Source organism: Rhizobium sp. CF122 (genome assembly GCF_000282035.1).
Classification (GTDB): domain Bacteria; phylum Pseudomonadota; class Alphaproteobacteria; order Rhizobiales; family Rhizobiaceae; genus Rhizobium.
In genome coordinates this window covers 1-54,080 of record NZ_AKKA01000020.1, presented here as the reverse complement: position 1 = coordinate 54,080, position 54,080 = coordinate 1, and the positions used below count along the sequence as shown (strand labels likewise).

Annotated in this window: 61 protein-coding genes, 1 tRNA gene and 1 pseudogene (1 of these 63 running past the window's edge); 29 read left to right on the top strand and 34 right to left on the bottom strand. The window is 61.0% G+C overall.

Annotated elements, in window-relative coordinates; genetic code table 11:
* On the bottom strand, positions 1-45 hold the 5' end (the start) of the coding sequence (gene dxr, locus PMI09_RS04950) for a 1-deoxy-D-xylulose-5-phosphate reductoisomerase (protein ID WP_007789502.1). Its footprint begins 1,149 nt before the window's first position; only the first 45 of its 1,194 coding nucleotides appear in the window; the start codon lies at positions 43-45; the stop codon falls past the left edge of the window.
* Between the two features lie 190 nt (positions 46-235).
* Between dxr and PMI09_RS04945 the strand changes: the two genes are divergently transcribed.
* Entirely contained in the window at positions 236-505 is a 270-nt protein-coding gene (locus PMI09_RS04945; RefSeq protein ID WP_007789500.1) for a BON domain-containing protein, read from the top strand.
* Between the two features lie 4 nt (positions 506-509).
* Here PMI09_RS04945 and PMI09_RS31660 read toward each other — a convergent pair whose 3' ends face one another.
* Positions 510-656 (bottom strand): hypothetical protein, encoded by a 147-nt coding sequence (locus PMI09_RS31660; RefSeq protein ID WP_007789498.1) that lies wholly within the window; start codon positions 654-656, stop codon positions 510-512.
* A gap of 183 nt (positions 657-839) precedes the next feature.
* On the opposite strand from PMI09_RS31660, the gene PMI09_RS04940 reads away from it, so the two are divergent.
* Positions 840-1,484 (top strand): ThuA domain-containing protein, encoded by a 645-nt coding sequence (locus PMI09_RS04940; protein ID WP_007789495.1) that lies wholly within the window; start codon positions 840-842, stop codon positions 1,482-1,484.
* 3 nt (positions 1,485-1,487) lie between these two features.
* Here PMI09_RS04940 and PMI09_RS04935 read toward each other — a convergent pair whose 3' ends face one another.
* A complete protein-coding gene (locus PMI09_RS04935; protein ID WP_007789493.1) occupies positions 1,488-3,158 on the bottom strand; it encodes a phosphoethanolamine transferase in 1,671 nt (556 codons plus the stop codon).
* A 107-nt stretch (positions 3,159-3,265) separates the two neighbouring features.
* Positions 3,266-4,297: a LacI family DNA-binding transcriptional regulator gene (locus PMI09_RS04930; protein ID WP_007789491.1), complete on the bottom strand. Its 1,032-nt coding sequence runs from the start codon at positions 4,295-4,297 to the stop codon at positions 3,266-3,268.
* Positions 4,298-4,440: 143 nt separating this feature from the next.
* Between PMI09_RS04930 and PMI09_RS04925 the strand changes: the two genes are divergently transcribed.
* The 4 genes from PMI09_RS04925 to PMI09_RS04910 are packed head-to-tail and all read left to right on the top strand — an operon-like array spanning position 4,441 to position 7,942.
* Positions 4,441-5,529: a fatty acid desaturase family protein gene (locus PMI09_RS04925; protein ID WP_037081940.1), complete on the top strand. Its 1,089-nt coding sequence runs from the start codon at positions 4,441-4,443 to the stop codon at positions 5,527-5,529.
* Between the two features lie 34 nt (positions 5,530-5,563).
* Positions 5,564-5,878 carry a MocE family 2Fe-2S type ferredoxin gene (locus PMI09_RS04920; protein ID WP_007789486.1) on the top strand — a complete coding sequence of 105 codons (315 nt, stop codon included), beginning with the start codon at positions 5,564-5,566 and terminating at the stop codon, positions 5,876-5,878.
* A 10-nt stretch (positions 5,879-5,888) separates the two neighbouring features.
* Complete coding sequence (locus tag PMI09_RS04915; RefSeq protein WP_007789485.1) at positions 5,889-7,115, top strand: NAD(P)/FAD-dependent oxidoreductase; 1,227 nt, start codon at positions 5,889-5,891, stop codon at positions 7,113-7,115.
* A gap of 29 nt (positions 7,116-7,144) precedes the next feature.
* On the top strand, positions 7,145-7,942 hold the full coding sequence (locus PMI09_RS04910; protein ID WP_007789484.1) for a 3-methyl-2-oxobutanoate hydroxymethyltransferase: 798 nt from the start codon (positions 7,145-7,147) through the stop codon (positions 7,940-7,942).
* 51 nt (positions 7,943-7,993) lie between these two features.
* Here the strand turns inward: PMI09_RS04910 and PMI09_RS04905 are convergent, their stop codons facing one another.
* The 4 genes from PMI09_RS04905 to PMI09_RS04890 form a co-directional block, all read right to left on the bottom strand.
* Complete coding sequence (locus PMI09_RS04905; RefSeq protein ID WP_007789483.1) at positions 7,994-8,344, bottom strand: hypothetical protein; 351 nt, start codon at positions 8,342-8,344, stop codon at positions 7,994-7,996.
* 132 nt (positions 8,345-8,476) lie between these two features.
* Positions 8,477-8,623 carry a DUF7014 domain-containing protein gene (locus PMI09_RS32785; protein ID WP_443216168.1) on the bottom strand — a complete coding sequence of 49 codons (147 nt, stop codon included), beginning with the start codon at positions 8,621-8,623 and terminating at the stop codon, positions 8,477-8,479.
* 370 nt (positions 8,624-8,993) lie between these two features.
* Positions 8,994-9,070 (bottom strand) — tRNA-Arg (locus PMI09_RS04895).
* A 73-nt stretch (positions 9,071-9,143) separates the two neighbouring features.
* On the bottom strand, positions 9,144-10,307 hold the full coding sequence (locus tag PMI09_RS04890) for a M20 aminoacylase family protein (RefSeq protein ID WP_007789481.1): 1,164 nt from the start codon (positions 10,305-10,307) through the stop codon (positions 9,144-9,146).
* A gap of 156 nt (positions 10,308-10,463) precedes the next feature.
* On the opposite strand from PMI09_RS04890, the gene PMI09_RS04885 reads away from it, so the two are divergent.
* Complete coding sequence (locus PMI09_RS04885) at positions 10,464-11,591, top strand: D-alanyl-D-alanine carboxypeptidase family protein (protein WP_007789479.1); 1,128 nt, start codon at positions 10,464-10,466, stop codon at positions 11,589-11,591.
* A 12-nt stretch (positions 11,592-11,603) separates the two neighbouring features.
* On the top strand, positions 11,604-12,767 hold the full coding sequence (locus tag PMI09_RS04880; RefSeq protein WP_007789476.1) for a CobW family GTP-binding protein: 1,164 nt from the start codon (positions 11,604-11,606) through the stop codon (positions 12,765-12,767).
* Between the two features lie 6 nt (positions 12,768-12,773).
* On the opposite strand, the gene PMI09_RS04875 is transcribed toward PMI09_RS04880, so the two are convergent.
* The 5 genes from PMI09_RS04875 to PMI09_RS31655 form a co-directional block, all read right to left on the bottom strand.
* Complete coding sequence (locus PMI09_RS04875) at positions 12,774-12,998, bottom strand: sulfurtransferase TusA family protein (protein WP_007789474.1); 225 nt, start codon at positions 12,996-12,998, stop codon at positions 12,774-12,776.
* Positions 12,999-13,002: 4 nt separating this feature from the next.
* Positions 13,003-14,226, bottom strand: coding sequence for a L,D-transpeptidase family protein (locus tag PMI09_RS04870; RefSeq protein ID WP_007789472.1), 1,224 nt, complete (start codon positions 14,224-14,226; stop codon positions 13,003-13,005).
* 190 nt (positions 14,227-14,416) lie between these two features.
* Positions 14,417-15,370 (bottom strand): acetyl-CoA carboxylase carboxyltransferase subunit alpha, encoded by a 954-nt coding sequence (locus PMI09_RS04865; protein WP_007789470.1) that lies wholly within the window; start codon positions 15,368-15,370, stop codon positions 14,417-14,419.
* 63 nt (positions 15,371-15,433) lie between these two features.
* Positions 15,434-16,387 (bottom strand): site-specific tyrosine recombinase XerD, encoded by a 954-nt coding sequence (xerD, locus tag PMI09_RS04860; protein WP_007789467.1) that lies wholly within the window; start codon positions 16,385-16,387, stop codon positions 15,434-15,436.
* A gap of 4 nt (positions 16,388-16,391) precedes the next feature.
* A complete protein-coding gene (locus PMI09_RS31655) occupies positions 16,392-16,568 on the bottom strand; it encodes a hypothetical protein (protein ID WP_007789465.1) in 177 nt (58 codons plus the stop codon).
* 146 nt (positions 16,569-16,714) lie between these two features.
* Between PMI09_RS31655 and PMI09_RS04850 the strand changes: the two genes are divergently transcribed.
* Genes PMI09_RS04850 through PMI09_RS04835 form a run of 4 tightly spaced genes read left to right on the top strand, consistent with a single transcriptional unit; the run spans position 16,715 to position 20,256 of the window.
* Positions 16,715-17,302: a shikimate kinase gene (locus PMI09_RS04850; protein ID WP_007789464.1), complete on the top strand. Its 588-nt coding sequence runs from the start codon at positions 16,715-16,717 to the stop codon at positions 17,300-17,302.
* A complete protein-coding gene (gene aroB, locus PMI09_RS04845) occupies positions 17,302-18,432 on the top strand; it encodes a 3-dehydroquinate synthase (RefSeq protein WP_007789462.1) in 1,131 nt (376 codons plus the stop codon). Before PMI09_RS04850 ends, aroB begins: the two co-directional genes overlap by 1 nt.
* The gene (locus PMI09_RS04840) at positions 18,429-19,739 is read left to right on the top strand and encodes an HlyC/CorC family transporter (RefSeq protein WP_007789460.1); all 1,311 of its coding nucleotides are present in this window, start codon (positions 18,429-18,431) and stop codon (positions 19,737-19,739) included. The genes aroB and PMI09_RS04840 overlap by 4 nt, the downstream gene beginning before the upstream one ends.
* A gap of 37 nt (positions 19,740-19,776) precedes the next feature.
* Positions 19,777-20,256, top strand: a complete 480-nt coding sequence (locus tag PMI09_RS04835; protein WP_007789458.1) for a DUF2938 domain-containing protein — start codon at positions 19,777-19,779, stop codon at positions 20,254-20,256.
* 56 nt (positions 20,257-20,312) lie between these two features.
* Here the strand turns inward: PMI09_RS04835 and PMI09_RS04830 are convergent, their stop codons facing one another.
* Positions 20,313-20,594 carry a BolA family protein gene (locus PMI09_RS04830; protein ID WP_037081939.1) on the bottom strand — a complete coding sequence of 94 codons (282 nt, stop codon included), beginning with the start codon at positions 20,592-20,594 and terminating at the stop codon, positions 20,313-20,315.
* 100 nt (positions 20,595-20,694) lie between these two features.
* Between PMI09_RS04830 and PMI09_RS04825 the strand changes: the two genes are divergently transcribed.
* The 4 genes from PMI09_RS04825 to PMI09_RS04810 all read left to right on the top strand — a co-directional run bounded on the left by PMI09_RS04825 (position 20,695) and on the right by PMI09_RS04810 (position 25,581).
* A complete protein-coding gene (locus PMI09_RS04825) occupies positions 20,695-21,306 on the top strand; it encodes a J domain-containing protein (RefSeq protein WP_007789454.1) in 612 nt (203 codons plus the stop codon).
* Positions 21,307-21,621: 315 nt separating this feature from the next.
* A complete protein-coding gene (gene cobS, locus PMI09_RS04820; RefSeq protein ID WP_007789452.1) occupies positions 21,622-22,614 on the top strand; it encodes a cobaltochelatase subunit CobS in 993 nt (330 codons plus the stop codon).
* 12 nt (positions 22,615-22,626) lie between these two features.
* Positions 22,627-24,528, top strand: a complete 1,902-nt coding sequence (gene cobT, locus PMI09_RS04815) for a cobaltochelatase subunit CobT (RefSeq protein ID WP_007789450.1) — start codon at positions 22,627-22,629, stop codon at positions 24,526-24,528.
* 21 nt (positions 24,529-24,549) lie between these two features.
* Positions 24,550-25,581: an esterase-like activity of phytase family protein gene (locus tag PMI09_RS04810; RefSeq protein ID WP_007789448.1), complete on the top strand. Its 1,032-nt coding sequence runs from the start codon at positions 24,550-24,552 to the stop codon at positions 25,579-25,581.
* 10 nt (positions 25,582-25,591) lie between these two features.
* Here PMI09_RS04810 and PMI09_RS04805 read toward each other — a convergent pair.
* The 4 genes and pseudogenes from PMI09_RS04805 to rpmB all read right to left on the bottom strand — a co-directional run.
* Positions 25,592-26,110: pseudogene (locus tag PMI09_RS04805) on the bottom strand (3-beta hydroxysteroid dehydrogenase); the annotation flags it as partial.
* A 78-nt stretch (positions 26,111-26,188) separates the two neighbouring features.
* On the bottom strand, positions 26,189-26,479 hold the full coding sequence (locus tag PMI09_RS04800; RefSeq protein WP_007789444.1) for a hypothetical protein: 291 nt from the start codon (positions 26,477-26,479) through the stop codon (positions 26,189-26,191).
* Between the two features lie 230 nt (positions 26,480-26,709).
* Positions 26,710-27,345 carry a queuosine precursor transporter gene (locus PMI09_RS04795; protein WP_007789442.1) on the bottom strand — a complete coding sequence of 212 codons (636 nt, stop codon included), beginning with the start codon at positions 27,343-27,345 and terminating at the stop codon, positions 26,710-26,712.
* Between the two features lie 116 nt (positions 27,346-27,461).
* Entirely contained in the window at positions 27,462-27,758 is a 297-nt protein-coding gene (rpmB, locus tag PMI09_RS04790) for a 50S ribosomal protein L28 (RefSeq protein ID WP_007789441.1), read from the bottom strand.
* Positions 27,759-27,996: 238 nt separating this feature from the next.
* Here rpmB and PMI09_RS04785 point away from each other — a divergent pair, with 238 nt between their 5' ends.
* Both PMI09_RS04785 and yddG read left to right on the top strand, forming a co-directional pair.
* Positions 27,997-28,773, top strand: a complete 777-nt coding sequence (locus PMI09_RS04785) for a DUF3108 domain-containing protein (protein WP_037081934.1) — start codon at positions 27,997-27,999, stop codon at positions 28,771-28,773.
* Positions 28,774-28,803: 30 nt separating this feature from the next.
* The gene (gene yddG / locus PMI09_RS04780) at positions 28,804-29,700 is read left to right on the top strand and encodes an aromatic amino acid exporter YddG (RefSeq protein WP_007789437.1); all 897 of its coding nucleotides are present in this window, start codon (positions 28,804-28,806) and stop codon (positions 29,698-29,700) included.
* 3 nt (positions 29,701-29,703) lie between these two features.
* Here yddG and PMI09_RS04775 read toward each other — a convergent pair whose 3' ends face one another.
* Both PMI09_RS04775 and gloB read right to left on the bottom strand, forming a co-directional pair.
* Entirely contained in the window at positions 29,704-30,126 is a 423-nt protein-coding gene (locus PMI09_RS04775) for a cupin domain-containing protein (protein ID WP_007789435.1), read from the bottom strand.
* Positions 30,126-30,896, bottom strand: coding sequence for a hydroxyacylglutathione hydrolase (gene gloB / locus PMI09_RS04770; protein WP_007789433.1), 771 nt, complete (start codon positions 30,894-30,896; stop codon positions 30,126-30,128). Before gloB ends, PMI09_RS04775 begins: the two co-directional genes overlap by 1 nt.
* Positions 30,897-30,950: 54 nt before the next feature.
* On the opposite strand from gloB, the gene PMI09_RS04765 reads away from it, so the two are divergent.
* The 3 genes from PMI09_RS04765 to PMI09_RS04755 all read left to right on the top strand — a co-directional run bounded on the left by PMI09_RS04765 (position 30,951) and on the right by PMI09_RS04755 (position 33,872).
* Entirely contained in the window at positions 30,951-31,727 is a 777-nt protein-coding gene (locus PMI09_RS04765; RefSeq protein WP_007789431.1) for a class I SAM-dependent methyltransferase, read from the top strand.
* A gap of 109 nt (positions 31,728-31,836) precedes the next feature.
* Positions 31,837-32,946 (top strand): histidinol-phosphate transaminase, encoded by a 1,110-nt coding sequence (hisC, locus tag PMI09_RS04760; protein ID WP_007789429.1) that lies wholly within the window; start codon positions 31,837-31,839, stop codon positions 32,944-32,946.
* Entirely contained in the window at positions 32,943-33,872 is a 930-nt protein-coding gene (locus tag PMI09_RS04755; protein WP_007789425.1) for a prephenate/arogenate dehydrogenase family protein, read from the top strand. The genes hisC and PMI09_RS04755 overlap by 4 nt, the downstream gene beginning before the upstream one ends.
* Before the next feature lie 2 nt (positions 33,873-33,874).
* Here PMI09_RS04755 and PMI09_RS04750 read toward each other — a convergent pair whose 3' ends face one another.
* Entirely contained in the window at positions 33,875-34,873 is a 999-nt protein-coding gene (locus PMI09_RS04750) for a DUF2125 domain-containing protein (protein ID WP_007789423.1), read from the bottom strand.
* Positions 34,874-34,924: 51 nt separating this feature from the next.
* On the opposite strand from PMI09_RS04750, the gene PMI09_RS04745 reads away from it, so the two are divergent.
* Positions 34,925-35,458: a gamma-glutamylcyclotransferase gene (locus PMI09_RS04745; protein ID WP_037081926.1), complete on the top strand. Its 534-nt coding sequence runs from the start codon at positions 34,925-34,927 to the stop codon at positions 35,456-35,458.
* 2 nt (positions 35,459-35,460) lie between these two features.
* On the opposite strand, the gene PMI09_RS04740 is transcribed toward PMI09_RS04745, so the two are convergent.
* The 4 genes from PMI09_RS04740 to ftsE all read right to left on the bottom strand — a co-directional run bounded on the left by PMI09_RS04740 (position 35,461) and on the right by ftsE (position 38,785).
* Complete coding sequence (locus PMI09_RS04740) at positions 35,461-36,258, bottom strand: lysophospholipid acyltransferase family protein (RefSeq protein ID WP_007789419.1); 798 nt, start codon at positions 36,256-36,258, stop codon at positions 35,461-35,463.
* Positions 36,259-36,342: 84 nt separating this feature from the next.
* Positions 36,343-37,053 (bottom strand): YdcF family protein, encoded by a 711-nt coding sequence (locus PMI09_RS04735; protein ID WP_007789417.1) that lies wholly within the window; start codon positions 37,051-37,053, stop codon positions 36,343-36,345.
* 69 nt (positions 37,054-37,122) lie between these two features.
* Positions 37,123-38,070: a cell division protein FtsX gene (locus PMI09_RS04730; RefSeq protein WP_443216167.1), complete on the bottom strand. Its 948-nt coding sequence runs from the start codon at positions 38,068-38,070 to the stop codon at positions 37,123-37,125.
* Positions 38,071-38,125: 55 nt separating this feature from the next.
* Complete coding sequence (gene ftsE / locus PMI09_RS04725) at positions 38,126-38,785, bottom strand: cell division ATP-binding protein FtsE (protein WP_007528031.1); 660 nt, start codon at positions 38,783-38,785, stop codon at positions 38,126-38,128.
* Between the two features lie 149 nt (positions 38,786-38,934).
* On the opposite strand from ftsE, the gene PMI09_RS04720 reads away from it, so the two are divergent.
* The 3 genes from PMI09_RS04720 to PMI09_RS04710 all read left to right on the top strand — a co-directional run bounded on the left by PMI09_RS04720 (position 38,935) and on the right by PMI09_RS04710 (position 40,730).
* Positions 38,935-39,645, top strand: coding sequence for a hypothetical protein (locus PMI09_RS04720; protein WP_007789411.1), 711 nt, complete (start codon positions 38,935-38,937; stop codon positions 39,643-39,645).
* 64 nt (positions 39,646-39,709) lie between these two features.
* Positions 39,710-40,252 carry a hypoxanthine phosphoribosyltransferase gene (gene hpt / locus PMI09_RS04715; RefSeq protein WP_007789410.1) on the top strand — a complete coding sequence of 181 codons (543 nt, stop codon included), beginning with the start codon at positions 39,710-39,712 and terminating at the stop codon, positions 40,250-40,252.
* Between the two features lie 118 nt (positions 40,253-40,370).
* On the top strand, positions 40,371-40,730 hold the full coding sequence (locus tag PMI09_RS04710; protein ID WP_007789408.1) for a response regulator: 360 nt from the start codon (positions 40,371-40,373) through the stop codon (positions 40,728-40,730).
* Positions 40,731-40,756: 26 nt separating this feature from the next.
* On the opposite strand, the gene PMI09_RS04705 is transcribed toward PMI09_RS04710, so the two are convergent.
* The 6 genes from PMI09_RS04705 to argH all read right to left on the bottom strand — a co-directional run bounded on the left by PMI09_RS04705 (position 40,757) and on the right by argH (position 47,764).
* Positions 40,757-41,206 carry a hypothetical protein gene (locus PMI09_RS04705; RefSeq protein ID WP_007789406.1) on the bottom strand — a complete coding sequence of 150 codons (450 nt, stop codon included), beginning with the start codon at positions 41,204-41,206 and terminating at the stop codon, positions 40,757-40,759.
* Between the two features lie 174 nt (positions 41,207-41,380).
* Positions 41,381-41,713: a hypothetical protein gene (locus PMI09_RS04700; protein ID WP_007789404.1), complete on the bottom strand. Its 333-nt coding sequence runs from the start codon at positions 41,711-41,713 to the stop codon at positions 41,381-41,383.
* Between the two features lie 121 nt (positions 41,714-41,834).
* Positions 41,835-44,522 carry a TIGR02302 family protein gene (locus PMI09_RS04695; RefSeq protein WP_037081931.1) on the bottom strand — a complete coding sequence of 896 codons (2,688 nt, stop codon included), beginning with the start codon at positions 44,520-44,522 and terminating at the stop codon, positions 41,835-41,837.
* A gap of 175 nt (positions 44,523-44,697) precedes the next feature.
* The gene (gene lysA / locus PMI09_RS04690; protein ID WP_007789401.1) at positions 44,698-45,966 is read right to left on the bottom strand and encodes a diaminopimelate decarboxylase; all 1,269 of its coding nucleotides are present in this window, start codon (positions 45,964-45,966) and stop codon (positions 44,698-44,700) included.
* A 125-nt stretch (positions 45,967-46,091) separates the two neighbouring features.
* The gene (lptM, locus tag PMI09_RS04685; RefSeq protein ID WP_007789400.1) at positions 46,092-46,286 is read right to left on the bottom strand and encodes an LPS translocon maturation chaperone LptM; all 195 of its coding nucleotides are present in this window, start codon (positions 46,284-46,286) and stop codon (positions 46,092-46,094) included.
* A 77-nt stretch (positions 46,287-46,363) separates the two neighbouring features.
* Complete coding sequence (gene argH / locus PMI09_RS04680) at positions 46,364-47,764, bottom strand: argininosuccinate lyase (protein ID WP_007789398.1); 1,401 nt, start codon at positions 47,762-47,764, stop codon at positions 46,364-46,366.
* Between the two features lie 41 nt (positions 47,765-47,805).
* Here argH and tlpA point away from each other — a divergent pair, with 41 nt between their 5' ends.
* Positions 47,806-48,468: a thiol:disulfide interchange protein TlpA gene (gene tlpA / locus PMI09_RS04675; protein ID WP_007789396.1), complete on the top strand. Its 663-nt coding sequence runs from the start codon at positions 47,806-47,808 to the stop codon at positions 48,466-48,468.
* Positions 48,469-48,472: 4 nt separating this feature from the next.
* On the opposite strand, the gene PMI09_RS04670 is transcribed toward tlpA, so the two are convergent.
* Positions 48,473-48,952 carry a cupin domain-containing protein gene (locus PMI09_RS04670; protein WP_007789394.1) on the bottom strand — a complete coding sequence of 160 codons (480 nt, stop codon included), beginning with the start codon at positions 48,950-48,952 and terminating at the stop codon, positions 48,473-48,475.
* 102 nt (positions 48,953-49,054) lie between these two features.
* On the opposite strand from PMI09_RS04670, the gene PMI09_RS32045 reads away from it, so the two are divergent.
* The gene (locus tag PMI09_RS32045; protein ID WP_007789392.1) at positions 49,055-49,165 is read left to right on the top strand and encodes a LysR family transcriptional regulator; all 111 of its coding nucleotides are present in this window, start codon (positions 49,055-49,057) and stop codon (positions 49,163-49,165) included.
* Between the two features lie 8 nt (positions 49,166-49,173).
* Positions 49,174-49,986, top strand: a complete 813-nt coding sequence (locus PMI09_RS04665) for a LysR substrate-binding domain-containing protein (RefSeq protein WP_244423725.1) — start codon at positions 49,174-49,176, stop codon at positions 49,984-49,986.
* A gap of 162 nt (positions 49,987-50,148) precedes the next feature.
* Here PMI09_RS04665 and PMI09_RS04660 read toward each other — a convergent pair whose 3' ends face one another.
* Positions 50,149-51,555, bottom strand: coding sequence for an adenylate/guanylate cyclase domain-containing protein (locus tag PMI09_RS04660; RefSeq protein WP_007789389.1), 1,407 nt, complete (start codon positions 51,553-51,555; stop codon positions 50,149-50,151).
* A gap of 893 nt (positions 51,556-52,448) precedes the next feature.
* Between PMI09_RS04660 and PMI09_RS04655 the strand changes: the two genes are divergently transcribed.
* Positions 52,449-52,979: a hypothetical protein gene (locus PMI09_RS04655; protein ID WP_007789385.1), complete on the top strand. Its 531-nt coding sequence runs from the start codon at positions 52,449-52,451 to the stop codon at positions 52,977-52,979.
* 30 nt (positions 52,980-53,009) lie between these two features.
* Here the strand turns inward: PMI09_RS04655 and PMI09_RS04650 are convergent, their stop codons facing one another.
* A complete protein-coding gene (locus PMI09_RS04650; protein ID WP_007789382.1) occupies positions 53,010-53,891 on the bottom strand; it encodes a 3-hydroxybutyryl-CoA dehydrogenase in 882 nt (293 codons plus the stop codon).
* Positions 53,892-54,080: the final 189 nt, after the last annotated feature.

The following is a 54,080-nucleotide window of genomic DNA, read 5'->3' as shown; positions in this document are numbered from 1 at the left end:
GCCAAAAATACTGAGGCGCCTGGGCGCGCTTCCGCCTGCCATCATCGGTGATTTCGCCAAAACACTTGCATTGGCTCTGGCTGTACAGGGGATTGAAATAAGCGGCAAGTGTGCGGCGCAGCAGAAATCACGCAGTCGTCTCAATGTCAGCAGCTTTCGTCTGTCGGGTGGTTCGGGGCGAAACCAACTGGCCAGTTGCCGCGTTTTGCAACTATCGAGACAGGAGGAAGGAAGAATGGTTTTCAAGCAACCGACGTTCTTTGGCGAGCCCTACGAACCGCAGACTGGGGCGGATCAGGACGCAGCGCTCGAGGAGGCCGTGGCGAATGCCCTGGCTGTAGCCGGTGGGATTGATGCCGCGGATGTGAAGGTGACTCTGGACGATCATGCCGTGGTGCTGACGGGCATCGTTGCCACAGCCCCGGAGATTGAGCGCGCGACTGCTGTCGCACAGGCAATCGCCGGGACGACGCCGGTACGCAATGAAATCAAGATAGCGCAGTGAGATGTCAGCCCGCGAAGCGTTCCATCTCGAAAACCGCGACCCTGTCCGTCTTGGGCGTCGTGATCGGCCCTGTCGATTTATAGGCGGTCGCGAGCAACAGGCCGCTGACGATGAGATATGCGAATGCAAGCAACGTCAGTTTCATGCGCATGGCGAGCGCTCCTCTCTTTATCCCCCAACGCCGTTTAGGTCGGAAAGTTCCCGCTTCGGATTACGGTCAGAAAATGTGATCGGCAAAGGCTTGCACTGGCTTCTATCGGCCGTCCTGTCGTAAGGAGAAGGTCGGCCGTCTGTGTGAACTCCTCGGCCGATGCTTTTGGCAAGGGAGGTGCGTATGCGCAAAGCGATCATCGTCTGGGGCGGTTGGAGCGGTCACCAACCTGAAGCGTGCGCGCACCGCGTCGGGGAGCTGTTGCGGGAGGATGGCTTTGCCGTCGAGGTGACCGGCGACCTTAGCATCTTCGGCTCAGCCGCGATCGCGAAGGCCGATCTGCTTGTGCCCGTCATTACCGGCGAGAAGATCGAGAAAGCACATGCTGATGGCTTGGTGGAAGCGGTGCGCGGCGGTCTCGGGCTCGGTGGACATCACGGCGCACTTGCGACCTCGTTCAAAGAGAGCGCGCCGTTCCGTTATGTCTCCGGGGTGACCTGGGTCGCCCATCCAGGCAACATCATCGATTTTCGCGTCAACATTACGCGCCAGCACGACCCTGTGATGGAGGGGGTACCCGATTTCGACTATCGGTCCGAGCAGTATTATCTTCACTACGATCCGTCGGTCGAGATTCTGGCGACGACGAGCTTTTCAGGCGAGTATGATGCGGCCGCCCGGAACGTCATAATGCCTGTTGCCTTCAAGCGCCAGTTCGGCTCGGGACGCGTGTTCTACTCGGCACTTGGCCATGTAGCGAGCGAGTTCGATCATCCCTACATGCGCCTCATTCTTCGTCGCGGCCTTTCGTGGGCGGCGCGCTCTTAGCCGCTAGGAGGTCCGGCCTGTCCTGCAGCCGGCAAAGACGTCCAGCTTCGCGTTGTAGGCGCGTGTCGAGACATTCATCATCCCGAGCACGCTGTGGAACAGGTTGTCATGGGATGTCGGCTGTGCCGTCGACTGGGCAAGACATGCCTTGTCGAGCGCCATCGAAGCGGTGAAATCCGGGTCGAGCCAAACGAGGAACGGAACGTGAGTCTGCTCCTCCGGGGCGAGGATATAGGGTGCGCCGTGAAGGTAGAGGCCTTTTTCGCCCAGCGACTCACCGTGATCCGACATGTAGATCAAACCGCTGGCGATCTTGTCGCTCCGGGCCTTGAGCCTGTCGATGACGGTCGAAAGGAAATGGTCGGTGTAGAGGATGGAGTTGTCATAGGCATTGACGATCATGTCGTCTTTGCAGTTCGCGAGCTCCGCCGTCTCGCACTCAGGCGTAAACCTCCGGAATTCCTTAGGGTAGCGCAGATAATAGGCCGGCCCGTGGCTGCCGATCTGATGCAGCACAAGCACGCTATCCCTGGTCACGCCGTTCAGCCATGCGTCCAGTTTGTCCAGAAAAATGCCGTCCTGACATTCGCCGTCCCTGCAGAACCGCGGATCCGTCGATTTTGCGAGGTCGACATAATTGATGCGCGCTGCGGCGCCCTTGCTGCCGGTGTTGTTGTCGAACCAGGTCGCGTCGATGCCTGCGTGGGCAAGAACATCCATCAAGCCTTCGTTCTCGATGCCTTTGCTATGGGTGAAGCTTGCGCGCGTGAACTGCGAGAACATGCAAGGTATCGACGTTGCCGTCGCCGTGCCGCAGCTCGTCGTTTGCGGGAAATAGATGACGCCCTGCTTCCGAAGCTCGGGGTTGGTGTCGCGGTGATAGCCGCCGAGCGAAAAGTTCATCGCCCGCGCCGTCTCGCCGGCAACGATAATCGTCACCCGTGGTTTGTGCACGTCCACGACAGGGACGACCCTGGCGTCGGTGCCGAGCGGCTTGACGACGAGCCTGGCCTCTTTGCCGGCCTGTATGAAATATCGTGTGGCGCTGACAATCGGGGTGACGGGGTTCAGGCTCTTCACGATGTCGCGGTGCTGGCGGATCGCTGTGGTATACTCCTTGGCGTAGACGCCCGCGACGGCGCCGAATACCAACAGGCAGCCGACGATCGTCACGCTGTTCCACAAGAGCTTCTGTAGCACGGGGCGGTGAACCACCTTGACCCAAAGGATCAGCGTGATCGGGATGACGGCGAACAATACGACATGCAGGAGAAAGCCGGGCGTAATCAGGTGATTGGCCTCGGCAGGCGTCGTTTCCATCGCATTTCGGATCATGTCGCTGTCGACGATCACGCCGAAGGTGTCGGTGAACCACGCTGCCAGTGCCGCCGCGAGTACCAGGAGAATCAGAACCGGTTTGATGACATATTTTGCCGAGAAAGCCGTGACGATGGCCACGAACAGAACCGATATCGCAATGTAAAGTGCGGCGACCGCTGTCGGCGTCGTGGCGAGATCGGCGTGGACCTTGCCCCAGAACGTCCGGTTCGTAAACAGGACGAGATATAGCCCGGTGATGGCGGACAGCGAAATGCTGCCGATTCTTGGCCGATAAGGCGACGGTTGTATCAAGAAGGCGGCCCTCGGTGCCTGTTTGTTCGCACGGGCGAACATTTAGTCCACCGCAGCAGCGGCTTACTGCGTCATGAAACTGACACACACCTGAATGCACTTACTGCTGACCGATGCCGTTCGTTGGTATGGAATGCCGTGACGAGCGGCTAGATGTTCTCTGAAGTGTAGATATCGAAAGGCAGGAACGACTGCCCCGGAACCGCATCACTCTCCGACCCAAGGGAAGAGGTCATGAGTGTGATCAGCTCGTTGCAGAGGCCTTTGACGGGGGTTGCGATCGCCATGGTCACCACATCGTCGGCGAGTGCAGCGCGCGAGTCCGGTGTCAGTTCGTTGACGACCACGACAAGCTTGCCGGCAAGGCCTTCTTCACGGACGGCGGAGATTGCACCCTCCATGCCACCGCCGCAGACGTAGAATCCGACGAGATCCGGATGCTCCTTGAGGAGATTGACGGTGGCCTCGTGCGTTATCTCCGGGGTTTCGAGGTTGATCAGTGTCTCAAGGACCTCGAAATCAGGCGCATTCTCGCGAAAGTATGAGCGGAAGCCGATCTCGCGCAGCTCATGTCCGTGATAGCGGTGGCTGCCGACGAAGCAGGCGACCTTGCCGGGTCTCTTGGCGGCCTTTGCGATCATCCAGGCGGCCGTGCGGCCGACCTTTCGATTGTTCAACCCGACATAACCCTGGCGGACGCCACTGGCGAGATCAGACAGAATGGAAAAGGAAGCGATGCCTTTGGCTTTCAGATCTTCGACCTCGGCGGTGACGGCCGGATAGTCCGGACCGACCAATGCAATCGCCTGATTGCGGCTGGCAAGAAGCTTGAGCTTTTCGATGATCGCGGCAGGTGTGGACGCCGTCGCATATTCGATCTGCGCGGTGATGCGTGACGATGTGTTGGCGTTGGCCGCCTGCTCGATTTCGCGGGCGAGCGTTTGATAGAACGACTGCGTCGGACGCTGTAAGAGGAAGCCCAGCCGGTGATGCGGGAGGTCCTGAAACACGCGCTGCCGGAGCAGGCCGACGGCATGATAGCCGATCGACGCTGCCGCATTATAGACACGCCGGGCCGTCTCCTCGCGAACGCGATGGCGACCGTTCAGCACACGATCGACCGTCGCGACGCTGACGCCGGAAGCATCCGCCAGATCCTGTATCGTTGGTCGCTTCACCATTTGATCCTTGCAAGAATCCATCATTGTGATGTGGTCTTAATGATGGGTTTTGATAGAATACATCAAGGCTGCATTGTCGCTGTATGAAAGTCAACATATTCTCGTTTGAACAGGCCGGGAGGGATGGCATGCGGGAGGTTGCGATGGCGGATCAGACGAGGAAGCGAGACTACAGCCTGCTCGGCGAAAGCGGCCGGACGGCCGTCGAGATGGGGCTGGCGGCCGCGGAGTGGTATCACACGGATGTTCCGCGCAAGGAGATGAAGGCGCTGATGCAGCGTTCCGACGCGCCTGCTATCCGCGACACGATCATCTGGCTCGGTGCAATGATCGTTTTTGCCGGACTTGGTATCTATTTCTGGGGCTCCTGGCTCGGTGTGCCGTTCTTCCTTGCGTATGGGGTGCTTTACGGTTCGGCGTCCGATAGCCGCTGGCATGAGTGCGGCCACGGCACGGCCTTCAAGACGCGCTGGATGAACGATGCCGTCTATCAGGTCGCCTGCTTCATGATTATGCGCAATCCGGTGACCTGGCGCTGGAGCCATACGCGCCATCACACCGACACGGTGATTGTTGGCCGCGACCCCGAGATTGCAGTGATGCGCCCGCCGGACCTGCTGCGGCTGATCCTCAATTTTTTCGGCATTCTCGATGTCTGGCATGCGATGGTCGACATGCTGCGCAATGCCTTTGGTGTCATCAGCGCGGAGGAGAAGACCTTCATCCCCAAGATGGAGCAGCCGCGCGCCATCTTCATCGCCCGTATCTGGCTTGCCGTCTATGTCGTCACGATCGCCACGGCGATTGCGATGGGGTCTATCCTGCCGCTGGTGCTGATTGGTCTGCCCCGGCTCTATGGCGCATGGCATCATGTGCTGACCGGCCTGCTGCAGCATGGCGGCCTTGCCGACAATGTCATCGACCACCGCCTGAACAGCCGCACGGTCCACATGAACCCGGTCAGCCGCTTCATCTACTGGAACATGAACTACCACGTCGAGCATCACATGTTTCCGATGGTGCCCTATCACGCGCTGCCGCGCCTGCACGCAATGATCAAGCACGATCTGCCGGCGGCAAACCCGTCGATGTGGTCCGGCTATCGCGAGATGATCCCGGCGTTCCTACGGCAGCTGCGCAATGAGGACTATTTCCTGAGGCGCGAGCTGCCGGCGACCGCGCGGCCCTATCGCGAGGAATTCCACGCCGAGCTTACGCCGGCCGCCCAATAGCGCAGCACAAAACACGAAGTTCTGGGAGGACAAGATGAGCGGAAATTGGATCGAGGTCTGTGCTGTCGAGGACATCGACGAGGAAGATGTCATGCGGTTCGACCATCAAGGCAGGACGTTTGCCGTCTATCGCAGCCCTGACGACGAATTTTTCGCGACCGATGGCCTCTGCACACACGAGCACGTCCATCTCGCCGACGGCCTGGTCATGGACGAGATCATTGAATGTCCCAAGCACAATGGCCGTTTCAATTATAAGACGGGGCAGGCCAAGGGCGCGCCGGTCTGCGTCAATCTCAGCACCTATCCCGTGAAGGTCGAAGACGGCGCCGTCTTCATTTCGATCTGAGGAGCCTGCCATGACCCATTTCGTGATCATCGGGGCAGGGGAATGCGGCGCACGCGCGGCGTTTGCCCTGCGCGAAAAAGGGTTTGATGGCGAGATCACGCTGATTGGAAGCGAAGCGCTCGCGCCCTACGAGCGGCCGCCGCTTTCGAAAGCTACTGAGGAAGGGGCTGTGGAACCGAAATTCATCGCCGAGCCTGAGAAATATGCCGCAGTCGGCATCAGCCTGCTGACGAGCGTGACGGTTCAGGACGTTGATCCCGATGCAAAGGCCGTTGCGCTTTCCGATGGCCGTACCATTGCCTATGACAAGCTATTGTTCGCGACCGGCGCCCGTGCGCGGGCGTTTCCTGGAATTGCCGAGGATAGCAAGCATATCCGTCTGCTGCGCACCCATGCCGACGCGGTCGCACTTCGCAAGGCGATGGTGCCTGGAAAGCATATCGTGATCATTGGTGGCGGCTTTGTCGGCTTGGAACTTGCCGCGACGGCACGTGCACTTGGAACTGACGTGACGGTTCTCGAGGGCCTGGAACGCGTGTTGAAGCGCGGTGTGCCGGAGGAGGTCGCAGGGGTGATCTGCGAACGGCATTCGCTCGAGGGCGTCGACATCCGCTGCGGCGTGGCAATCACGGCGATCACGCAAGACGACGAAAGAGCCACCATTCAACTGGCCGACGGCGACATCGTCGAGGCAAATCTCGTGCTCGTCGGAATTGGCGCCACTCCCAATATGGAGCTTGCCGCTCGCGCCGGCCTCCAGATCGACAACGGCATCGCCGTCGACGAATTCCTTCGCACCTCGGCGCCCGATGTCTACGCGGCCGGCGACTGCTGCTCCTTCCCGCTGGCGATCTATGGCGGCAGGCGTGTAAGGCTCGAATCCTGGCGGAACGCCCAGGAGCAGGGGGCCTTGGCCGCCGCCAACATGATGGGGCTTGGCGAAGCCGTTTCGGCCGTGCCCTGGTTCTGGTCCGACCAATATGACGTAACGCTGCAGATCGCCGGTTTGGCGGAGGGCGCCGTCCAGCATTTGCGCCGCGACCTCAGCGATGGCGCCTTCATTCTCTTCCATCTCGACCAGGCCGGCCGGCTGCTTGCCGCCAGCGGCATCGGTCGCGGCAACGCGGTCGCCCGCGATATCCGGCTTGCCGCGATGCTGATCGCGGCGCGTGCGCATCCGGATCCGGCGGCACTGGTCGCAAGCAGCGTCAAACTGAAATCCCTCCTGGCCGCCTGACTGGCGACCCCATTCTCAAGGTATTAGCAATGGGCAAACAAGTGCGTCCGACTGTGCACGACCTCCTGGCGATGAAGGGCAAGCGGCAGCTCAGCATGCTGCGCGTCGTATCGCTCGAGGAGGCCGAAGCGGCCGAGGCTGCCGGCATCGATCTGATTTCCGTTCCGCCCGAACTCCTCTTCGATCCGCGATTTCGCGATGCCGCCCCCGGGCGCTTCGCCATCCCCGGCGGCGAGTATGGTCAAAGCGGCGCCACCACGGATGAGATCCTGCGCTGCGCCGTGAAAATGCGGGCAGCTTCCGCTGACGCCATCTACTGCGCCGCAAGCCTGCAGACGATCAGGCGGCTGCGCGACGAGCATATTCCGGTCTGTGGACACACGGGGCTCGTTCCGTCGCACTCCACCTGGACCGGAGGCTTTCGCGCGGTCGGCAAGACGGCCGAAACGGCGGCTCTCGTCTACAAGCAGGTCAAGGATCTGGAGGCCGCCGGCGCCTTCTGCGCGGAGATCGAGGTCGTGCCGGCCGAAGTGGCCGCGGCGATCTCGCAACGGACCTCCATGCTCATGATCTCAATGGGCGCCGGCAGCGGATGCGATGCGCAATATCTCTTTTCCGAGGATGTGCTCGGCCTCAACCGCGGGCATTGTCCGCGCCATGCCAAGGTCTATCGCAACCTTGCGACCGAATATGATCGGATCCAGGCCGAACGGATCGCGGCATTCCGCGAATACGCCGCCGACATCGCCAGCGGTGCCTATCCGGAGGAGCGTCATCGCGTGCCTGTTGAGGCCGAGGAGCTGGAGACGTTTCTGACAAGGCTTTAGGTGGCCGCGTGGGCCGGGAATAATTCCCGGCCTTGCTCGCCGCCCGAGCGACTAGCTGCAGACTCGAACGCTTTCCGTGTGCCAGCCGCCGTCATAGGCGTTACGAACGTCGCGGTCCTCAAACCAGCAGCGCGGCGGCGGAGGTGGCGGAGGCGGCGGATCGATGTAGCGCGGCCCGCTGTTGTTGTTGACGATCGCGCCACCGATAAGGCCGCCGATCACGCCGGCAGCCAAGCCGCCTGCAATCGCCGCACCATTGTCATGGTGGTGATGTCTGCGTGGGGGCGGCGGACTGTCGTAATATGGTTGACGCCATTCTTGAGCCGCAGCTGTTTCTGCCACAGCAAGGACGCTACTGGCCGCTATCGCTGCGGTGACCACGGACAAGACCAGTTTCTTCATAGTGCCTCCGTCGAGGTTAACCCCCCCCGCCGATCGCACGAATTGCATGCTCATGCTTAACGTCCGATGAACGGAATTTCCAGGGAGCAGCGTCGCTGGTTTCTCTAGCCCAACAAGGTCTTTGATCTCCATTTACGGAAGCTCTTCTTCTGCCGTCGTCAGGAAGACAAGAGTCGAAGCAGTCATGTGGAGCATATAGGCCGTTAGGTAATCAGGGACTGCCTTTGGCGTGGCACCTTGTCCATGACCACTCAACTTATTCCTGCCAGTCGGGAACACTGCTTTCAAGGAGGCATCTCAAGGAAGAGAACTGCGTCTGCCATAAAACGGGGGAATAAGACCCTTTGCGAAAAGGATATCAATGACCTTGCTGGCCGTGTCCTTTGCTGGATCGTATGTCAGGGTGCTATGCACTATTGCAGCCACCGGGGCTTCTCCCCTGTCCGCCCTCAGCGGAGGAGAGGTGATTCGACTGGCGAAAGAGAACGGCAAGTTGCAGTCAGGAGCAGCTCATTTAAAGAAGCAAGCTTCCCTTGTGTATAGAGCCGTCGGGCTTGGAAAGCTGAACTTCGCATTACACGGTCATTACATTCTGCTTCCTCTGCCCTCTGACAGGGAGGTGTAATGCCAAGTAAGTCTTTGAAAACAGTGGTGATCCCGACGCGATTCGAACGCGTGACCCTCAGATTAGGAATCTGATGCTCTATCCTGCTGAGCTACGGGACCACTTGAGCGTCATGCATACAAAAGGCTTGGCCGGAAGCCAAGCTCTTTTGTATCTGTTGGACAAAGTCGGATTTCAGGCGCCGAGGCGCTGTTCGGCGAGCCGCACCCAGTAGGAAATGCCGTGGGCGATGGTTTCGTCGTTGAAATCGTAGGCGGCGTTGTGCAGGCCCGCCGTATCGCCGTTGCCGATGAAGATGAACGCGCCGGGGCGGGCGTTCAGCATGTAGGAGAAATCCTCGCCGCCCATCATCGGGTCAATCTCGGCATTCACGTTGCCTGCGCCAGCAATCTCGCCGGCGATGCGGATGGCGTGGCCGGTTTCCGTCGCGTGATTGTAGGTGACGGGGTAGTTGCGGTTGAAATTGATATCGACTTCGGCGCCGTGGGCGGCAACGAGGCCGTTGACGATCTGCTTCAATCGGGTTTCGGCAAGGTCGCGTACTTCCTCGTCGAGCGTGCGCACCGTACCGGCGATCGTCGCGTCGTTCGGGATGACGTTGTGCGCGAAGCCGGCGTTGAACTTGGTGACCGAGACGACCACCGAGCGCAACGGGTCGACGCTGCGGGAGGCGATTATCTGCAGGTTGCTGACGATGTGCGCGCCGATGGCGATCGGGTCAATCGTGCGGTGCGGCTGTGCCGCGTGGCCGCCGCGGCCCTTGATAGTAATGGTGAATTCGTCGGTGGCGGCCATGATCGCGCCGCTGCGGATGGCGAAGTGCCCGACCGGAAGACCCGGCAGGTTGTGCATGCCGTAGACCTCTTCGATGCCGAAGCGCTCCATCATGCCGTCCTTGACCATGAGATTGCCGCCGCCGCCGCCTTCTTCGGCCGGCTGGAAGATGACGGCGATATTGCCGTTGAAGTTGCGCGTTTCGGCAAGATATTTCGCCGCGCCGAGCAGCATGGCAGTGTGGCCATCATGGCCGCAGGCGTGCATCTTGCCGGGCGTCGTCGACGCCCAGGGCTTGCCGGTGATTTCGGTGAGCGGCAGCGCGTCCATGTCCGCGCGCAGGCCGATGGTGCGAGCGCCTTCGCCCTTGCCCTTGATCAGGCCGACGACGCCTGTTCTGCCGATGCCGGTGACGATCTCGTCGACGCCGAATTCCTTGAGCTTCTCGGCCACGAAAGCGGCGGTGTTCTCGACCGCGAAGAGAAGTTCGGGACGCGCATGGATATGCCGGCGCCACTCGGTCACCTCGTCCTGAAGTTCGGCGGCTCTGTTCAAAATCGGCATGTCAGCTTTCCTGTCGTGAAATCGAAACGGGACGGAACCGGTCGCGGGGACACGATGCCGCAGAAATAACTTAGTCAAGGCCCTTTGCCATGTCATGGCCATATACGTTAAATAGGGGAAACTTTCGAGACTTCCGGACATCTTTAAGGACGAACCGTGTCGACGCGCCAGAATCGTTTGCTTGCCGCCTTGCGGCCGCTCTCAATCGCAGCTTCCGCAGCCGCTATCACTCTTTCGGCCTCCTCCCAAGCCTATGCGAACCCGCATATTCTCGTTGATGTCCAGAGCGGCCGCGTGCTGGAGCACGACGAGGCGTTCCGCAAATGGTACCCGGCCTCGCTCACCAAGCTGATGACCGTCTATACGGTGTTCGATGCGGTTCGCGCCGGTCAGATCAGCCTCGATACGCCTATCGTGATGAGCAAGCGGGCGGCCGCCCAGCCGCCGGCAAAGATGTATTTCAAGCCCGGTCAGAAGCTGACGCTCGACAGCGCGCTGAAGATCCTGATGGTCAAGTCGGCGAATGACATCGCAGTCGCCGTCGCCGAGGCGGTCGCCGGCACACAGGAAGCCTTCGTCTTGAAGATGAACGCCGAGGCGGCGAAGCTTGGCATGACGGACTCGCATTTCGTCAATCCGAACGGCCTGCCGGGCAAGGGCCAGTATACGACGGCGCGCGATCTTGCCGTTCTTTCCGTCGCACTGCGCCGCGAGTTCCCGCAATATGCCGGATATTTCTCGCTTGAAGGCATCACGACGGGCACCAAGAATGTGCCGAGCATCAACGCCCTGATCGGCCGTTTCGCAGGCGCCGACGGCATGAAGACCGGCTTCATCTGCGCCTCGGGCTTCAACCAGATCGCCTCGGCGACCCGCAACGGCCGCACGCTGATCTCCGTCGTCCTCGGCACCGACAGCCTTGCGGCCCGTGCGGATGCGTCCGCCGACCTGCTGCAGAAGGGCTTCACCTCGCAGTTTTCCGCTCCCGACACGCTCGCCTCGCTGCGACCTTATGGGCCGGGCCAGGATCAGGTCACCGACATTTCCGCCGATATCTGCAGCGCCAAGGGTGCCAAGGTCCGCAGCGAAACGCGCGACGAGGTCGGCCGGATGAAGGTCCAGTCGCCCTATATCCAGGAAATGGACCACGAGCCGAACTTCGTCTTCGCGGGACTGATTCCGGGCCAGAACGAACCACAGCCGGACAAGCTGGCGACCGCGGAGACCGCAGGGACCGTTGCCAACGTGCCGGTGCCGCTGCCACGTCCGGCCACCTCCTTCTAAGGTCAGTTTGAGATGAGCGCTGCTTCCGATCGGATACCGGTCACCATCCTGACCGGCTTTCTTGGCGCCGGCAAATCGACGCTGCTAAACCGTATCCTCAAGGATCCGGCGATGAAGGATGCGGCTGTCATTATCAATGAGTTCGGCGATATCGGCATCGATCACCTGCTGGTGGAAAGCTCTGGCGACGCGATCATCGAGCTGTCGGATGGCTGCCTGTGCTGCACGGTGCGCGGCGAGCTGGTCGATACGCTGGCAAACCTCATGGACGCGGTGCAGACCGGCCGCGTCAAGCCGGTGAAGCGCGTTGTGATCGAGACGACGGGTCTTGCCGACCCCGCGCCCGTCATGCAGGCGATCATGGGTAACCCCATCATCGCCACCAATTTCGACCTTGATGGCATCGTGACGGTGGTCGATGTGATCAACGGTTCGCAGACCCTCGACAATCACGAGGAGGCGGTAAAGCAGGTCGCGGTCGCTGATCGGCTGATTCTCTCCAAGCGGACGATGGCTTCATCGGAGGTGTCGGGGGTGCTGGAAGCGCGTCTTGATGCGCTCAATCCGCGCGCGGCGCTGATGGATGCCGACAGCGTCGAAGCAGGGCAGGTGGGTGTCCTCGTCAACGGCCTCTACGATCCGGCAAGCAAGATCGCCGACGTTGGCCGCTGGCTGCGGGACGAGGATGCGCATGACGCGCACCACCACCATGAACACCATCACCATGGCGCTGACGGACATCATCATCTCCATCATCACGGACACGATCATCAGGACCCGCATGATGTGAACCGTCACGATGCCTCGATCCGTTCCTTCTCGATCGTCGAGGACAAGCCGATCGACCCGATGGCGCTTGATATGTTCATCGACCTCCTGCGGTCGGCGCACGGCGAAAAACTGCTGCGGATGAAAGCGATCGTCGCGGTATCGGATCGCCCCGATCGCCCGCTGGTCCTTCATGGCGTGCAGAGCATCTTCCATCCGCCGTCGCGCCTGCCGGCCTGGCCGGACCCTAAGGACCGCCGCACGCGCATGGTCCTGATCACCAAGGATTTGCCGGAAGCTTTCGTCAAGGATCTGTTCGATGCGTTCCTCGGCAAGCCGCGCATCGATACGCCGGATCGGACGGCGCTGAACGACAATCCGCTTGCCGTACCGGGCATGCGGTTCTGAAAGGCTCTAGCCCTTGCGGATGAGGAAGCGGTGGCCGACCTCAGTCTTTTCGGTCTCGATGAGCTCGTGGCCGTCTTCGCTGCAGAAATGAGGGATGTCTATTCCGGCGAGCGGATCGGTCGTTTCGACGCGGATCAGTGCACCCTTCTGCAGGGAGGACATCTTGCGGCGCGTCTTCAGCACCGGAAGCGGGCATTTCAGCCCGCGCAGGTCGTAGAGAACGGTGCTCACGCCATCAATCCTTGCCCCAGAACTTCCAGAACGGCTTCTTTGAGGCGACCTCCACTGGCTCCGGCTGTTCCACCGGCGCGAATGCCAGAGGGCTCGGCGTGGGGACCGGAACCTGGGCCGGAACGGCAGCGGCGACGGCGATTTCCTTTGCTTCGGGCGTTGCCGGCGCGGCACCGGGCGCTGCATTGGCGGCGACCGTGGATGCGGTCTTGCTCGACATCATCTCTTCGAGCTCCGCGACCTTGACCATCTTGCCTGCTTCCAGCGAGGTGCCGGTCGGCGCGTAGGCAAGCTCGCGACCCTTCCGCAGCTTAGCAACCACGGCCTTGCGTTCGGCCTCGCTCGGATCGTACCAGGCCATGCCGTCATACTTCTTCATGGCTTTGGTGTAGTCGGCATCGTAGGTCTTGCCGTAGGAGGCAAGGGCGGCGGTCAGCGCTGGCGGCGTCGACATTGCCGGGCACGCTCCGGCAGGGTTGAAGGCGCCATTATCGGTTGCCTGCTGGTTGAAGACATACTTCTTCTCGCAGACATTCACCTCAGGAGGACGCTTCGTGACCTCGAAGTTGTCGTAGCCGACCTTCAGCATATTCCAGAACTCGATGTTCGGGTTCAGGCGATGCCGCACCATGTTCTCCGCGGTCATGCGGAAGGGAAAGGCCTGAAGCTGTACCGTCGACTGGCCGCCGGCGAAGGCGTCGCGGGCGAAGGCGTAGATCTCCAGAACCTGCTGGTCGGTCATCGAATAGCAGCCTGACGACGAGCAGGCGCCATGGATCATCAGATTGGTGCCATTGCGGCCGTTGACGGCGTCATAGCGGTTCGGAAAGCCGGTGTTGATCGCGAGGTAGTACTTCGAATTCGGATTGAGGTTGGCGCGCGTCAGGTCATAGAAGCCTTCCGGCGCCTGCCGGTCACCCTCTTTCACCTTCGGACCGAGGCGGCCCGACCAGGCGCAGATCTTGTAGTCGGCGATCTTGTCGAAGCGATTGTCGATCTTCGCCTTCCAGATCTCCAGTGCGCCTTCTTCCTTGAAGATGCGGATCATGATCGGCGAATTGCGCTGCATGCCCTTGGCGGAGATCTCGGACAGGATGCGCGGCGGGAGCGGTTGCTCGACCTTGTTCTTGACCCTCGAGAGGTCGACCTGGGCGGTTTCCAATGCATCGTTGCAGCCGGCCAGGGCCAGCGCCATCAGGGAAACATATGCAAAATGACGAATGCGCATTCAAAATAGCCCATCAACAGTATGCAACCCGGCCGCGACGAGCGCGGAGCGAATCATAGGCTGACTATGGTTCACAAACTCTTAGCAGCCTATGAAGCGCGCTCGCGTCCCCCGCAAGTAGGAACGTTATTGATAACATTATTGTGGCCAAGGTTTGGCCTCATTCACAGCGCAGCCGCGCGTTTGTGCACTACAAATTGCGGCCCATGTTGAGAAATTTCTGCCGGCGGTCGTTGCGAAGCTGCTCGCCGGTGCGGTTGGAAAGTTCGCCGAGAGCATTGGCAATGACATCGCCGGTAGCCGCGATCACGCTGTCCGGATCGCGATGCGCACCGCCGAGCGGCTCGCTGATGATGCCGTCGATGATGCCGAGCGCCTTCAGGTCCTCGGACGTGATCTTCATGTTGGTGGCCGCTTCCTTGGCGCGGGCGGAATCGCGCCAGAGGATCGAGGCGGCACCTTCCGGCGAGATGACGCTGTAGATCGCATGCTCCAGCATGTAGACGCGGTTGCCGGTGGCGATCGCGATTGCCCCGCCCGAGCCGCCTTCGCCGATGACGACCGAGACGATCGGCACCTTCACCGAAAGACACATTTCCGTCGAGCGGGCGATGGCTTCGGCTTGACCGCGCTCTTCGGCGCCGACGCCGGGATAGGCGCCTGCCGTATCGACGAGGGTGATAACGGGGAGGCCGAAGCGGTCAGCCATTTCCAGGATGCGGATCGCCTTTCGGTAGCCTTCGGGACGAGCGCTGCCGAAGTTGTGTTTCAGGCGGCTCTTCGTGTCGTTGCCCTTTTCCTGGCCGAGAACGGCGACAGGCTGGCCGCGGAAGCGGGCAAGCCCGGCCTGGATCGCGGCGTCTTCGGAAAACTTGCGGTCGCCGGCGAGCGGGGTGAATTCCTGAAACAGCGTCTTAGCATAATCGACGAAATGCGGTCGCTGCGGATGGCGCGCAACCTGCGTCTTCTGCCAGGCGTTGAGCTTCGAATAGATATCGACCATCGCTTCGCGCACGCGAACTTCGAGCCTGCCGATTTCATCTGACGTGTCGATGCTCTCGTCTTCCGTGGCGAGCTTCTTCAGTTCGATGATCTTGCCTTCGAGGTCGGAGATCGGCTTTTCGAAGTCGAGATAGTTGTGCATGAGGTGCGTTTCCGTTCCTTTTGCCGGGGCTGCTTAGTATGAGCTCGCCCTTTGTTGCCGGTCCTATTCCTGCTTTTTAGCCTGTTTGGCAAGGGGGTGGTGCGTTTGGACCAGTTGTTGAAGCCGTTCCTCCAACACATGCGTATAAATTTGCGTGGTAGAAATGTCCGAGTGTCCGAGCAGTTCCTGAACGACGCGAAGATCCGCGCCATTGGCGAGAAGATGGCTTGCAAATGCGTGCCGCATAACGTGCGGCGAGATCATAGATGGGGTGAGACCTGCCCTGATCGCAAGATTTTTCAGGTCACGCGCGAAAACCTGACGTGGCAGGTAGCCTTCCCTGGAGGCTGCCGGAAACAGCCACGGGCTTTCCTGCGGGACCTTGGCGGCGGCGTTCTCGGTGGCGAGCATGCGGCCGTAGAGCTTCAACGCGGCGATCGCCGATTGCGACAGCGGTACAAGCCGCTCCTTGTTGCCCTTGCCGCGGATCATCAGGAAACGCCCATCCTGATCGAGCACGCGGGCGGGAAGCGAAACAAGCTCGCTGACGCGCATCCCCGTCGCGTAAAGGAGTTCGAGAAGAGCCAGCATCCGAAGCCGCTGAAGCTGGCCGGGGGCAGGGTCATGAGCTTCGGTTTCCGCCTGCTCCAGCAGTCGGCCCACCTCGTCGACACCCATCGTCTTCGGCAGTGGCCGGCCCTTCTTCGGCGCATCGAGTACGCCAGTCGGATCGTCGGTGCGCAGGCCCTCGGCATAAAGGAATTTATAAAACTGGCGCATCGCGGCCAGCCGCCGTGCCTGCGAGGAAGGCTTGAACCCTTGGGCGGCAAGCGAGGACAGGTAGGCCGAAAGATCCGCTGATGCCGCGTCCATCAGGCGCACTCCCTTGCTATTCAGGAAGCCGTGCAGATCATAGAGGTCGCGCTCATAGGAGGATAGCGTATTTGCCGCCGCGCCCCGCTCCGCGCTCATCATTTCCAGAAAGGCTTCGACGTGAACCCAGCCGAGATCCTTCATCGGCTCACTTCTTGGACGGGTTGATGGCGCCGGTCGACGGAGGGTTGATCCGCTCGGACGGAATGCGGATCGTCACGTCGCGCTCCTGCGGCTCGACGAAAGCAACCAGTGCCCACATCGTTCCGTATATCGCACCGGCGATGATCGCCAATATGGCGAGAAAACGGAACAAACTCGGCATTCAACAACTCCATGGCTCTACTTCTTTATGAAGAAGCATGTTTGCAAGTGCAAGAAGATGCATTTGAACCACGTTTCCCTTGCCCGCGACTTGACGCTACACCTGCATTTGTCGATACCGTTCGCAAACAAAGTGTGAATGGACCAATGAGCGACCCAGTTCTGACCGTTGCCGAAAGCTTGAAAGACAGGGCTCGTGCTGCGCTCGGTTCTCGCAATCTGATCCTGGTCGGATTGATGGGCGCAGGCAAATCCTCCGTTGGCCGGATCGTCGCACATCAGCTCGGCATCCCTTTCGTCGATAGCGACGCCGAGATCGAGAAAGTCTCTCGCATGTCCATAAGCGAGTTGTTCGCCGCTTACGGCGAGGAAGAGTTCCGTGCGCTTGAAAGCCGCGTCATGAAGCGCCTTTTGAAGAACGGTCCGCGCGTGGTTTCCACCGGCGGCGGCGCATTCATCAACGACCGGACGCGCAAGCATATCAAGAAGGGCGGCGTCTCCATCTGGCTGAAGGCGGACCTCGACGTTCTCTGGGAGCGCGTCAGCAAGCGCGATACGCGGCCGTTGCTCAAAACCGAGAACCCCAAGCAGACCCTCGAAAGCCTGATGAACGCGCGTTATCCGATCTACGAACTCGCCGACCTCACCGTCCTCTCGCGCGACGTACGCAAGGAACTGATGGCGGAGGAGGTTCTGAAAGCCGTGATCGACTCCCGAACCGAAAGTGCAGCCTGATGAATGCGATTGCCTCCGCCTCCGAACGCAAGGTTCACGTGCCGCTTGGCGAGCGCGCCTACGATATCCTAATCGGGCCGGGCCTGATCGCGCGCGCCGGCGCTGAGATCGCTGCACGCCTGAAAGGCCGCAAGGCGGCTGTCATCACCGATGCGCATGTGGCGCCGCTTTATCTTGACGCGCTCGTCCAAAGCCTCGAGGCGGCAGGCATCGCCTCGGCGACCCTCGTGCTGCCGGCGGGCGAGAAGACCAAGAGCTTCGAGCACCTGATGACCGTATGCGACAAGGTTCTCGAAGCGCGGATCGAGCGCAACGATTATGTCATCGCGCTCGGCGGCGGCGTCATTGGTGATCTCTCCGGCTTCGCCGCCGGCATCGTGCGCCGCGGTGTGCGTTTCGTGCAGGTGCCGACCTCGCTGCTGTCGCAGGTCGATTCCTCTGTCGGCGGCAAGACGGGCATCAACAGCCGCCACGGCAAGAATCTCATCGGCGTCTTCCACCAGCCTGACCTCGTGCTCGCCGACACCGACGTGCTGAATTCGCTGAGCGCGCGGGAGTTTCGCGCGGGCTATGCCGAGGTCGCGAAGTACGGCCTGATCGACAAGCCGGATTTCTTCGCCTGGCTGGAAGCCAACTGGCAGGCGGTCTTTGCCGGCGGGGCGGCCCGCATCGAGGCGATCGCTACGAGCTGCCAGGCAAAGTCCGACGTCGTCGTTGCCGACGAGCGCGAGACCGGGCAACGCGCGCTCCTCAATCTCGGTCACACCTTCGGCCATGCGCTGGAGGCGGCAACCGCCTATGACAGCGCGCGTCTCGTCCATGGCGAAGGCGTTTCGATTGGTATGGTTCTGGCGCACGAGTTCTCGGCGCGCATGAACCTTGCAAGCCCTGATGACGCCCGCCGCGTCGAAAGCCACCTGAAGGCCGTCGGTCTGCCGACGCGCATGGCCGAAATTCCTGGCACGCTGCCACCTGCCGAGGTGCTGATGGACGCGATCGCCCAGGACAAGAAGGTGAAGGGTGGCAAGTTGACCTTCATCCTCACCCGCGGCATCGGACAGTCCTTTGTCGCCAATGATGTTCCCGCCTCGGAAGTGCTGAGCTTCCTCAAGGAGAAACACCCGCAATGACCCTCGACGGCACGTTGGCATTTCTTTCCGCATACTGGCCGGAAATTGTCTCCATCGTGGCCCTCGTGCTCATGTCCGCGTTCTTCTCCGGCTCGGAGACGGCGCTGACGGCGGTCTCCCGCAGCCGCATCCACACGCTTGAAGCCAATGGCGAGGAGCGCGCGGGGCTGGTGCGCCAGCTAATCGAACGCCGTGACCGGCTGATCGGTGCGCTGCTGATCGGCAACAATCTGGCTAACATCCTGTCTTCGTCGCTGGCGACTAGCCTTTTTCTCGGCCTCTTCGGCAACTCCGGCGTGGCGCTTGCCACTCTCGCAATGACCGTCATCCTGGTCATCTTCGCCGAAGTGCTGCCGAAAAGCTGGGCGATTTCGACGCCGGATCGGTTTGCGCTCAATGTCGCCTATGCGGTCAAGCTGTTCGTCGCGGTCGTCGGCCCGCTGTCCTCCTTTGTCAATGCGATCGTGCGCCGGCTTCTCTCGCTCTTCGGTATCAATCTCTCGCGGGAGACCTCGATGCTCTCCGCCCACGAGGAGCTGCGCGGCGCCGTCGATCTGCTGCATCGCGAGGGATCATTCGTCAAGGCAGACCGTGATCGGCTGGGCGGCGTCCTCGATCTCGGCGAGCTCGAGCTCTCCGACATCATGGTCCACCGTATGGCGATGCGGGCGATCAATGCGGACGATCCTCCTGAGGTGGTCGTGCGGACGATCCTCGAAAGCCCCTTTACCCGCATGCCGCTCTGGCGCGGCTCGACGGACAACATCATCGGCGTGGTTCACTCCAAGGACCTGCTGCGGGCGCTCGCCGAGCGCGATGCCGAGCCGGAACATCTCGATATCGCCAAGATTGCCCAGAAGCCGTGGTTCGTGCCTGACAGCACCAGTCTCGAAGCCCAGCTCAACGCCTTCCTGCGCCGCAAGCAGCACTTTGCCGTGGTCGTCGACGAATACGGCGAGGTGCAGGGCATTGTGACGCTGGAGGACATCCTCGAGGAGATCGTCGGCGATATTGCCGACGAGCACGACATCGATATACAGGGCGTGCGCCAGGAGGCGGACGGTTCGATCGTGGTCGATGGCAACGTCCCGATCCGCGATCTCAACCGCGCTCTCGACTGGCATCTGCCGGACGAGGAGGCGACGACGATCGCCGGCCTTGTCATTCACGAGTCGATGACGATCCCGGAAGAGCGTCAGGCCTTCACTTTCCACGAAAAGCGCTTCATCGTTATGAAGCGTGAGAAGAACCGCATCACGAAGCTTCGCATCCGGCCGGCGGAGGAAAACGAGGCCGGGCCGGCCTGACCTTCCGCCGATCCGGCATTTCTTAATGGGATTTCCTATGCTCGATATTATCTGGCGTTCTGTGATTGTCGGTATCGGCGCGACCGCGCTCATGGACATCTGGACGGTGATTTACGGCGCGATAACCGGCGGCGGCCTGCCGAACTGGGCGCCGGCCGGTCGCTGGTTCAAGGAAGTCGCCAAGGGGCGCGTCTTCCACGATGACATCAATACTGCCGAACCCTATCGCCACGAGCAGGCGCTCGGCTGGATCGGCCATTATGCCGTCGGCATCATCTACGGACTGCTGCTCGTGCTGCTCGTCGGCTCCGCCTGGCTCGACACACCGACCTTCCTGCCGGCCTGGATCTTCGCCATCGTCACCGTCGGTGCCGGCTGGTTTTTGATGCAGCCGGGCATGGGGCTTGGCGTCGCCGCCTCAAAGACGCCCAATCCGAACAAGGTGCGCGTCCTCAATCTCGTCGCCCATACCTTCTTCGCGCTCGGGCTCTATGGCACGGCACTTCTTGTCCGCTGACAACTGTCCGGCGCTCTTCCGAAGGAGCGGTGCGCTTCCTATATAGGGACAGCCGCCTACCAGCGCACCGGTTCGCCGGGCGCTGCGGGCTCCACGGCAAGCGCATGCAGTCCCGCATCCAGTTCTGGTTTCAAAAGCTCTGTGATCGCACGGTGCCGCGCCAGTCGTGGCATGCCGGCAAATTTGGCGGACACGATGCGCACCCGCATATGGGTCTCGCCTGTCCCCGTTATGTCAGGCTGATGGCCCGCATGAAGATGGCTTTCATTGATGACGCTGAGGCGCTCGGGCGCGAACGCGGCGGTCAGCTTTTCTTCGATTCGGGTCTGCAGGGTCATGGTCTCGTTGCTTTGCGAAAAAGGTTCCCACCAAGCCAGCAACATTCCGGTTTGTCAATTCTTGTTGTGGCCTCGCTACAGGCCCATAATTAGTGCCGCCATGAGACTCGATTCCAAATATTTCGACCGCATCCGCACCCGCCGCAAACGCGAGCAGGAAACCGAACAGGCCCCCCCCGCCTGTCAGTGGGATGGCTGCGACAAGAAAGGCGTGCATCGCGCTCCTGTCGGACGCAATGCCGAGGGGCAGTTCTTTCTCTTCTGCTTCGAGCACGTGAAGGAATACAACAAGGGGTACAACTACTTCTCAGGCCTCTCCGACGGCGAGATTGCGCGCTACCAGAAGGAAGCGATTACCGGACATCGCCCGACCTGGACGGTCGGCGTGAACAAGGCCGCCAAGAACAGCCCGCTGCATTCCGATCTGCGGTCGGGTTCATATCGCGTGCGAGATCCCTTCGGCTTCGTCAACGGCACCAAGGGCAGCGGTCCCCGCTTTCCCGAACAGCGCAAGCTGAAAAGCCTAGAAGCTAAGGCTTTCGACACGATGGGTCTCGATGCTAGCGCGACCTCCTCGGAGATCAAGAGCCGCTACAAGGAACTGGTCAAGAAGCACCATCCCGACGCCAATGGTGGCGACCGCGGTTCGGAAGAGCGGTTCCGCGCCGTCATCCAGGCCTATCAATTATTGAAGCAGAACGGTTTTTGTTAGTTCCCGTCCTTGCTCTTGGTCTTCAATCAGGTATGGTCCCAAATCGGCTGAGGCCGCAGGCAACCGCGGCATAACTTTCTGCGTTTGTCCCACAGGCGCCTCGGCCACTTCCGGGCGCGGCGTTTCTTGTCCGGGACTTTGTTCAAGAATGCTCGCAAGCGATGGATTTTGTCGCCCCCGAGGTTTCGTTTCAGTCCCGGAGAAGCATCGCCGACGTTCCGACATGAGCGGGCGCGGACCTGATCTGCGGCGTCATGGTAGCGATATGGGCTGAGACAGTATGGTCGGGTGTCGGTCACCCGCCTTGGAGACATGATGAGCAAGATTGACCTTGATATTTCGGAGATTCCGGACACCACCGTTTCGGTCAGGGAGGTCTTTGGCATTGATTCCGACATTCGCGTTCCGGCCTACAGCCAGGGCAGCGCCTATGTTCCGGATTTCGACCCCGACTATCTCTTCGACCGCGAGACGACGCTCGCCATTCTTGCTGGCTTCGCCCATAACCGGCGCGTGATGATCTCCGGCTACCACGGCACGGGCAAGTCCTCGCATATCGAGCAGGTCGCAGCCCGCCTCAACTGGCCGTGCGTGCGTATCAACCTCGACAGCCATGTCAGCCGCATCGACCTCGTTGGCAAGGACGCGATCGTTCTGAAGGACGGTTTGCAGGTCACGGAATTCAAGGACGGCATTCTGCCCTGGGCCTACCAGCACAACGTCGCGCTCGTCTTCGATGAGTACGACGCCGGCCGCCCCGACGTGATGTTCGTCATCCAGCGCGTGCTGGAATCGTCCGGCCGCCTGACGCTGCTCGACCAGAGCCGCGTCATCCGTCCGCACCCGGCATTCCGGCTGTTTGCCACGGCAAACACGATCGGCCTCGGTGACACCACCGGCCTCTATCACGGCACGCAGCAGATCAACCAGGCACAGATGGACCGCTGGTCGATCGTGACGACACTGAACTACCTGCCGCACGACCATGAAGTGAACATCGTCGCTTCCAAGGTGAAGAGCTTCGGCAAGGACAAGAATGGGCGCGATACCGTGTCCAAGATGGTCCGCGTTGCCGATCTGACCCGCGCTTCCTTCATGAACGGCGACCTGTCGACCGTCATGAGCCCCCGCACCGTGATCACCTGGGCTGAGAACGCCGAGATCTTCGGCGACCTCGCCTTCGCCTTCCGCGTTACCTTCCTCAACAAGTGCGACGAGTTGGAGCGCCCGCTGGTGGCCGAGCACTATCAGCGCGCTTTTGGCGTCGAGCTGAAGGAAAGCGCCGCCAACATCGTTCTGGAGGCCTGAGGCCGACCGATCATGGCAGCTCGCGGTGACAATTCGAAAGCAAAGCCGGGTTCGCCAGTCGACGTCGAGCCGTTGCGCCGGGCGATATCAGGCAGCGTTCGCGCGATTGCCGGCGACGGCGACGTCGAGGTGACCTTCGCCAACGAACGTCCTGGAATGACTGCCGAGCGGATTCGTCTGCCGGAGCTTTCCAAGCGTCCGACGATGCATGAGCTGGCGGTAACGCGCGGGCTTGGCGACTCGATGGCGTTGAGGCTTGCGTGCCACGACGACAAGGTGCACGCGACGATGGCGCCGCAAGGCTCCGACGCGCGGGCGATCTTCGACGCTGTCGAGCAAGCGCGCGTGGAATCGATCGGTGCGCTGCGCATGGAAGGCGTTGCTGCAAACCTCCGATCGATGACCGAGGAGAAATACGCCAAGGCGAATTTCTCCGGCATCGAGCGGCAGGAGGATGCGCCGATCGGCGAAGCCGTCGCCATGATGGTGCGCGAGAAGCTGACCGGCGAGACGCCGCCCGCATCGGCGGGCAAGGTGCTCGATCTCTGGCGCTCCTTCATCGAGGAGAAGGCCGGATCCGACCTCGACAACCTTCCCGGTGTCATCAGCGACCAGCAGGCCTTTTCCAAGGTGATCCGCCACATGCTCTCGGCCATGGAGATGGCGGAAGAGTATGGCGACGACGACAGCGATCCTGAATCCGATGACGAATCTGATCAGGAAAACCAGCCGAACGGCGACGAGCAGGATCAGGACGAAGTCGATGACGACGCCGGTTCCGACGCCGCGCCGGTAGAGGACAGCGAAGTCGCCGACGAGCAAATGGAGGACGGCGAGACCGAAGGCGCCGAAATCTCCGACGACGACATGCAGGAGGAAGGCGAGGAAGATTCAGAGACGCCGGGCGAAACCCGCCGTCCGAACACTCCCTTCGACGACGTCAACGAGAAGGTCGACTACCACGTCTTCACCGAGGAATTCGACGAGACGATCACCGCCGAAGAGCTCTGCGACGCCGCCGAGTTGGAACGTCTGCGCGCCTTCCTCGACAAGCAGCTGGCACACCTGCAGGGCGCGGTCGGCCGTCTCGCGAACCGCCTGCAGCGCCGGCTGATGGCGCAGCAGAACCGCTCCTGGGATTTCGATCTCGAGGAAGGCTATCTCGACCCGGCGCGTCTGACGCGCATGATCATTGATCCGATGCAGGCGCTATCCTTCAAGATGGAGCGCGACACGCAGTTCCGCGACACCGTCGTGACGCTTCTAATCGACAACTCGGGCTCGATGCGCGGCCGCCCGATCACGGTCGCAGCCACCTGCGCCGATATCCTGGCCCGCACGCTGGAGCGTTGCGGCGTCAAGGTCGAGATCCTGGGCTTCACCACAAAGGCCTGGAAGGGTGGGCAGGCGCGCGAGAAGTGGCTTGGTAGCGGCAAGCCGCAGACGCCGGGTCGCCTCAACGACCTGCGCCACATCATCTACAAGTCCGCCGATGCTCCCTGGCGCCGGGCGCGCGCCAATCTCGGCCTGATGATGCGCGAGGGCCTGCTCAAGGAGAACATCGACGGCGAGGCGCTGATCTGGGCGCACAATCGCCTGCTCGCCCGTCGCGAGCAGCGCCGCATCCTGATGATGATCTCCGACGGTGCGCCGGTCGACGATTCGACGCTGTCGGTCAATCCGGGCAACTACCTGGAGCGCCATCTGCGCGCCGTCATCGATCGGATCGAGACGCGTTCGCCGGTCGAGCTTCTGGCGATCGGCATCGGCCACGACGTGACGCGCTATTATAGGCGCGCCGTGACGATCGTCGATGCAGACGAGCTGGCCGGCGCCATGACGGAGCAGCTTGCGTCGCTCTTCGAAGACAAGTCCGTCCAGCCGCGGGGCGGTCGCCTCCGTCGCGCCAGCTAACCGCGAAAGGACGCTTTCTGGATGCTCCGAAAGCCGTTCGCCCGGCTGATCTCAGTCGCCCTCGGCCTGGCGGCTCTCACGCTGCCAGCGCTTGCCGATGGTGACGTCGAGGTCCGCGGCCGCGTCATCACCGATTTCAAGATCGGTTCCGACAAAACTCGCTTCGGTCCCCTCGAATTCCTCGGCGGGCTGGAAATGGTCTCGCCGCAGCGGCTGTTCGGCTCGCTGTCATCGATCCGCTTTCGATCGGACCGAACGCATTTTGTCGGCGTGCTCGACACCGGCCACTGGATGACCGGGCGCATCGAGCGCGATCCTCAAGGGCGCCTGTCCGGCCTCGCCGATGTCGTGATCACCCCGATGAAGAATCGCGACGAGCAGAGCTTTGAAGGCAAGGGGTATATGGATGCCGAGGGTATCGCGCTGCATGGCGACCGGATTCTCGTTTCCTTCGAGCAGGACCACCGCGTCGACGTCTATCCCGACCCCGGCTTCGAGACATCGCGTGCGATCGACACCATTCCCATTCCGTTCCCCGAACGATCGCTGCGTGGCAACCGCGGCTTTGAGACCATCGCCGTTTCTCCCGTGGACAGTGCCCTCAAGGGCGGGACGTTAATCGTGGCCGAACGCAGCTTAGACATGGACGGCAATGCCTATGCCGCGATTCTGGACGGGCCGTTGAAGGGACGGCTGTCGCTCGCTCACTATGGCGATTTCGACGCGACGGACGGAGCCTTCCTGCCGAATGGCGACCTCTTGCTGCTGGAGCGGCGGTTCAACGTCGTAGAAGGCATCGGAATGCGCATCCGCCGCATCAAGGCTGCCGACATCCGCCCCGGCGCTGTCATGGACGGCGAGATATTGTTGCAGGGTGACTTCAGCTATCAGATCGACAATATGGAAGGCCTGGATGTCTTCGCGGCCGAGGATGGGACCACGCATGTGGTGATCGTCTCTGATGACAACCACTCCATCCTGCAACGCAATCTCATGCTGGAGTTCCGGCTGACGGAGCCGCGAGCCGGCGACACGGCTCGCCTGCAGAGATGACCGCTCGGCGTCAGCCGCCGAAATAGACCGGCCGGTCGATATCCGCGCCCTTCCAACCCAGTTCTTCGCGCGTGCGCTTGCTCGAGGCGAGATTGTCCATCGCCGCGAAATACGCAATCCAGCCGAAGTGTACGGCCGCCTCCTCAGGAGACTTGGAAACGACCGGCACGTTCAGCCGGCGGCTGATGACCTCGGCGATCTCCCGGAAGCGAACGCCCTCTTCAGCGACGCCATGATAGCGGATGCCCGCCTTGCCCTTTTCAAGCGCCAGCCTGTAGAGTCTGGCTGCGTCCAGTCTGTGCACGGCGGCCCAGAGATTGCCTCCTTCGCCGGCATAGACCGAAAGGCCCTTCGCGCGGGCGATGCCGATCAGCAACGGCACGAAGCCGTGGTCACCGTCGCCATGAACCGACGGAGGCAGGCGGATGACGATAGCGCGCACGCCCCGCGATGCAGCCGCGGCGGCGGCCTCTTCGGAGGCGATGCGGGGAGAGGCGGCGCTCGGCGCATCCTGCTCGGTGGTCAATCGGCGTTCTTCTCGCCCCGCTGCTCCCGGCTCAGATCTGCTTAGCCTCTGCTGGCGCCGAAGCGGATGCGCGCTTCTTCTTCAGTTTCCGCAGCACGGGGTCTTTTCCGTCGGATTCTCATCGCCGTCTGGATCGCCGGTAGAGCCTACTTCATCCATCCGGTGGGCGATGGCGAGCGCGTAGATAGTATGCAGAACGTTCCGGTCGGTGACGTCAGGATCGGTCAGGGCCAGCAAAGAGGCACGCACGATCTTCTTGCTGGTGGCTTTGGGACACCGTTCCAGCACGAAATCGAAAAGCGCCTTGCCGGAAAGACCTTCCGTCGCGCCGTCCAAGAGCGCCTCATAAACTCGCTTCCGCTTCTCGCTCACGATTGGTCCTCCGGTTCGATGCGATTGCGACACTATCTGTCATAAAAGCGTCATCAACTACCACCGCCGTGCATGGCATACATAGATTCTTTTTGCATTCGAGCGTGGCCGCAAAGTGTCGCGGCGAGTATCTTTTCGGCAAGTCGTCCCGGGGTCCTTGCCGATAAAAAAGGCGGAGCGATAGCTCCGCCGAATAGCCTAGGAATGAAATTCTAGGCGGGCGCGCATGCCTAGCGGGCGGTGGCGGCCTGCATCGGGCGCAGCACGTTCATCAGTGCGCCGTAGGGCAGCAACATCACGAGGCCGACGATCATCTTCACCGCGAAGTCGCCGATTGCCCAGGAAATCCAGCGCGGCGCCTGTGCGGTGAAGACGCCGAGGATCGGGGCGGATTCGAGCGCGAAGGGATCGTTCGGGCCGAGGAGGACGAAGAAGGCCGCGAAAGCGAAGGAGAAGAAGATCGCCGTATCCAGCATCGAGCCGATCAGCGAGCCGACGAGCGGGGCGTGCCACCAGGCCTGCCGGCGCAAGCGGTTGAAAACCGAAATATCGAGCAGTTGGCCGGCGAGATAGGCCGAGCCGGACGCGATCGCGATGCGCGGAACCGAGGTGTAGAAGGACAGTGCCACGCCGACGACGAAGCCGGCGAAGACGACCTTGCGGGCAGCCTGCGGGCCGAATTGACGGTTGGTAAGATCGGTGATCAGGAAGGCGACCGGATAGGTGAAGGCACCCCAGGTCAGGATGTCGGCCAGATTGATGCCGGCGAACTCGGCATTCAGCGGGAACTGCACGAGGAAGTTCGAGGCGACGACGACCAGCGTCATCAGTGCGACATAGATAAGCGTAGCGCGCGTCGTCAGCATTTTTTTATCCTGGGGTATGCCACCAGTTGGAGGGACAGACCGGCAAAGCAAAAGGCTTGTCCGGAGATCATCCGTACAAGCCTTTCGAAGCCGTATGAAGAAGAAGCGGTCGAAGCTTAGGCAGCAGCGGCTTCGGCAGTCTTCTTGACGATCTGGCGACGCAGCAGACGAGCGCGCATCGACAGTTCATTTTCGCTTGCCTTGATCAGGAAGGCATCGAGACCGCCACGATGCTCGACGGAACGAAGAGCAGCAGCCGAAACGCGAAGACGATAACGCTGGCCGAGCGCGTCGGAGATCAGCGTAACCTGGCACAGGTTCGGGAGGAACCGGCGCTTGGTCTTGTTGTTGGCATGGCTGACATTGTTACCAGTCAGGACTGCCTTGCCGGTCAATTCGCACATGCGGGACATGGAACACCTATTCTTGTTTTTCTCGGCCATCGGTTGCATGCCCGCGCAAAACCGGGTTAGCAATCCAACAGGCCATGATTGGAAAGTTGCGGTTCTATAGTCAGACAGGTCGGGCGCGTCAAGCCAAACCTTGGCATTTCCCGCAATTCTGTCAAAAAGCTCGTGTTTGCTTCGTTGTGAGACAGGCGTATAGACCGTGATGAACGGCTTTACCAGCTGCCAGAACAAGGTTCATTTCATGGCTCATCCGGGCAAACGCATTCTGATATCCGCGATAGCTGCGCTGATAGCCGTTCCGGCCGGCGCAAGCGAGATCGTGCATCGCACGGAATACAGGGTTTCCCTAGGAATCCTGACAATCGCCCGCGCCGCCTTCCTGACGAAGATCGAGGACGACAAGAGCTACAGGGTCTCCGGCGACATCAGTTCGGCCGGCCTTGCCGATCTCGTCACCAATATCTCGGCCAAGACAAGCGTCGACGGCGTGTTGCGCGGCGACCGGCTGCAGGCGTCCCGCTACTATCTCTACTACAAGAGCGGCAAGCGCGCCCGCACATACGAGGTGCGCTACAGCAACGGCAATATCACCTCGACGACAGTCAAGCCGCCTCGGAAACCTCCGAATAACTGGGTCAGCGTGCCGGCAAGCGACATGCGCTCCGTCCTCGATCCGATCTCGGGCCTGATCTTTCCCGCAGACACCAATGTCTGCGCCCAGAAGCTGCCGATCTACGATGGCGAAATGCGCATGGATCTGGTGCTATCGCCCAAGGGTGCGCAGAACTTCTCGACGGCGGGTTTCAACGGCAAGGCGACCGTATGCAGCGTGCGGTTCGTCCCTCGCTCCGGCTACAAGAAGGGTCGCAGCGACATCGACTATCTGAGCAAGAGCAGCCGGATGGAAATCTGGTTTGCCAAGTCGGATGCGGCAAATGTATATGCTCCGGTCTACGTCCGTATTCCGACGCAATACGGACCGGTGACGATTACCGCGGTGAAATACGGCGCAAGCTGACGGAGCAGGAGCCTCCGTAAAGGGGGACAGGTGAAGCTTCGGGCAACGCTAATCGGCTTTACGGCGATCCTCATGTGGTCGTTTTTGGCACTGTTCACGGCCGCCTCCGGCACGATGCCGCCGTTCCAGCTGTCGGCCATCTGCTTTGCCATCGGCAGCATCCCCGGCATCGTCGTGCTGATCCTCAATCCGTCGCGACTGGCGCTGCTCAAGCAGCCGGCCAAGGTCTGGATCGTCGGGATTGCTGGCCTGTTCGGATACCATTTCCTCTATTTCACGGCGCTCAGGAACGCACCGGCCGTCGAAGCAGGGCTGATTGCCTATCTCTGGCCGTTGCTGATCGTCGTCGGATCGGCGCTGCTGCCGGGAGAGCGCCTGCGTTGGTATCATATCGTCGGCGCCCTGGCCGGCCTTTGCGGCACCTTCCTGATCGTTGGCCGCAACGGTATCGATTTCGACGGCGCCTTTGCCGTCGGCTATGGCGCAGCCCTCCTTTGCGCCTTCACATGGTCCGGTTATTCGCTCCTGACGCGTCGCTTCGATGCAGTGTCGACCGATGTCGTCACCGGCTTTTGCATGGCGACCTCGATCCTGTCGCTCATTTGCCATCTCGGGCTCGAGACGACCGTCTGGCCGGAAACGGTATCGCAGTGGATGGCTGTCGCTGGCCTCGGGCTCTTTCCCGTCGGTGCGGCATTCTATGCCTGGGACTACGGCGTCAAGAATGGCGATATCCAGATTCTGGGCGCCGCAAGCTATGCAGCACCGCTTCTCTCGACGTTAAACCTGACACTGTTCGGCTTTGCCGGGCCAAGCTGGCGCATCGCGCTCGCCTGCGTGTTGGTGACCGGCGGCGCCGTGCTGGCGGCAAACGAGATGTTCCGCCGAAAGTCCGCGGCGGTTGAACAGCGCGCCGCCGCGGAGTAGTCCTTAGCCAGCAGGCTTCCAGTCCGACGCCGCCATCTCGAAGGAGGCGAATTCGAAGCCCGGCGCAACGGTGCATCCGACCAGCGTATACTCGCCACGGGTTTCGGCCGACTGCCACCAGTTGGCCGGAATGATCGCCTGCGGTCGCTCGCCGTTGAGAATGTCCGTGCCAAGCACCAGCGTCTCGCTGCTGCTCCCATTCTGCGAGCGGTGAAGCGCAAGCGGAGCCCCGGCGTAGTGATGCCAGACCTCGGCAGCGTCATGGACACGATGCCAGTGGGATCGCTGCCCCGCCTTCAGGAGATAGTAAATCGCCGTCGAGTGGCCGCGCGAGCCACCCTCGGTGTCGCGGAATGTCTGCACATACCAGCCGCCTTCGGGATGCGGCTCCATTCCAAGTTCGCGAATGATATCGTCCGGGGACATCAAAAATTGTCCTTGCGCCGGCGGATTTCCGCGAAGACTTCCTCGTTGGTCTTGGTTTCCATCAGCAGGTTGCGGCGGATGGCAGGATCAGCCGCGCGCAGAAAAGGATTGGTTTCCTTCTCCAGTGCCAGCGTCGTCGGAATCGTGAACTTGTTCTCGGCCCGCAGGGCCTCGATCTCGGCCGCACGGACTATCAGGCGCTGATTGTCCGGATCGATTGTCAGGGCGAAACGGGCATTGGAGAGCGTGTATTCGTGGCCGAAGTAGATGGCCGTTTCATCGGGCAGCACCGCAAGCTTCTGCAGCGAGTGCCACATATCGGCGGCCGGGCGCTCGAAAAGACGCCCGCAGCCGAGTGCAAACAGCGTGTCGGCGGCAAAGAGCAGCTTGTCGTCGGCGAAGTGGTAGCAGATATGTCCCGCCGTGTGCCCGGGAGTCTCGATGACCTGTACCGTGTGGTCGCCGAACAGGAAGGTATCGCCGTCGGCCATCGTCTTGTCGAGACCCGGGATCGCCACCGCCTCGTTGATCGGACCGATAATCTCGCAGCCATATTGATGCTTCAGCGCGAGGTTGCCTTCGACGTGGTCGGTATGGTGATGGGTCGTAAAAATATGTGAGATCGTCCAGCCGCGGCGGGCTGCCGCCTTCTCGACCGCGCCTGCATCGGGAGCGTCAATCGAGGCGGTCAAGCCGGTTTCAGGATCGTGGACCAACACGCCGAAATTGTCGGTACGGCAGAGAAAAACGTCTAAATCCAAAGGTTTCATAGTCTCAGGCAGCCTCTTTATCGCGGGTATACCGGGAATGTAGAGGGTCCTGCCTTGAAGTCCAACCGCCCACTGATAACATTTACCTCGATGCACGCTGATATCGTCGACCTACGCCAGTTCTATCATTCCGACCTCGGACGCATTGCCGAGCAGTCGATCGCCATGGCGCTTTCCTCGCTTTGGGTTCGGCTGCCGCAGGAGCGTCTCGTTGGTCTGGGCTACGTCGTGCCCTTCCTAGATCGCTTCCAGTCCGACACGGAGAGAACCTTTGCCTTCATGCCGGCAGGGCAGGGTGCCGTGAACTGGCCTGTGGGGGCGCTTTCCTCGACGGCCCTGATCTTCGACGAGGAGCTGCCGTTGCCCGATTCCTCGATCGACCGGGTGCTGATGGTCCATTCGCTCGAATTTGCCGAGAGCCCGCGGGAAACCCTGAAGGAGCTGTGGCGGGTGCTGGCGCCAGGCGGGCGCCTGGTCATCGTCGTGCCGAACCGCCGTGGCGTCTGGGCACGGATGGAGCATACGCCGTTCGGCTCCGGGCGACCCTATTCGCGTGGGCAGCTGACAAGTCTCCTGCGGGAAACCAATTTCACGCCAGGCGCGACGGCCGAGGCATTGTTCTTCCCTCCCTCCAAGCTTCGCACCATGATGCGCCTGCGCGGCCTCTTCGATCGTGTGGGACGCACCTTGTGGCCGGCATTTTCCGGCGTGATCGTCGTCGAGGCGCAGAAGCGGCTCTATCAGGGTCTGCCGGTTGCCGCCCGTGCGTCGCGGCGCGTCTTCGTGCCGGTTCTGGCGCCGCATGGTGTTCCAACGACACGCAGTCGCTAGGGTCAGGACCCTAGAGGTCCCGCAGCACTCGACAAGGCTGCCTTTCCGTTCTATTGCCACAGGGCAGTTTTCAGCCGAATTTTTCCCGGTTTTTTCCAAGGTCGATCTCATGAGCGAAGAGAAGAGCAAGCCCGTTCCGCGTCCCGGTATTCTGGATATTGCAGCCTATGTGCCGGGCAAGGAACATGCGCCGGGTGTCGCACGCGTTTACAAGCTCTCCTCAAATGAAACGCCGCTCGGCGCGAGCCCGAAGGCGATCGAAGCTTTCCGCAATGCCGCCAGCAGTCTCGAGCGCTATCCGGACGGCCAAGCAACGGAGTTGCGTGAGGCGATTGCGGCCGTACATGGGCTGAACCCTGCCAACATCATGTGCGGCAACGGCTCGGACGAGTTGCTGGGCCTGCTTTGCCATGTCTATCTCGGGCCGGGCGACGAAGGCATCATCACCGAGCACGGCTTCCTCGTCTACAAGATCCAGATCATGGGCGCCGGCGCGACTCCGGTTGTCGTCAAGGAGAAGGACGCGACCGTTGACGTCGATGCCATTCTGGGCGCCGTCACGCCGAAGACTAAGATCGTCTTCATCGCCAATCCCGGCAATCCGACTGGTACCTATGTCCCGGTCAGTGAAATCCGCCGCCTGCAGGCAGCTCTGCCGAAGCATGTCGTTCTGGTGCTCGATGCCGCTTATGCGGAATATGTTCGTCGCAACGACTACGAGGCCGGCATCGAGATCGTCTCGTCGAACGCGAATGTTGTCATGACGCGCACCTTCTCCAAGGTCTACGGTCTGGCCGCGCTTCGCGTCGGTTGGATGTATGCCCCGGTAGATATCATCGATGCGGTCAATCGCGTCCGCGGCCCGTTTAATATGAACGCGGCTGCCATTGCCGCTGGCGCGGCGGCCATTCGCGACCAGGCCTTCACGCAGGAGGCGGCTTCCTTCAACCAGATTTGGATCGAAAAGATGACGGGCGCGCTTGAGGCTATCGGTCTCAAGGTGACGCCGTCGGTCGCAAACTTCGTTCTCATCCACTTCCCCGACGTCGATGGCAAACGCGCGCCTGAAGCCGATGAGTTCCTGACCAGCCGCGGCTACATCCTGCGTGCGGTGAAGGGCTACGGATTTCCGAATGCGCTGCGCATGAGCATCGGCCCGGAGGAGGCGAATCGTGGCGTCATCGAAGCGCTCGGCGAGTTTATGGGACGCAAGTCATGACCGCGCAGTTCGATCGCATAGCGCTGATCGGGATCGGCCTGATCGGCTCCTCCATTGCGCATGACATCAAGCGGCTTGGCCTCGCAAAAGAAGTCGTTATCGCGACGCGCAGTGCAGATACCCTGAAAAGGGCTGAGGAACTGCAGCTCGGCGACCGCTACAAGACGTCGTCGGCCGAGGCGGTGAAGGATGCGGACTTGGTCGTCGTCTCGGTGCCCGTTGGCGCGTCGGAGAGCGTTGCGAAGGAAATTGCTAGCAGCCTGAAGCCTGGCGCGATTGTAACGGATGTTGGCTCGACCAAAGCCTCGGTCATCGCGCAAATGCAGCCGCACATGCCGCCGCACGTGCACTTCATCCCCGGCCATCCGCTGGCGGGTACGGAGAAGTCCGGTCCGGACGCCGGTTTCCCGGGGCTCTTCGAAGGGCGCTGGTGCATCTTCACGCCGATCTCAGGCACCGACGAAACGGCGTTGAAGCGGCTGCGGCAGTTCTGGGAAGCGTTGGGCTCCAAGGTCGACGAGATGGATCCGGAGCATCACGACAAGGTGCTCGCCATCGTCTCACACTTGCCGCACATCATCGCTTACAACATTGTCGGTACGGCGGATGATCTTGAAGCGGTCACCGAATCGGAAGTGATCAAGTATTCCGCCTCCGGCTTCCGAGACTTCACGCGTCTGGCCGCTTCCGATCCGACGATGTGGCGGGACGTGTGCCTGCACAACAAGGATGCGATCCTCGAAATGCTGGCGCGTTTCTCCGAGGACCTCGCCTATCTGCAGCGGGCCATTCGCTGGGGCGAGGGCGACAAGATCTTCGATCTTTTCACCCGTACCCGCGCCATCCGTCGTTCGATCATCAAGGCCGGCCAGGATGTCGACGCACCGGATTTCGGGCGCCCGCATCCGCTCGAAAAGAAAGCCTGATTTCAGATCGGCGGGATCGATCCCAACGGAATGAAGCCGCCGACCGTGGCATTGCCGCGTGCAACGACGAGATCGACGGAAACCTTGTCACCGCCGCCCGCCAGCGCCTTCAGCAGCTTGGCGGCGGTGTCGACGGTCTTGGCGATCTCGGGGAAGGTCTGCTTGACGCTGTCGCGCCAGGGGCCGAGTTGCTCGATCTCCAGCTTGAATTTGCCCGACAGGTAGCCCTCCTCATCAAAGGAGAATGGGCCGCTCAGCGTCATGACCTTGCCGTCACCGATGTCAGCCACGACCTTGCGCAATTCACCACTGGCGCCGTAAAGCCCCTTCTGGTCGCTGCCGTCGATCATGCCTGCCTTGCCGGCGAGCGTCACGTCAGCACTCGCAGAAAGCTTGGGGAGGGCGGGCCAGTCCTTAATCGCCGTATTGGCATTCGTCACGGAGATCGCGCCGTCAAGGTCGCCACCGTTCTGGCGGAGGTGGATTTCCGTATGGGCGGCGTCGAAGTTGATCGTCTGGCCTGTCTGCGAGGACACGGCGGTGCCCTTAAGCCCGTCGATGACGGTCGAAGAGCGGTCAATGCCCTTCAACTTGGTGATCAGGCTGGCTTGCAGGCTTGCCCATTCCGCATTGAGCGTCAGACCGTGGGCACTGCGGATCTCTGCCGGCGAATCGAGTTCCCACACGATATGACCGGGAGCGTAAACCTGGGCTGCGGAGCGCAGTTCGCCAAAGGTCGCCGAGACACCATTGACGGTATCGTCAACATCGACCTTCGAGCAGAACAGGCCGATCCGGAATGGATAACCGCGGAAGTCGATATCTGTGCACTCGCCGCTGACGCCTGCCGTATTGCCGGGTGCAATCGCCTTCAGCACGGTGTTCTTCAACTCGGACGCGGCATAGAACCAGGCGCCGGTATAAAGCGCGATCACCAAGACGATACCGCTGCCGAGCATCCAGAATTTTCTGCCGCTGCGGGATGGGCTTGACGCTGCCATGATGTTCTCCAATGGTGACTCGCGAGTGGAAATGTCGGTCTGGCGTGCGATATGGACGAATTTTGGGTATTTGGCTACGGATCACTGATGTGGAATCCGGGCTTTGGGTTTTTGGAGCGTTCTCAGGCTCTTGTCCGTGGCTACCGGCGTTCGCTTTGCGTTCATTCCTGGGTGCATCGCGGCACCGAGCAGAATCCGGGCCTCGTACTCGGCCTTGATCGTGGCGGTTCCTGCCGTGGCATGGCCTTCCGGATCGCGCCGCATGAGTGGGACGAAACAATCGACTATCTCAGGGAGCGCGAGCTCGTAACCAACGTCTATCTCGAGCGCTGCCTGCAGCTACAACTGGCCGATGGCAGAACAAGCAAGGCGATCGCCTATGTTGTTGATCGCAAGCACACGCAATATGCTGGTGGACTCGACGCGATCGCGGCGGCACAGGTCGTCCACGGCGCTAAGGGCAAATCAGGACCGAACGACGCCTATGTCTTCAACACGCTGGCGCACCTGCAGGAGATGGGCATTCGCGATCACTGGCTGGAGCAGGTGGTCGGCGAAGTGGAACGGCTGAGAAACGGGGCTTGAGCTCAGGCCGTCGCTGCCTTCGCCTTCTGCAATTCCGCGAGCCGTTGAACGGCGGTCGGCGGAAGCGGCAGATTCGGATTGCGCTTGACGGTATCGACCAGCAGTTCGTCGCTCGCCGTCTCGGTCACGTCGATCAGATGCGCAAAGAAGGCATCGGGATCCATGCCGGGCTGGATCGGCGGCAGTATCCGCACCTTGAAGTGACCGGGGTAGCGCATCGTGCGGCGTCGCGGCCAGAAGAGGCCGGGATGCATGGCGACCGGCACGACCGGCAGCTGCAGATCGCGGTACATACGGGCAATGCCGTATTTGTAGAGCGGCTCGGCGCCGGGCGGGCGGCGGGTGCCCTCGGGATAGATGATCAGCTGACGGCCGGTTGCCAGCTCTTCCTTCGTGCGCTTCAATGCCTCGACCATGACCTTGCCGCGGGCCCCGCGGTTGATCGGGATCATCCGCTGTTTCTTGGCATACCAGCCGAAGAGCGGGATCCACATCAGCTCACGCTTCAGGATGTAGACCGGATCCTTCAGCCACGGCAGGAGGGCATAGGTGTCCCAAAAGGATTGGTGCTTCGGCGCCAGGATATAGCCGCCATCAGGCAGATTCTCGATGCCCTCAATCTCGAAGGTCGTGCCGACGATCTTCTCCATCAACCAGTGGCTCGACAGCGCCCAGTTTTTCGGTATGCGATAGGCGTCCTTGCGTGGCGCGACGAAATAGTAGGGGGACAGCACGATCATGCGAACGATGAGGTTGGCGTAGAAGATCGTGTTAAAGAGAACGGAACGCAGGGCGATCATAAACTTTCCCAAGGCCAATGTCCGCAAAACGCGGTTGCGCCCTCCTACACGATATTGACCGTCAGAAAAAGGTTTCGCTGAGCTTTAGCCGGAGACGCCGGCCGAACGCAGCCCCGCATGACGGCCGAGACCCGTCAGATTGCGCACGCCGGCGAAGAGCACTTTCGCATATTCGGCAAGCATGACCCGCACGGCGTTGGGATCGGTGAACCAGTTGCTGGTCTTCAGATCCGTGTTCACCACAGGATAGGGAATAAACTGGGTTTCGGAATCGACGTAGGCGAGTTCTGCAAGGCTGCGCGGCATATGGTAGTTGTTGGTGACGATGAGGACGCTCTTGTAGCCGCGCTGGTGGATCCAGTTCGATGCTTCCTGGGCATTGCCGATCGTGTCGAGCGCGTCGTAGCCGACGTCGACGCAGCAGGAGAAAAGCTCCGGCGAAGCCTGGGTCATCCTGCGGATCTGCTTCGGCGTGGTGGTCGGGTGCACGCCCGAAATCAGCAGGCGCTTGCCGGCACCTTTCTGAAGTAGCTCGACGGCCTGATCGATGCGCTGGTAGCCGCCTGTCAGGACGACGATCGCATCCGCGCGCGGATCGAGCGGAGGCTTCAGGGTCGTAACGGAATCGGCAAACCGCAAGAAGCCGCCGAAGATGAGGGCGATGCCAAGGATGAAGGTAACGCCGCCCCAGCGCAGCATGCGCCGTACGGGACCGCGGCGCGCAGGTCCTCCCTCGGAGCGAGCAAGCTCCGTTCCAGGGCGAATCGGGGTGCGCGAAAAGTTGCCCATGCTCATGAATCAGAAAAATATATGCAGATTGCGGCGGCGAACAGACGCTTTCATGGCAAAAAAGGCATGTAAAGCTCAATTCACGAGCCCATCGGCACGTGCCGGATCGGAACGCAGCGTGTCAATCTCGTAAATGGTCCGCATTACCGTCAGCCGGGCCGTGAAGGTCGTCAGCAGGGCGATGACGATCATGGTGGCAAAGATGCCGGCATAGCCAAGCGCACCAACCGAAAACGTGCCGAAGAGAGCGGTTGCCTGATCCGTCTGCGGGGTGGCCAGCGTGCGGCTTTGCAGGAAGCCGGCCGTCAGGAAGAAGAGCGCGGCAAGGGCGCTGCCGACCGCCGATCCCTTGAGGCTGATCTTCAGAAAATGCTTCTGGAACTCAGTGGCGACGAACGAGCTTTCCGCACCGACGAAGTGAAGCACCTCGACGATGTGGCGATTGCCGGACAGGGCGCCACGGGTCGCGAAAACGACTGTCAGCACCATCGCCGAAAAGACCAGCAGCAAGATGCCAGTGCCGATCATGACGGTGGTGTGGGCCATCGAAACCAGCCGGTCGACCCAGGTGCGGTGATCATCGAGCGAGGCCTGCGGAATGCTTTCCTTGAGCAGCGAGCGCATCGCCTCGAAATCGGGCGGATTGTTCTCGTCGATGGTGATGATCACCAGCCGCGGAACCGGCAGTTCCTTGATGTCGAGCCCGGTGCCGAGCCAGGGCTCGAGCAGACGGGCGGTGGCTGCTTCATCAACAATCTGGCCGTTCTTCGTGCCGACGAACGTCAAGGCGAGATCACGTGCCTGCGCCAGTGTTTTGTCCATGTCCAGCCCCTCTTCGGGCTTGATCTGGATGGTGATCTCGCGGGAAATCTGGCTCTCCCAGCTGGCGGCGGTGGAACGCACCATGCTGACGCCGCCGAGCGTCAGGCAGGCGAGGAAGGCCATGATGGCGATGACCACCATCAGCGCATTTCCCTGGATGTTGGCGGAAGGCAGGATCGGCGCCGTCGGGCGCACCTTCATCTCCGGCCGCTTCGGGCTTTTTGGAGCGGCCTCTGCCGGCGGTTTGGGGGCGGCTTTAGTCATGGATATCAAGGTGCCCTTCCGAGAGAATCATACGGCGGGCTTCCACCTGGTCCATCAGCGCGAGATCGTGGGTCGCAATCACAACCGCCGTGCCAAGACGATTGAGTTCAAGGAAGAGATTGAGCAGACGGCGGGCCATCGGCGGGTCGACGTTGGCGGTCGGCTCGTCGGCCAGAAGGATCTCCGGACGGTCGATCAAGGCGCGCGCGATCGCGGCGCGCTGCTTTTCGCCGCCTGACAGAACCGGCGGCAGGACGTTGATGCGTTCGCCAAGGCCAACCCATTTCAGGAGCTCGAGCACGTCGGTCTTGTAGGAGCTTTCGTCCTTACCGCGAACGCGCAGCGGCAGCGCCACGTTCTCGTAAGTGGTCAAATGGTCCAGCAGACGGAATTCCTGGAAGATGATCCCGACACGGCGGCGCAGCAACGGCAGCTCTGGGCGCGGAATATCGGAAATGTCGCGCCCGAACATGCGGATCAGCCCGCGGGTTGGTTGCAGCGACAGAAACAGCAGTCGCAGCAGCGTGGTCTTGCCGGCGCCCGAAGGACCCGTCAGGAACTGAAACGACTTTTTCGGAATGTCGAACGTCAGGTCCCGGAGAATTTCCGGGCCCATCCCATAGCGCAAACCGACATTTTCGAAGTGGATCAACGGTAGATCAGTCTTTTGTTTGTTCACCGCACGACTTGTTAACCAACAGCATTAACAACCAGTAAATTTTACCGGAAAGACGCCGCTTTGATGGCGATCTTTGCGAAGCATTAACCATTAAAATTTACGACTGGGCAGGATTCGTTTCAATGCCGGATTTCCGTCCGGCCCGAAACCATGTGGACACCGGAAAGGCCGTCATCATGACCTCCTCCTCGTTCAGACGCCAGGCGCCCGGCCGCGCTTATGATTTTCTGCCGCCAGAGCCGGCCAAGCGCGAGGCCCGCCGAACTCGACCGGTCGATGTGACCGACGCTGAATTCGTGGTGATAACGAACAGTCGCGCGCAAACCTTCAATGCACGGAGCTTCAACGACAATCGCCGGCGTCCCTCGGCCTCTTTGGTGATCCAGCCTTCGTTACCGCGAACCTTGATGGAATCATTCATTCGAGCGGGCGAATCCTGGTTGCAGCAGGCATCGGTCAAGACCTTCGTTGCGCTGGTGCTTGCGCTGTCGGTGCTGGTGTTCGGCCTCTTCGGTGGCTTCTCCGGCCTCTCTCAAAGCGAAGCTGCATCGACGGACTCGCCGCTACATTTCTCGCACGTCACGATGACGCCGCGTGATGCGAACGGGATGAGGGTGCTGTTGATCAACGGCATCATCGACAATCAGAGCGGTACCACCCAGGCCGTGCGCCCCATCCGAGCGGACCTGTTTGCCGGCGAACAGCTGACCGCAAGCATCGTGATCAATCCGCCTGCGGATGTCATTTACGGTGGGAAAAGCCGCGGATTTTCTACAAGAGTGCAGTACGCGGGTGGAAAAATGCCGGAAGTCCGGCTCTCCTTCATGCCGTAAGGGGTGTTTCGTCCCGCCGTTTGTGGTAACGGCTTGTCCTTCTATTCATGGAGCAAGCCTTCTTATGCCCGTCGTGCGCGGAAAAAACATCGAGCCACTCTTCACCGCCGAGCAGATTGCGGAGCGCAACCATGGGATGGCGAAGCAGATTGCAGCCGGACCGACGAAGGATCTGCTGGTCATAGCCGTGTTGAAGGGCTCGTTCATCTTTGCCGCCGACCTTATCCGCGCGCTGCATGACAGTGGCCTGGCGCCCGAAGTCGAGTTCATCACGTTGTCGAGCTACGGCACTGGCACGGTGTCGCAGGGCGTTCGGATCGTCAAGGATATCGACAGCGACGTGAAGGATCGCGACGTTCTCCTGATCGACGATATTCTGGAATCCGGCCGCACGCTACTGTTCGCCAAGGAACTGCTTTACGAACGCGGCGCACGCAACGTCACCATTGCCGTGCTCCTTGACAAGAGCGTCAAGCGCAAGGAAAAACTGGAAGCCGATTATGTCGGCTTCGAATGCCCCGACTATTTCGTCGTCGGTTACGGCATGGATGTCGCTTACGCGTTCCGCGAACTCCCGTTTGTCGGCGTGGTCACCGGCGACGCCTGACTGTGCCACGATAAGACGGGTTGTTAACCATCCCGTCCATCCCTTCCTGCCGTTTACCGATCGCAAAGGAAAGTCGTGTGATTTGCGTTGCGGGGCATGAAACGGAGTGATGCACACCATGGCAAAAATTCTGATTACGGAAGACGAGGACTCCCTGCGCTCTTTCGTAGCCCGCGCTTTGCGTCTTGACGGTCATGAGACCGAAGAAGCCGCCGATGGTGCGGAAGGACTGGAAAAACTCAGAGACGGCGTCTACGATCTGCTGCTCTCCGATATCCGCATGCCCGTGATGGACGGCATTGAGCTGGCGCATCAGGCAAAATCCGCCTTTCCGGCGTTGAAGATCCTGTTGATGACCGGCTATGCGGAACAACGCGAGCGCGCTGACGATTTGGCGGAAAAGATCGTCGACGTCGTCTCGAAGCCCTTTGCCTTGCCGGATATCCGCAAGGCCGTCGCGCGTGCGTTGGCCGCCTGAGGCGGCTAACGGCACTCCTCGACAATTCAGCCCTCGTCGGGGACGAATTTGCCTTCGTAGCGTACGCGGAAATTGCGGCGCTGGAAGTCCTGCTGAAAACATACAAAGATCAATTCGATATCCGCCAGGCTGTCGCGCTTGTGAAGCAGGCTGAGCGTCACGACGATGACGCCAGCATAGCCGCGCGTCAGCCTGAACGCCGCGTTGCGGATCGCGTTGGCCTCGGCATCCTGCCGGTCGTCGCGCCGCTCGTAGATCACCCAGAAGCGGCAGATGTCCCAGGTCGAACGGAGAATCTCGGTGATCTCCGCCTGGAATTGTTCGGCATGCATGCCAGGGGACCAGGAAAGGGTGCGCTCGCCTTCGTCGGCTACGACGTTGAGGTAGCCATCATAGTCGCCGGTGCGGGAGAGTGCGTTCTCGATCAGCTCAAACGCTGCGTTTTCACCGATTACCGTCTTGAAGAGAATTGCCATCGAATCGCTATCATTAATCACCTGCAGGGTGACAATACGAAGCTTTCGCCAGGCAGGGCTAGCCTCGGCGACGAAATTAGAAGCCGGGTGTCCGTGAGGTCACGCACGTTCAATGCCAACGTCCCCGCTGGATGGGGACGGTGGCACCATCGGCAAAATCCACACCGCGGCCTGTCAGTAGTCGGGGCAGGCGGGATTAATCGTCGTTCCGCTGTTTCCGCCCTGCGTCTGCAGCGTGCCAGGAACCGGCCTCGGTGGGCAATTGACGGGACGTCGTCCCATAGTGCCATTGGACGAGATGCTGCCTGTCGTCTCCATGCTGTAGGGAGCCGGTCTGTAAGCGTCCGAATACCGCCCACTTCGGGTCGATTCGTAGTTGTCGTAAGCGAGCGTCTTGCCGCCGCTGTTCGTCGTGGCAAAACCACCGATATCCCATGCGCTTGCCGTGCCAGCAGCCATGCCGAATCCAAGAGCGACAGCTGCGATCAGCCTCAATTCCGTTTTCATGGAAGTACCCTCAACTCGTGCCCAAAACGACGCAACCTCGCGTCACAGTAAACACATAGGTATCTACGGCGTGTTGGCGGCGAATCTCACGGGATTGTGACCCGAATTGGCACAAGAGGGCCTACTGGATGTCCAGCAGGCGCTCCAGATAGCGTCGTTCGATTTCCTGCGGTGGGTTGTTGCCGAGCTTTTCGCGAATGGCGTCTAGGATTTCCCGGGCGCGCTGTACGTCGATTTCGTCGGGTACCTTAACCTGATCGCCGAAATCGGGTCCTTCGGCGCGGCGCGGACGGCCAAGCGGGTCGCGGCCGTTCTGGTTGCCTTGCCCGACCTGGCCTTGCGGACCTTGTCCCTGTTGGCCCTGCATTGCCTGCATCATCTGGTTCATCATGTCGCGCGCGCCCTGGCGCAACGCCTCCAAGGCACGTCCCTGGCCCTGGATGGCCGGTTCACCGCGCCCCTGGCCGAGTTCGCGTCCGGCGCCTTCCATTTCGCGCTGCGCCTGGCCGAAGCCCGGGCCGGGCTTGATGCCCATGTCGCCGAGACCCTTCTGTAGCTCGCCGAGCTGCTTGCCGAGTTCGTCCTGGCGCGAACGCAATTGCTTCAGGGCTTCGCGCAGTTGCTCGGCCGTCATTTGGTCGGAAGGTGACTGCCCCTGCTGATTCTGACCCTGCTGGCTTGGGTCCTGACCCTGGTCTTGCTGGCCCTGTTGCTGATCCTGCTGCATGCCGTCGTTGTCCATCGGCATGTCGTCGAGAAGCGGATCGTTCATCCCCATGTTGGGGTCGCCGCGCTGCATGCGGTCCTTCAGCTGCTGGTCCAGCTTGAAGGTTTCTTCCATCAGCTTCTGCTGGTCACGCAGGATCTGGCCGAGCTTGTCCATCTGCTGGCGCATTTGGCTGTTGTCCTGGCCCTGCTGCCCTTGTTGCGGCCTGCCGGCCTGCAGGTTGTTCATCATCCGCTGCAGCTCGGAGAGCATCTGCTGGGCAGCGTCCCGGTTACCTGAACGCGCCAGATTCTCGATCTGGTCCATCATCCGCTCGAGATCCTGCAGGCGAATGATGTTCTGAGCGTTCTGGTTCGGCTGCATCGGCGCATTCTGCATGCGCTGGGCAAGCTCCTTCATGTATTCCTGCATCGCCTTGCGCAGCTCGTCCATGAGCTTCTTGATCTCACCATCAGGTGCGTTGCGCTGCAGGGCATCCGCCAGGTTCTGCTGGGCGTTGCGCAGATTGCGCTCGGCCTGCGAGAGGTCGCCATCTTCCATGCCGATCGCGATATCCCAGAGGTAGTCGGCCGTGTCCTTGAGCGCCTCCTCGCCCTTGGCAATCTTCATCCGCGTCAAGGCGGATTGCAGCAACAGGTAGTTCGTCAGGTTAGGGATCGTCTCTTCCGGGCGAAGCGTCAGCGCTTCGTTCAGTGCGATCGCTTCCGGCATCTTCCGGGTATCGAGCGAGAAGACCTGCCGTTCCTCGGCCACGGCTGCGGCAAGGGGCTCGTTGAATGGCCGGGCGGGCAGCGTCATCTCGTGCGGCGGGCTGCGACCGGTCTGGCCTGCTGCGTCCTTTGCCACGAGGGTAATGCGAACCCGCTTGCCCGAAAGCGGATGCTCGGTGAGGTTCTTGCTGGTCAGCCCCTTGGCGTCTCGCGAATTGCGGCGAGGAATGTCCAGGCGGAAGTCCGGCAACGGGTAAAGCGGTGTCGCGGTCGGATCGGTCTCGACAGGAACGATTTCTGCCCGCGCTTCCTGCACGCCGTAATCGTCCTTGACGGTAAAGCCGATTTCAAGCGCACCGTTGACGGTCGGCTTCGGCATTCCATTGAAGGCGATCTCGGGCGCCTTATCGGAAATGACATCGAAGCTCCAGGTACGTCCGTTGACCTCGAGCCTGCCATTTTCCTCGAGCTTCATCAAATGCGTGGTGGCGGAGGGAACGGGGTTGGCTGCCGCCGCGCCTTCAGCCAGCTGCGTCGCCGCTGGCGTCGCGGGCTGCTTGGCCGCTTCCTGGGGCGCAATGTCCTGCGCCTCGCCGTTCTCACGCCGGAAGACGACCTTCTCGGCGGTTTTGCCGCCGCTGACACGGACCGTAAGGTTCGAGAGTTCGGGAACGCGGATCGCCGCCTGCTCGGTGCCGGTTGCCGTCAGGTAGATCGGGGCGCGGCCGGTATAGGAGGGGGGCGTGACCCAGGCATCGATGCGCACGGCAGGATCGCTCGCTTGCGGTGCCGGCCGCGGCTGTAGCGCATCCGAAATCGAGCCGCCGCTCGGCGACAGCGAATAGGCGAAGGCCATTACCACCAGCAAAGCCGGAACGGCACGCAGAGCCAGCCGGTCGTGGGAGGCGATGTCAGGGCGGGGGAAGCCGGTATCGAGCGCTGCGATCTTCTCCGCCATACGCGTCTGGTGTTCGTGCCAGAGGGCACGCGCGAAGGGGGTGTCGGTGGCGGGCTCGTCTTCCTGAACGGCCACCGGCTGGTGTTGCAGGCCGTTGCGCTGTTCGAGCAGCCGATCCGCAGCGGCCGTGTCTGGCCAATAAAGCCGGCGAAGGGGAAGGAACGCAGCAACGAAGGCAACCGCGAAACCGATCAGCAGCGCCACGCGGAGCCAATCGGGCGTATAGCGGAAAACGCCGAACCACGACGCCGCCAGATAAAGCGCTGCGACCGAAAAGATCGGCAACAGCAGCGGCATGATCTGCTCGGACAGCAGGACCAGGCGCGCTAGAAAGCGCTTCGCCGCAACCAGCCGCGCCAAGGACGGCCTCAGGGCAAATGCACCGTGTTTCTCCCTGCTGGAGCTCTTACTCAATCCGGTCTCCGCGAGCTGGCGTTCGAAGGCAGAGTGCACTTACGGCGATCGCCGGGGCAGTTCGCTCTCCGTCAAGGATAACATTCTTTGTGGCGAAGGCGAGGGCAAGCGCCGGCCAATGCCGGATTTTCACGGTTCTTCGCCAAAAAGTGATGCCATCGCTGAGAGCGTGTGATCAGTCCAGCCAGGTCGGGACGGAATCGAGACCGATCAGCTCTTCATAGGTCCCGCGCGGGCGAATCACGTGGAAATCGCTACCCTTGACCAGCACTTCGGGAACCAGAAGGCGGCTATTGTAGGTGCCTGCTTGCACCGCGCCATAGGCGCCTGCGGAGCTGATGGCGAAGAGATCGCCGGGCTTTGGCATCGCCATTTCGCGGTCGAGCGCCAGGAAATCGCCGGTTTCGCAGACGGGACCGACGACGTCCGCCTTGATGCGCGGTGCGTTCGCCGCCGAGATCACGACGGGGCGGATCTCGTGATGGGCTTCATAGAGGGTCGGACGGATGAGGTCGTTCATCGCGCCGTCGACGATGACGAAGGTCTTTTTGCCGCCGTCCTTCACATAGATCACTTCGGTAACCAGGATGCCGGCATTGCCGACGATCAGGCGGCCGGGCTCGGTGACGATCTTGCAGTTCAGTTCGCGCAGCTGGCTCTTGACGATTTCGGCATAGGCTTCCGGATGCGGCGGCGGGTTGTTGTCATCGCGGTAGGGGATACCAAGGCCGCCGCCGACATCGACGTGATGGATATCGTGGCCGTCGGCGCGCAGCGTGCTAACCAGTTCGCGCAGTAGCTTGAAGGCGTCTTCGAATGGCTGCAGTTCGGTGATTTGGCTGCCGATATGCATGTCGATGCCGGTCACTTCGATGCCGGGCAGGCTGGCTGCGCGGGCATAGACGGCGCGGGCGCGCTCCCAGGAAATGCCGAACTTGTTTTCCTTCTTGCCGGTCGAGATCTTGGCATGCGTCCTGGCGTCGACATCGGGATTGATGCGGAAGGAGACGGGCGCCTTTTTGCCCGCCTTGACGGCGCGCTGGTTGAGGATTTCGAGTTCCGGCTCGGACTCGACATTGAAGCAGTAGATGCCGGCCTCGAGCGCGAAGTCCATTTCCCGCGGTGTCTTGCCGACACCGGAGAACATGATGCGCGATGCCGGGATACCGGCGGCGAGCGCGCGGCGCAGCTCGCCTTCGGAGACGACATCGATGCCGGCGCCGAGACGACCGAGCGTCTTCAGCACGGCCTGATTGGAATTCGCCTTCATGGCGTAGCAGACCATGGCATCGACCTCGCTGAACGCTTTGGCGAAGACGCGGTAGTGGCGCTCGAGCGTCGCCGTGGAGTAGCAGTAGAAGGGCGTGCCGACAGCCTTGGCGATCTCGGGAACGGGAACGTTCTCGGCGTAGAGGACGCCGTCGCGGTACTCGAAATGGTTCACGTCAGTGGCCTCTTAAAGCATGTCTCCCGAAAGTGGGAACCGGTTTCGGGGTAAGGACATGCGCAACAACAAAGACTAAAGCGCGACTGGCGAATCTGAAAGATCGCCGCGCGCTTTCGCGCGCTTTAGAGAAGCGGATCGAGGATGAAGGGCCTGTCCGCGGTGCCCGGCTGTGGCGTCGGCTTCGATGAGTCGCCGGTCTTCGTTGCGTTCGCGCTTGGCGGATCGAGATCGCCTTTGCGCCCGCACCCGGCGACGGCAAGGCCGATCACGGCAAAAACAACCGTCAGGCGGACGATCTGCGGCAAGCTCTTCTGCATGGAATTCCTCTTGGAGCGGCACTGGTGGACACCTTCATAGCGAAGTTTATCCACCTTGTGCACCCTGATTGTTGAGGTCAGTTGCGGGCCCGCCAATAGGCGATCTGCTTGCGCACTTCCAAAGGCGCGGTGCCGCCGAAGCTCTTGCGGCTTGCGACCGATGCCTCAACCGTCAGCACATCGTAGACCTTGTCGGTGATTTCAGGATTGATCGCCTGCAAGTCGGCAAGCGACAGCTCGGCAAGATCGCAACCCTTGCTCTCGGCAAGCGCCACGGCGCGGCCAGTCACATGGTGGGCGTCACGGAACGGCAGACCCGCCTCGCGCACCAGCCAGTCGGCAAGGTCGGTTGCCGTCGAATAGCCGGAGCCGGCCGCCGCCTTCATGCGCGCGGCGTTGATTGTCATGTCGCGCACCATGCCGGTCATCGCGGCGATCGCCAGTTCCAGGCTTTCGGCAGCATCGAAGACCTGTTCCTTGTCTTCCTGCATGTCCTTGGAATAGGCGAGCGGCAGGCCCTTCATGATGGTGAGAAGCGCCACCAGCGAGCCGTTGATGCGGCCGGTCTTGGCGCGCACCAGTTCGGCGGCGTCAGGGTTCTTCTTCTGCGGCATGATCGACGAGCCGGTGGAGAAGGCGTCCGACAGGCGCACGAAGCCGAATTGCGGCGTCGACCAGATGACGATTTCCTCAGCCAGACGCGACAGGTGCATGCCTGTGATGGCTGCGATCGCCAGGAACTCGATGGCGAAGTCGCGGTCCGAGACGGTATCGATCGAATTGCGGGTCGGCTCGCGGAAGCCGAGTGCCTTCGCCGTCATGTGGCGGTCGATCGGATAGCCGGTGCCTGCGAGGGCCGCCGCACCGATCGGGCTTTCGTCCAGATGCTCGATGGCATGGCGCACGCGCGAACGGTCGCGGCCGAACATTTCGACATAGGCCATGCAGTGATGGCCAAAGGTGACGGGCTGCGCCGTCTGCATATGCGTGAAGCCCGGCATGACGGTGTCGGCATGCTCTTCGGCGCGGTCGAGGAAGGCTGATATCAGGTTGGTCAGCAACTGCTCGGTCTTCTGAAGCTCTTCCTTGACCCAGAGGCGGAAGTCGAGCGCGACTTGGTCATTGCGGGAGCGCGCCGTGTGCAGGCGGCCGGCGGCCGGGCCGATCAACGTCGCAAGGCGTGCCTCGACATTCATGTGAATGTCTTCGAGCTTGCGGGAGAATTCGAAATTGCCGCTTTCGATCTCTGACAGGATCGTGTTTAGCCCTTGAACGATCTTGTCTTTATCATCCGCCTGGATGATGCCCTGGTGGGCGAGCATGGTGGCGTGGGCGATCGAACCGCGGATATCCTGCGCAAACAGCTTCTTGTCGAAACCGATCGAGGCATTTATCTCCTCCATGATCGCATCTGGGCCGGAAGCGAAACGTCCGCCCCACATCTGGTTGGAGGATTTGGTGTCCGTGCTGTCGGCCATGACGATGCCTGCCTTGAAGAACGCGTGTCTCGGAGAATGAAATGACGACAAGAACGCCCCTGCGCCTGCCATCCCTGAAGCTGATCGGGATCGCGGCCGTCGCAGGCATTATTGCCGGTGCGGCAGCGGTTTACATCAGGGAAGCCGGGTCTGGCAATGGCGGGACGCAAACGGCGTCGGGCGAATGCGCGGCGACAAAGGACATCGCCACGAGAATTGCGCCGCTGCTCAAGGGACAGGTGGCGGCGATGGTTGCTCCTGACGAGCACCGCAAGCTCACCACCGTTGCCTTCAAGGGCCCCGACGGCAAGCCCATGACGCTCGACAGTTTTGCCGGCAAGACCGTGCTCTTCAATCTCTGGGCAACCTGGTGCGTGCCGTGCCGCGAGGAAATGCCGGCTCTGAACGCGCTGGAGAAGGAGTTGGGCAGCGACAGGTTCCAGGTCGTTCCCGTCAACATCGATACCGGCGACGACGAGAAGCCGAAGGCCTTCCTCAGCGAAATCGGTGTCGATGCGCTACAGTTCTATCGCGACAACACCATCGAGGTCTTCAACAGCCTGAAGAAGGAGGGGCTCGCCTTCGGCTTGCCGGTCACGCTCCTGATCGACGGCAAGGGCTGCCTGATCTCCGCCATGAACGGCCCCGCCGCCTGGGACAGCGACGACGCCAAGGCGCTAATCAAGGGTGCGGTTGGGACGTGAGGCACTAGGCGAGCGGTGGGCCGACGATCGCGATATTGTTCTCGGCGCAGCAGCGCGTCAACGCGTCGATCATCTCGGGAGACGGGGCGGTCGCGGCGGGAAGTTCCGCCTTGTCTGCAATGCGGCTTGCCTGCCGCAGCATCGTCTCGAAGTCGTCGCCACGCGTGATCGTCAGGCAATGGGCGCCAGCGGCACTTTCGACCCGAAAGCTGTGCGGGATACCCTTCGGCGCAACCAGCGTCTGCCCCGCACCGGCATGGACGTTGCGGTCTCCGATTTGAAAGCGCATCTCGCCTTCCAGAAGATGGAAAACCTCGTCTTCGCGGTGGTGAACGTGCAGCGGCGGTGTCTCTCCGCATGGCATCCAGTGTTCGATGACGCTGATCTTGTCGTCGCTTGCCATGGATGAAAGCCTGATGGCGACAAGCGTGTTGCCAAACCAGCGAAGCTCGCCATTTGACTGCGGATAGGTGTCCATGTTCATCTCTGATCCTTCCAGGACTTGAAGTGCTTGCGAATGAGCGGTTCTAGCGTCAGCGCTGGGACTTCGATCCAATCCAACGATCGTATGGAGCGAATCCACGCTATGAATTTCAATACCCTCGACTTGAACCTCGTGCGTGTCTTCGATGCATTGATGCGGGAGCGAAGCGTCACGCGCGCGGGTGATCGCATCGGCCTCAGCCAGCCGCCGTGAGCGCGGCGTTGAGCAGGCTTCGCCACGTCTTCAACGACAATCTCTTCGTGCGGCAGGGAAACGAAATGCTGCCCACGCCGCGGGCGCTCGAACTTGGTGAAAGGGCGCGCCTGGCGCTTGCGGAAATCGAGGGAATGATCCGCTCGGTCCGGGGGCTGGAACTCACCGAACTTGATCGAACCTACATGCTGTTGGGCGCGGACTTCTTTTCCATGCTATTGATGCCGCAACTGGCAAGAAAGGTGCACGAGCAGGCGCCCAATGTGCGCCTGCGTTTGCTGGATAGTGCCAGAGGCGACGTTGCAAGGCTGCTGCAGGAGAATGCGGTCGACATGGCCCTCGAGCGTCCGCTCGAGTTGCCGGACTGGGTATCGAGCACGCTGCTGTTTCAATCGCCTTTCGTTATCATCGCCTCGCGAAACAACGAGGCAATTGCAACGATCGCGGACGGCGGACAAATTCCGCTCGATCTCTTTTCCCGCTTGCCCCACGCGATACGATCCATCGATGGAACGCTTTCCGGCATGGTGGACGAGGCTCTCCAGTCGCACGGACTTCGTCGTGATGTGACGCTCGCACTCCCCCATTTTCAGGGCGTGGCGCTCGCCGTTGCCGCCGGCTCGCATATCGCCGCCGTGCCCATGCAGTTTGCGAGGGCGGTTAAGGCGCAGCTCGACCTGAAGGTCTTCGAACCGCCCATCGATGTTCCCGCGCCGCACGTGAACCTCTACTGGCACTCTCGCTATGATCAGGATCGAGCGCATGAGTGGATGCGATCACTGATCGTGACGACGGTCTCGGAGTTGGGATTCCCCCTTTAAAAGCAAAACTGACGGCCGGAGCGAGCCGGTGAAGCCATCACCGGCCTTTATGCGAAGCTTACATTGGCACCCGGTCTGTCCAATCGAAAAGATATGCCAGGACCGATAGCCTTGCCGTGAGGCCCTGCTCAAGTTCGCACGACGTAGAAGATCTGACGAAGTTCATGACAGGGCGAAGATCCTGACTTCCCTCCCGATACCCTGCAGTTCCTCCATCCGGGAGACCGATGTGATGCCGCTGTCTCGTAGGATCTCTGAAACTTGGGCATCCCCGACAATCGCCTCCGTCGTCAGGATCACATTGGGATCAGCAAGGCCCTGTACGCGGGAAGCGATATTGACGGTCTGGCCGAAATAGTCCTGCCGGTCGTTCAGGCTGACTGCCAGGCATGGTCCCTCATGGATGCCGATCTTCAGGAGGAGATCTTCGCTGCCGCGTTCGGCATTTAGCCGAAGCATCGCCTGCCGCATCCGCAGCGCGGCCGCCACCGCGCGATCGGGGCTCGGGAAAGTCGCCATCACCGCATCCCCTATGGTCTTCACGACCGCTCCGGTCTCTGTGGCGACGATCTCGTGAAGAACCCTGAAATGTGCTCGCACCAGATCGAATGCGGCAAGATCGCCGACGCGCTCGTAGAGGGCGGTCGAGCCCCTTAAGTCAGTGAAGAGGAAGGTCAGACTTGTGATCTGGAGACGCTGGTCCACGTCAAGTGTGTCTGTCCGATAGATGTCGCGGAAGCTCTGGTTCGTCAGCAGACGCTTGGCGGTCAGAAAGGCTCGTCTGCGGCCCAGTAGCTCGTGCAGGTCGTCTCCGGCGACGCAGACGTTCGGTACCACTCTGCGATCGGTGTGGTTCTCGAGGGTGAGCCGGAGAACGCCGGGACGAAACGTAATCGTTTCGTTCAGCGCATGCGCCTGGCTGATGACCATTGAGAGGTTCTGACGTTCGTGGGTGGGCTCACCTTTCACGTCGATAAACTGCGCCGAGTGTGTCACCGCATCGAAGATGATGACGAATTGCGCCGGCAGTTGTAGTGAGACGAAAGCCTTCTCGCCCGGCGCCAACTCGATCATCTCCAATACGATGCGTGCGAACCGCGCTTCGAAGTCATCGGGCAGATCGACCCCGGAACTGAAGAAGATTTGCCGGTAATACTCAAGTGGAGGCAACCGATCGGGCTCGTGGGCAGCAATCCTGCGCACTCTCGGACTGACCGTAAAGGTTACCTCGACCATTTCGTCGAGGGTTGGCTCGTATCCGGCCGCGCAAAGCGCGCAATGGTAGGTCTCTTTGACAACTCCCTTCAGGGTTGCGCCGGTGTCAAGGACGCCGCCGCATCCCGGGCAAAGCACATTCCAGGTCATCTCGAACGCGCCTATGCGGGCAGCATGGAGAAGCGCCGCGATGGTTTTTTCTTCATCGAGATGATGCGCATCAGCGAAGGCGAGCGCATTGATGCGGTTGAGATCGCGATCCGAGCCATGCATGACAACATTCTCGATGCACTCGACCGTCTGAGGGTCAGCTGCCTGTCGCAAGCTCGCAAAAAGTACGTCCACTTCGCTCATTAGACAGGTCTCCGTGCGTATAACCCCACGGCGGACGACGCCAGTAGCGCGATCATAGCACGGGAAGTTGCCGATAGAAATCTCGACGCCTGGATGCTGCTCGCCTCCCGCTCTGTTTGATTTTATTTGTACCTAGCCTTCCGGTCGCAAGCAGTCACGAAGCCCCAGTGATGGCATTTGCCGCATAATGCAGGAAAATCTTGCCCTCGATTTTCCCCGCTGCCCGGCCCCGTGCCAACAGTCCTCTCGCTTCCGTCGCCGGAGTGTTTCGCGAGACGTTCGCGGGCAGGCGGGAGCCGGCGCCCTGTCCGAAGCTGTAACGTGCAGCCGAACGCAGGGAGGTGAAAGCCGGGCATCGGGGTCAAAAAACGGTGCAGCCACAAGTCTCCCCCGGATGTTCCAGCATCCGGTTTGGTTCAGCCATGCAAGTCTGGACGGATCTGCCCGGACGCAGCGAGACGAGGCAATCGCCTGAAGGGATAGGGACATCCCGAAGAACGCCGCAGGCCACGCAAATGCGGAACCATAATTTATTCGTCAGTGAGGTTCCGCATTTGCGTGGGCTCTCCGGATCGATGTTTGATACTGCAGGCGCATGCGCCGTGCGGAGGGGAAGTCGTGGCCGGGGCGTGAGCGTCGACAACCTGGAGTACTCCTCCAAAGAGATCGTGCGACCACCGATATTGAAGGCCATTGCCGAGCTCGCCATGCGGCGCTAGATTGTGAATGAGACGCAGTCGCGCGCCTAGCGATAGTCGAGCCGCGGCCAAAATCGATGCCCAGGGAGACGGCATCTCCCAAGCTTTTGAAGCTTCAGTTCGCTTCGCCCCGGGCGCAGGCGAGCCCTATCGAACGCAAGTCAGTTCACTGGTGCGACAGCATAGGAGGCGTAGATGGCAATTTCGCGCAAGCAGGCAGAGCGTTTGCTAACGGCGGACGAATGGCAGCTCGTTCAGAAAACCCACCATCCGGCAATGCAGGATCTGTCGGATGCTGATCTCTCCGATCTTGCCAAGCGCATACGGGAAAGGCGCGATCGGGCGCAAAGCGAGGCGAATAGGCAGCGCAGGGAAATCAGGGGCAAGGCGCAACCCAAAGGGGCGACATCAGCGCGCAAAGATACGGGCACGCGGGCCAAACTCGAAGTTCTGGCCATGGGCGTGCGTAGTGTGAATGCCGAACAAGCCCGCCGGCGCAGAATGCTTGCTAAAGTTCAGATGGTCGAGAATTTGCGGGCCGCGTTGGCGAGAAGGAAAGAAGCGAAAAGCGAGAGGGACGAGGCATTCAACACACGTCAGGCGCATGCAGGCATGCACTCGATCGAGAGCTCGAAGCGCAAGAATCTCATCCGTCCGATGGAGCGAGGCAGATTGCGGAAGGCCGGCGCCGTTTCACAGGCGAAGCGTGACGCTCGTGGCGCATAGGCTTTGATGGTTCGCCAGCTTGGTGGTGTCTTAGCGGGTCGGGATCGGCGTGTCGCCGCGATAGTCATAGAAGCCGCGGCCGGATTTGCGGCCAAGCCAGCCTGCTTCGACATATTTCACCAGCAGCGGGCAGGGACGATATTTCGAGTCGGCCAGTCCGTCGTGCAGCACCTGCATGATCGACAGGCAGGTGTCGAGGCCGATGAAATCGGCAAGCTGCAGCGGTCCCATCGGATGATTGGCGCCGAGCTTCATGGCGGTGTCGATCGCATCAACGGTGCCGACGCCTTCGTAAAGCGTATAGATCGCTTCGTTGATCATCGGCAGCAGGATGCGGTTGACGATGAAAGCCGGGAAATCCTCGGCAACCGTCACCGTTTTTTCCAGCGAGGCGACGAATTCCTTGGCGGTGGCGAAGGTGCTCTCTTCCGTGGCGATGCCGCGCACGAGTTCGACCAGCTTCATGACCGGCACCGGGTTCATGAAATGGATGCCCATGAAGTGCTCGGGGCGGTCGGTGGCGGAGGCAAGCCGCGTGATCGAGAGTGAGGATGTGTTGGTGGCGAGGATCGCTTCCGGCTTCAGGACGGGACAAACCTGGGCGTAGATCTTGCGCTTGACGCTTTCGTCCTCGGTCGCAGCTTCGATCACAAGATCGGAAGCGGCGAGATCGTTGATGTCGGAGGAGCCGGAAATCAGGGCGAGGGTGGCGGAACGTTTGTCGTCCGTCATCTTGCCGCTCGTCACATGGCGGGCAAGGTTGCCGTTGATGGTGGCGAGACCATGCTGGACGCGTTCGTCGGAGAGATCGTAGAGCTGGACCTTGTAGCCTGCATCTGCCGAGACCTGTGCGATACCGCAACCCATCTGGCCTGCGCCGATGATACCAATTGTCTTCAACACCGCACTCATCTCCAAACCCCCGCTCGGCATACGCCCCCGCGCTGCCGCATTTTTCTAACAGAACTGCCGGGCAAATGATCGCCCGGCAGAAGTAGTAGCCCTTAAAATGATAATTTTCCAGTCATTCGCAAGTGCGAAATGAAGGCATCTGCTCGGTTCAAAGCGCCTTCTGCAATTCCGGCAGGACATCGAAGAGGT

Excerpts from the sequence above, each read along its gene's own strand:
- PMI09_RS04700 (WP_007789404.1), bottom strand. The coding sequence starts at position 41,713 with ATGAAAACGGAATTGAGGCTGATCGCAGCTGTCGCTCTTGGATTCGGC.
- PMI09_RS04670 (WP_007789394.1), bottom strand. The coding sequence starts at position 48,952 with ATGAACATGGACACCTATCCGCAGTCAAATGGCGAGCTTCGCTGGTTT.
- PMI09_RS04910 (WP_007789484.1), top strand. The coding sequence starts at position 7,145 with ATGGGCAAACAAGTGCGTCCGACTGTGCACGACCTCCTGGCGATGAAG.
- PMI09_RS04920 (WP_007789486.1), top strand. The coding sequence starts at position 5,564 with ATGAGCGGAAATTGGATCGAGGTCTGTGCTGTCGAGGACATCGACGAG.
- PMI09_RS04795 (WP_007789442.1), bottom strand. The coding sequence starts at position 27,345 with ATGCTGACGACGCGCGCTACGCTTATCTATGTCGCACTGATGACGCTG.
- PMI09_RS04745 (WP_037081926.1), top strand. The coding sequence starts at position 34,925 with ATGGACGAATTTTGGGTATTTGGCTACGGATCACTGATGTGGAATCCG.
- PMI09_RS04720 (WP_007789411.1), top strand. The coding sequence starts at position 38,935 with ATGCCGGATTTCCGTCCGGCCCGAAACCATGTGGACACCGGAAAGGCC.
- PMI09_RS04835 (WP_007789458.1), top strand. The coding sequence starts at position 19,777 with ATGCTCGATATTATCTGGCGTTCTGTGATTGTCGGTATCGGCGCGACC.
- PMI09_RS04945 (WP_007789500.1), top strand. The coding sequence starts at position 236 with ATGGTTTTCAAGCAACCGACGTTCTTTGGCGAGCCCTACGAACCGCAG.
- PMI09_RS04785 (WP_037081934.1), top strand. The coding sequence starts at position 27,997 with ATGGCTCATCCGGGCAAACGCATTCTGATATCCGCGATAGCTGCGCTG.
- PMI09_RS04730 (WP_443216167.1), bottom strand. The coding sequence starts at position 38,070 with ATGAAGGTGCGCCCGACGGCGCCGATCCTGCCTTCCGCCAACATCCAG.
- PMI09_RS04925 (WP_037081940.1), top strand. The coding sequence starts at position 4,441 with ATGGCGGATCAGACGAGGAAGCGAGACTACAGCCTGCTCGGCGAAAGC.
- PMI09_RS04940 (WP_007789495.1), top strand. The coding sequence starts at position 840 with ATGCGCAAAGCGATCATCGTCTGGGGCGGTTGGAGCGGTCACCAACCT.
- PMI09_RS04775 (WP_007789435.1), bottom strand. The coding sequence starts at position 30,126 with ATGTCCCCGGACGATATCATTCGCGAACTTGGAATGGAGCCGCATCCC.
- PMI09_RS04755 (WP_007789425.1), top strand. The coding sequence starts at position 32,943 with ATGACCGCGCAGTTCGATCGCATAGCGCTGATCGGGATCGGCCTGATC.
- PMI09_RS04865 (WP_007789470.1), bottom strand. The coding sequence starts at position 15,370 with ATGCACAACTATCTCGACTTCGAAAAGCCGATCTCCGACCTCGAAGGC.
- PMI09_RS04850 (WP_007789464.1), top strand. The coding sequence starts at position 16,715 with ATGAGCGACCCAGTTCTGACCGTTGCCGAAAGCTTGAAAGACAGGGCT.
- PMI09_RS04710 (WP_007789408.1), top strand. The coding sequence starts at position 40,371 with ATGGCAAAAATTCTGATTACGGAAGACGAGGACTCCCTGCGCTCTTTC.
- PMI09_RS04830 (WP_037081939.1), bottom strand. The coding sequence starts at position 20,594 with ATGACCCTGCAGACCCGAATCGAAGAAAAGCTGACCGCCGCGTTCGCG.
- gloB (WP_007789433.1), bottom strand. The coding sequence starts at position 30,896 with ATGAAACCTTTGGATTTAGACGTTTTTCTCTGCCGTACCGACAATTTC.
- PMI09_RS04750 (WP_007789423.1), bottom strand. The coding sequence starts at position 34,873 with ATGGCAGCGTCAAGCCCATCCCGCAGCGGCAGAAAATTCTGGATGCTC.
- lptM (WP_007789400.1), bottom strand. The coding sequence starts at position 46,286 with ATGCAGAAGAGCTTGCCGCAGATCGTCCGCCTGACGGTTGTTTTTGCC.
- PMI09_RS04825 (WP_007789454.1), top strand. The coding sequence starts at position 20,695 with ATGAGACTCGATTCCAAATATTTCGACCGCATCCGCACCCGCCGCAAA.
- PMI09_RS04870 (WP_007789472.1), bottom strand. The coding sequence starts at position 14,226 with ATGCGCATTCGTCATTTTGCATATGTTTCCCTGATGGCGCTGGCCCTG.
- argH (WP_007789398.1), bottom strand. The coding sequence starts at position 47,764 with ATGGCCGACAGCACGGACACCAAATCCTCCAACCAGATGTGGGGCGGA.
- hisC (WP_007789429.1), top strand. The coding sequence starts at position 31,837 with ATGAGCGAAGAGAAGAGCAAGCCCGTTCCGCGTCCCGGTATTCTGGAT.
- PMI09_RS04880 (WP_007789476.1), top strand. The coding sequence starts at position 11,604 with ATGAGCGCTGCTTCCGATCGGATACCGGTCACCATCCTGACCGGCTTT.
- PMI09_RS04840 (WP_007789460.1), top strand. The coding sequence starts at position 18,429 with ATGACCCTCGACGGCACGTTGGCATTTCTTTCCGCATACTGGCCGGAA.
- PMI09_RS04915 (WP_007789485.1), top strand. The coding sequence starts at position 5,889 with ATGACCCATTTCGTGATCATCGGGGCAGGGGAATGCGGCGCACGCGCG.
- PMI09_RS31655 (WP_007789465.1), bottom strand. The coding sequence starts at position 16,568 with ATGCCGAGTTTGTTCCGTTTTCTCGCCATATTGGCGATCATCGCCGGT.
- PMI09_RS04655 (WP_007789385.1), top strand. The coding sequence starts at position 52,449 with ATGGCAATTTCGCGCAAGCAGGCAGAGCGTTTGCTAACGGCGGACGAA.
- rpmB (WP_007789441.1), bottom strand. The coding sequence starts at position 27,758 with ATGTCCCGCATGTGCGAATTGACCGGCAAGGCAGTCCTGACTGGTAAC.
- cobS (WP_007789452.1), top strand. The coding sequence starts at position 21,622 with ATGAGCAAGATTGACCTTGATATTTCGGAGATTCCGGACACCACCGTT.
- PMI09_RS04735 (WP_007789417.1), bottom strand. The coding sequence starts at position 37,053 with ATGAGCATGGGCAACTTTTCGCGCACCCCGATTCGCCCTGGAACGGAG.
- PMI09_RS04890 (WP_007789481.1), bottom strand. The coding sequence starts at position 10,307 with ATGCCGATTTTGAACAGAGCCGCCGAACTTCAGGACGAGGTGACCGAG.
- PMI09_RS04905 (WP_007789483.1), bottom strand. The coding sequence starts at position 8,344 with ATGAAGAAACTGGTCTTGTCCGTGGTCACCGCAGCGATAGCGGCCAGT.
- PMI09_RS32045 (WP_007789392.1), top strand. The coding sequence starts at position 49,055 with ATGAATTTCAATACCCTCGACTTGAACCTCGTGCGTGTCTTCGATGCA.
- PMI09_RS04650 (WP_007789382.1), bottom strand. The coding sequence starts at position 53,891 with ATGAGTGCGGTGTTGAAGACAATTGGTATCATCGGCGCAGGCCAGATG.
- PMI09_RS04810 (WP_007789448.1), top strand. The coding sequence starts at position 24,550 with ATGCTCCGAAAGCCGTTCGCCCGGCTGATCTCAGTCGCCCTCGGCCTG.
- PMI09_RS04705 (WP_007789406.1), bottom strand. The coding sequence starts at position 41,206 with ATGGCAATTCTCTTCAAGACGGTAATCGGTGAAAACGCAGCGTTTGAG.
- xerD (WP_007789467.1), bottom strand. The coding sequence starts at position 16,387 with ATGAAGGATCTCGGCTGGGTTCACGTCGAAGCCTTTCTGGAAATGATG.
- hpt (WP_007789410.1), top strand. The coding sequence starts at position 39,710 with ATGCCCGTCGTGCGCGGAAAAAACATCGAGCCACTCTTCACCGCCGAG.
- PMI09_RS04935 (WP_007789493.1), bottom strand. The coding sequence starts at position 3,158 with ATGTTCGCCCGTGCGAACAAACAGGCACCGAGGGCCGCCTTCTTGATA.
- PMI09_RS04660 (WP_007789389.1), bottom strand. The coding sequence starts at position 51,555 with ATGAGCGAAGTGGACGTACTTTTTGCGAGCTTGCGACAGGCAGCTGAC.
- PMI09_RS04740 (WP_007789419.1), bottom strand. The coding sequence starts at position 36,258 with ATGATCGCCCTGCGTTCCGTTCTCTTTAACACGATCTTCTACGCCAAC.
- aroB (WP_007789462.1), top strand. The coding sequence starts at position 17,302 with ATGAATGCGATTGCCTCCGCCTCCGAACGCAAGGTTCACGTGCCGCTT.
- cobT (WP_007789450.1), top strand. The coding sequence starts at position 22,627 with ATGGCAGCTCGCGGTGACAATTCGAAAGCAAAGCCGGGTTCGCCAGTC.
- PMI09_RS31660 (WP_007789498.1), bottom strand. The coding sequence starts at position 656 with ATGCGCATGAAACTGACGTTGCTTGCATTCGCATATCTCATCGTCAGC.
- tlpA (WP_007789396.1), top strand. The coding sequence starts at position 47,806 with ATGACGACAAGAACGCCCCTGCGCCTGCCATCCCTGAAGCTGATCGGG.
- PMI09_RS04930 (WP_007789491.1), bottom strand. The coding sequence starts at position 4,297 with ATGGTGAAGCGACCAACGATACAGGATCTGGCGGATGCTTCCGGCGTC.